Source organism: Shewanella sp. 5_MG-2023 (assembly GCF_030547465.1).
In the GTDB taxonomy this organism is placed as follows: domain Bacteria; phylum Pseudomonadota; class Gammaproteobacteria; order Enterobacterales; family Shewanellaceae; genus Shewanella.
Genome location: NZ_JAUORC010000010.1, coordinates 57672 through 115342, shown reverse-complemented (window position 1 = coordinate 115342; position 57671 = coordinate 57672). Strand labels below are relative to the sequence as shown.

The window sequence follows — 57671 nt, the reverse complement described above, 5'->3', positions numbered from 1 at the left end:
AAACACTATTGTTATTAACGCATGTGGTGCTCAACTTCGGGTTGGGAGAGCGACGTGGCCTCTATTAAAAGGTAATCCAAATGAAAACAGGTATCCACCCAGACTACGCTGAAATTACTGCAACTTGTACTTGTGGTAACATCATTAAAGTAAATTCAACTGCTGGTAAAAACTTGCACTTGGACGTATGTGGCGCATGTCACCCATTCTACACTGGTACTCAGAAAGTTGTAGACACTGGTGGTCGTATCGACAAATTCAACAAGCGCTTTGGTGCACTTGGTAAAAAATAATTGCTCTTGCAATTATTTTAAGAAAAAGACGCTTCGGCGTCTTTTTTTGTAGCTGTCACTTTTTACACAAATTTATTTTCAGCTGAATAAAGTTTTTGGTTATAAATTATATAAACTCAACTGAGTTAATAATATTGTTATTTAGACAAACTTTTGACAAGTTTAAGTAGCATTTTACGGTTTTTATTAGCAAATCTTGTTATTTGTCTACATTTTTAAGTCCTTGATTCTTAATGTGATGGTTAATTTTTTGATTAAAAAATATAACTTGACCAAATTCTAATTATTAAAGGTAACTTTTGTTATTTTTTGATTTATAATCCCAGCAGAAAGCGATCGCTGACGGATTAGTTTGATCTCAAGTTATTTTTAACTGGCCTCGTTTTCGCAGAATTACTTTTACTTCGCCGTATCACTTGCCTCACTCAGGAAAATACAATGCCAGATTTTCGCCAACAAGCTCTCGATTACCATGAATTCCCAGTTGCAGGTAAAACTGCTGTAACCCTCACTAAACCAGCGCAAACCAGTCATGATCTGTCGCTGGCATACAGTCCTGGTGTGGCAGAGCCGGTAAGAGAAATTGCGGCAAACCCTGATGACGCATATCGTTATACTAATAAAGGTAATACCGTTGCGGTGATTTCTAACGGTACGGCAATTTTAGGCTTAGGTAACTTAGGCCCATTAGCATCAAAACCTGTAATGGAAGGTAAGGCATTACTGTTTAAGCGTTTCGCCAATATTGATTCAGTTGATATTGAAGTGAAGCACAGAACTACGGCAGATTTTATTAATACGGTTGAGTCGATTGCAGATACCTTTGGCGGCATTAATTTAGAAGATATCAAAGCGCCTGAGTGTTTTGAAATTGAAAGAGAGCTTATTGCCCGTTGTAATGTGCCTGTGTTTCATGATGATCAACATGGTACGGCTATCGTAACTGCAGCAGGCATGTTGAACGCACTTGAAATTCAAGGCAAAAAAATTGAAGACGCAGTATTTGTTTGTTTAGGTGCAGGTGCTGCGGCCATTGCTTGTATGACCATGATTGTTAAGTGTGGCGCTCAGCGTGAAAATGTTTACATGCTCGACAGACAAGGCGTAATCCATACTCGCCGTGAAGACATTAACGAATACAAAGCCTTGTTTGCTAACAACACAGACAAGCGTACCTTACAAGATGTGATTAAGGATGCCGACGTATTCTTGGGGCTTTCTGGCGCTGATTTATTAACTGCTGATGACATTGCGCTAATGGCACCAAAACCAGTTATTTTTGCTTGTTCAAACCCAGATCCTGAAATTAAACCTGAGTTGGCTCACTCAATCCGTCAAGATTTGATTATGGGTACCGGCCGTAGTGATTACCCAAACCAAGTGAATAACGTATTGTGTTTTCCTTTCATTTTCAGGGGCGCATTAGACGTTCGAGCCAGTGTCATTAATGATGAAATGAAAATTGCTGCAGTTAAAGCGTTAGCGGCAATTGCTAAAGAACCGGTTCCCGCAGAAGTATTAGCAGCCTACCCACATGTTAATTCATTAAGCTTTGGCCCAGAGTACGTGCTGCCTAAGCCAATGGACCCTCGTTTATTGAAAAATATCGCCAGTGCGGTATCTCAGGCGGCCATTGATTCAGGTGTCGCGGTATTAGATAAGGTACCCACTGACTATTAATCTATTAATGGTTAGATATTCACCTTAGTTAGAAGGGGCATTAGCCCCTTTTTTATTGGCTGAAAATGGCGTTAATAATAAACGAGTTTGACTGCTATAATTAAATGATGCTGAGTAAATGTCACTATTATTTTTGCAAGATTGCAGCAGATAATATAGCTAAATAAGATTATTAAGCCTAAGCTCACTTTTTTAAAACTGCGACAGCATTTTTTTATTAAACAAGTGATAGTATGACGCGTTCAATATAAGGCGAGACTATTAGTATAAAGTAAACGCGTTTAGCATAAACTGAACATGTGATTTTAATATTATTTTTCTAAACTATTTCTCTAATAATAAAAATGTACTCGCAATAAAATAACAATAACTAATTCCCCTTGAGTGCTGTGTTTAAGCAGGATGCTGATAAATGAAATTAACGAAAATGCTAACCAAAAAGCTGATCAGTTTTTGGCTGTTATCGCTCACGGCTGTGGGCTTTATTTTTTTGGTGGGTGCTATGGTCAGTTTCACGCAACTGACCTATAAATTTCAGCAGCAAAAAGTCGATAAGTTAGGGCTGATGTTAGTTGAACACTATCAATCTAGGAGCCAATCCGCAAACCAATCCAAGAGCCAACCCAAGTATCAGTGGGATTTACATGCATGGCTACCGCCTATGCTGATGGCTTTTAACGCCAATTCATTTAAGTTGACCCGTGGTGATGATATTTTATTTGAGTATTACTCCCCTACGGCAGATCAATATCCCACTCTATATAAGCATACGCTTGATAAGTCGTCTAATTTAGCGATGGAGCTAAATTTGCCTCAGCCTTATCTAGTACAACAATTGGGGTGGTATGAATATATCAGCTTGTTTATTGCTTTAAGCGCCATTGGACTGTTTGTCCGTTTTGGATTGCGCTGGTTTACTGAAGAGTTAGACGGCATTGAACATATTGCTCAGCGTAGTCATTTGATTTTGGATGGAGAGCATCAACAAGCATTGCAATATGCGGCTAAGGCCAGACCACGACTGATTAACCGTGCCATGACAAAGTTACTTGTGCAACTGCAAGATGCCCAAAAAGAGCGTGGCCGTTTTGATCAGTTTATTCGCTCGAATACCTTTTTGGATCCCAGCACCCGCATTGGTAACCGAATATTTTTTGAAAACCGTTTGGAGGCGTTAACGCACCAAGAAACCATGATTGCTCATGGAGTAGTGGTGCTGATGAACTTTGACGACTTAGATTTATTGCAGCAACAACATGGTGTTGAAGAAGTGAATGAGCAGCTTAATGACTTAGTGCAAGCTGTACAAAGGTTGCTGGTGAGATTTGAAGAGTCCATTTTTGCTCGCTACAGTTTTAATCAATTTGTCGTGGTAGCGCCGCAACTTTCCCTTGCTGAAGCGGACAGTTTAGCCGGCAAACTGCTTAAAATTGGCATTAGCCAATTACAAAATCAGTCTGACTCTCAAGATAATTATATTCATTTGGGGGCGGCCTTTTATAAGGCTGGCGATCAGCAGCAGCAGATCGTTGAAGAAGTCGAAATGGCCTTGAAAGCAGCGCAATTGCAACGAAATAATAACTGGTTTATGTATGACAAAGGCGCTGTGGATAAAGAGATCGCCAAAGGATCGGTGCGTTGGCGCAGTTTCTTAGAAAGCACCTTAGTTAACCGCCGCTTTGTGACTGTTACTAAAAAAGTGATTGATAGCGATGGCGCAACTTGTCATCAGGAAGTCTTTAGCCGGGCTATTGATAATCAAGGTAATGAGGTTAGGGCGACGTTATTTATACCTATGGCCAACAAATGTGGCTTGATGCCGCAAATTGAGCGGCAATTAATTGAAACTGTATTGTTTGAGCTAATGGCTAATAACCAACAGCATTTTAGTGTTAATTTAAGCCTCGATTCGCTAACCAGTCGCGCTTTTACGCGCTGGCTACAAACCACATTACTTGAGCATCGCCCTTTAGCATCAAGGCTTACTTTTGAAGTGGCTGAAAATATTGTGGTCAAACATCAACAAGACTTGGTAGCCACGCTCGAAATGCTTCGCAAAATAGGAGCCAGGTTGTGTGTTGACCATGTGGGCTTGCAAGTTGTGGGCACTCACTATATTCAAGAGTGTCATTTTGACTTAGTAAAATTGCATCGCTCTATTATTCACCAAATCCATTTAAAGTCAGAAAACCAATTGTTTATTCGTAGCTTAATTGGTGGCTTATATCGCGCTGAAGTGCAGGTATTTGCTGAAGGTGTCAGCAGTTTTGAAGAGTGGCAAACTTTAAAAATTCTCGGTGTTAGTGCCGCCCAAGGTGACTTTTTTAACCATTAGTATTGACCTTGTTTGGGCTAGCTTAAAAGCGTTTTGCTATAAATTGGTACAATAATTGTATCTTACTGTATCAGTAACGACTCATAGTGGGTCGTTATCGGTAGCCGTTCTGGGAGCAATGATAGATTTTGGCCATTTACTCAGCAGATTTTAGCACATTTAACAGTGATAGCATGTTTGATGAACAAGTGTGAAACTTGTATATCTTCGTTTAACAACCTATCTTATGTATAATGGAAAATTAGCCAAATATTACCCTATAAAATTAAGGGACTAAAGGTTAAAATGACACTCGTTATTTTTTTGACACTTTTTTAGTCTTAGTTGGCTATAGTCGTTATGACATCTCGGTAAGTGCGCTATTTTGATGTTGTATAATTGGTTTGATTTTGGCTGCGTAGAGTTGCTTTTCTATGTCATTACATTTGCGAGTCATTGAAGCACAGGGTTTTGAATGAAAAATGGTTTTTTGAACACATTAGCTTTTTGGCGCAAGCCTCAGCCTACTACAGAGTTAGGCTTATACCTTGGCGCGGATATGATTTCAGTTTTTCAGACTAATATTGTCAGCAATGCTGAACAACAAACTGATTCAAAAACAAAATCCTTTGTAAACTCGGCTAAAAACAGTGTTATTCATCAAATCGCTTTTAATGGCGATAATTACTCAAAAGCCTTTGAAATGCTACAGCAAGAATTTGGTGCAGCTAAGCTTCAAATTGTTTTGAGCGAAGCCTTTTATCAGTTAGTCACTGCCGACAAACCCAATGTACAAGCACAAGAGTTAACTCAGGCGCTATTGTGGTCGGTTAAAGATTTAGTTTCAGAGCCTGTTGGCAACATTCAATTAGATTACTTTGAGTCTTCGTTAAATACATCCGGAAAAATTAATGTGGTGGTAGCCAATAAAGCGCAGCTGTCACAATTGGCACAAGCTTGTGAGCATCATGGTTTTGTCATTAGCGGCATCAGCATTGAAGAACTTGCCATGACCCACTTATTTGACGATGAGTCAGCCCACATGATTGTTAGTCATGTATCAGGGCAAGAGTTGCTATTAACCGTGGTTAAGCAAGGCGAGCTATTAATGCAGCGCCGAGTGCGCGGTTTCAGTCAAATAGATAGCGCCAGTGCCCAAGACTTACAATATGGATTAGCCGATAATTTGAGTTTAGAAATCCAACGCTCAATGGATTACTTCGAGAGCCAATTACGCCAAGCGCCAGTTCATTCGATTAATTTACTTATCAGTGGTGAATCCCAAGCCTTGGTGCCTTTGGTTGCACAAAACTTTAATCAAACGGTCAGTGTGATCTCACACGACTCAGTAAATGGTCATTTTGCCGCCATGGCATATGCGCAACTCGCTGGAGGTGTTAAATGATCAAAACCACGGTTAACCTGTTTAGCGTAGACTTATTGCCCGCCAAGTTAAGGCTATCTTTTGAGCGCATGATGCTGGCGGTTGCCGCCGTAGTTGTGCTCAGCCTTATCGCCTGGGGTGTTGGTTTTTGGTTGGAGTCGACTCTTGCCAGTCAGCACGGCGCATTATCAAAGCAAAAGTTGCAATTAGACAACCAAAAAGCGGCGTTAGAGCTGCAATTATCCACCCGTCAACCGGATGCGGATTTAGTTGCTAAAGTCGAGCTTGAGCAGCAACGTCTAGAGTTAAAGCAATTATTATCAGATGAAATAAAACAACGAGATAACATGATAAGTCATGGCTACGCAGGCCTGCTCACCGATCTTGCCTCTGTATCTGATAGTTCTGTGTGGCTAAACCGTATCGTGATTAATCAGCAATATTTTGAATTTGAAGGTTTTGGCTCTCACCCCCAGAGCATTCCGCTATGGGTTGAGCGATTAAAAACCACTGAAACCCTTAAAGGTTATGCCTTTGCCACCATGACAATGGATAGAGGCGAAAACCAGCCTTTGGCGTTTAAGTTGGCGAGCACTGCTGAACAGGGGGCGAAGCAATGAAGCAAACATGGCAAAAACTCGCCACTCAGTTTAATGAGCTTAGTCAGCGCGAAAGAGTATTGATTGCCCTTGCCAGCATAATTGTTGTCGCAATGCTGCTTTATTTTCCGGTTGAAACTATCTGGAAAGAAAGATTAAAGCTGTCACATCAAGTCACGCAAATTGAATCTGAAAATGATATTTCAGAGCAACAAATTGCGCTTTATCAGCAGCGATTAGCCATGGATCCTAATAGCGATTATCGCAATAGATTGACCATGATTGAGCAGCAAAATCAGCAGATGGATGCCAATTTAGAAAGCCAGATGATCTCCATGGTGCCAGCCAATTATATGCCGACAGTATTAACCACTTTGCTGGGTAATATTAACGATGTGAAGTTAGTGTCATTTTCCTCTATCGCCCCGCAGCCACTTATTGAGGTGGGCGAAGAAGACAAAATGAACTTATATAGCCATGGTATTCGCTTGACCCTAGAAGGGCGCTATTTTGCTATTTTAAAATTTATTCAGTCCATTGAAGCGATGCCAGACAAATTATATTGGAAGCGTCTCGATTACCATGTTGAGCAACACCCCAATGCCACAGTAGAAATAGAGCTTTATACCTTAAGTATTAATAAGGAGTTTATTAGTGTTGCACAATAAGCAGATACTCATAATCACCTGTGCTATCAGCCTAAGCTTTCTGCTATTCAGTAGCTTAAGTTTTGCAAAAGCATTGAGAGATCCGACACTACCAGGCAAAGGCTACGCAGTGTCATCGACACAAGTTAATCGTCCGGGCTCATTAGTACTTAATAGCATAATGCATAGTAATAAACCCCATGCGGTGATTAACAACAAAATATTTTTTGTTGGTGATCGCGTCGAAGGGGTACGAATTGAATATATTGGAAAGCAATACGTTAATTTAGCTGATGGCAGAAAATTAACGCTATTTCAATCGATAACAGAGCGATAGGAAATCAATAATAATGAATGTAATTAAGTATATAACCCCTCTGCTATCCCTGTGCTTGTTGGGCTGTCAAACGACAGACAGACCCGATCCAACCACGTCTAAAAGTGAGCTGAGTCAATCTCTTGAGCAAGCACAAGCGGCGCAAAATATTGTCCCGCCGCCAGCGCAAATGCCTGAAGATGTGCAGCGTGAATTAAATGGTTCAAGTTCCCTTGGCAGAACCAGTGCATCTTTACCGACTGAGCGCCGCTTTGATGTGTCTGCTAACGATGTTGATGCAAAAGTGTTTTTCCCAAGTTTAGTCCAAGGCACCCCTTTAAGTGTGGCGGTGCATCCTGATGTGACGGGCTCTATTTCTGTATCGCTCAATGGCGTGACGCTTTCTGAAGTGATTAAAGTGATTGAGGACATTTATGGTTATGAAGTTAGCCAAGATGGCCGTATTTTACGGATCTTCCCAGCGGGCATGCGCACTGAAACCTATCCGTTAAATTATATTTATATGGAACGTGAAGGCTTATCACTAACCTCTGTCAGTTCTGGCCGTATCTCAGATAGTAATGACAACTCAAACTCTAATTCAAACAGCAATAGTTCAAATAACAGTAATAGCAATAGCTCAAATAACAGCAGTAATAATAGCAATAACGATGGTAACGATAATACCAACGGCACCTTTATTCGCTCGACCACCAAGTCAAATTTTTGGGGTGAGCTAGAAAAAACCTTAGTATCAATTATTGGCGATACCGGTGGTGGACGCCAAGTGGTGATTACCCCTCAAGCTGGCTTAGTAACTGTGAGGGCTTTTCCAAACGAGCTACGCCAAGTCAGCACCTTTTTAAATATTGCAGAAACCCACTTACAGCGTCAGGTTATTCTGGAAGCCAAGATTTTAGAAGTGACCTTATCTGATGGTTATCAGCAAGGTATTCAATGGGATAACGTATTAGGCCATGCAGGTAGCACAGACATTAGTTTTGGCACTTCACCGGGTAATGGCTTAAGCGATCAAATTACTAATGTGATAGGTGGGGTGACCTCTGTCAGCTTAACCGGTACCGACTTTAGCACCATGATAAGCCTGCTGGATACCCAAGGGGATGTAGATGTACTTTCAAGCCCTCGGGTGACCGCATCTAACAACCAAAAAGCAGTGATCAAAGTGGGTAATGATGAGTACTTTGTTACTGACGTATCATCAACCACGGTTGCAGGAACAACGCCAGTGACCACGCCGCAAGTTGAACTCACGCCATTCTTTTCGGGGATAGCCTTAGATGTGACCCCGCAAATTGATGGTGAAGGCAATGTCTTGTTGCATGTTCATCCATCAGTGATTGATGTGTCTGAGCAAATCAAAGAAATTAAAGTGAGTGGCTCATCATTAGAGCTGCCATTAGCGCAAAGTGAAATCCGTGAATCTGACACTGTGATAAAAGCGTCATCAGGTGATGTGGTGGTGATCGGTGGCCTAATGAAGAGCGAGAATATTGAAATCGTCTCTAGAGTGCCGCTACTGGGTGATATTCCTTTCTTAGGGGAAGCATTTACCAACCGCAGTAAATCAACCAAAAAAACCGAGCTTATCATTATGCTTAAGCCTACGGTTGTTGGCGCAGACACCTGGACCAATGAGCTAAAACGTTCAAAAGACCTGTTAGATCGTTGGTACCCAGAGCAAGAATAGCGATGTAAGCACGAGCAAACATTATGTATCAGCAGCACTTTGGCCTGAGTCAGTTACCGTTTACGCTTACGCCAAATACACAGTTTTTCTTTGGTTTGACGCCCCATGTGGAGGCGTTACAAGTGCTGCAAACTGCCATCGCTAATGGTGAAGGCTTTATTAAAGTAACTGGTGAGGTAGGGACAGGTAAAACGCTGATTTGTCGTAAGCTGATGAACGATTTACCGACTAATTATCACTGCGCATATATACCGAACCCTTATTTAACCCCTGACGAGCTTCGTTGGGCGTTAGCGGCGGAGCTCGGGGTTTTATTAACTGAAAACCTCAATCAGCAGCAACTTACCAGCTTAATTCAAAGCCGTTTACTTGAGCTCAACAGCCAAGGCTTTAAAGTGATTCTGGTGCTCGATGAAGCTCAAGCCTTACCTAATAACAGTTTAGAAACGCTGCGGCTATTTACCAATTTAGAAACTGAAAGCGCCAAGTTAATTCAAGTGGTGTTGTTTGGTCAGCCAGAACTAGATAAGCGCTTACAAGACCCAGCAATACGGCAGCTAAAACAGCGGATCACCTTTAGTTATAGCCTTAGGCCATTAGTATGGGATGAAATTAAAGCGTACCTTAATTATCGCTTAAGTGTTGCAGGCTACCAAGGCAAAGGTTTGTTTAGTGATAAAGACATTAAATTAATCGCCCAAGCGGCAAGAGGCATACCACGGTTAGTTAATGTAATTGCTAATAAAGCCATGTTGCTGTGTTATGCAGAAGGGCGAGCGCAAATAAGCACATCACATTGCCGCGCAGCCATTGCCGATACTGAAGATGCCACACATCTATCACCCAGCAATACCATAAATGCTTGGGTATTTTTTATATTAATTATTAGCGCATCACTGACATGTTTATATATTGTCGATGTTGACTGGTTAGCTGTTTTAAGTGAGTCAATATGAGCGTAATAAATAAAGTTTTAAAAGATTTAGATAAGCGCCAGCAAACCGCAGTAGATGAAAATGGCGCTGCCAATACGACTGAGGCTTTTGTTACTCCCAAAGTGCAATTCCACAGTCAGTTGCAACCAGAATCAACATCTGGCTCAGCAATGGGGGCGAACCGAGGCTTATTCATCGCGCTGGTGATGATAATTACCATGTTGATATTAGGCTTCATGCTTTATCAACAAGGTAAGCAATTACAAAACCTGCAGCCTTTGGCTGAGCATAATCTTCAGTCTAAGGCTGATACTAGCAATGCCAGTGCGAAGGTAACCATAGCGCAGCAAGAGACTGAGAATAATATTACTGAGGCTGAGATTAAAGCCTCGGATCAGCTTGCAGGCGCAGAGCTAAAAGAAAGTGATCTAAATAAAAGTAAGCTAAATGAAACTGATGCTAACCAGCAATCAAAGCTAGCAAATGTAGAGCTAGTAAATGTAGCGTTAGCTGAGCAACAAGACATAGTCGTTAGTGAGCCAGCAAGCCTCAGCGCAGAAGCTAAGGCAGTAACACAACACCAAACGCTGGTTGAGCCTGAAGCCGTCAAAGTGGCTGATAAAACGGCGGATGTAAAAGTGCATTTTGCCCAACATCGCCGTTCAAGCAGCAGTGCAACCGTGGCCAATGTAAATCAAAAAGGTCACATGGCGGTTAAAGAAGTGACCTTAACTAATGAACAATTAGCGAAGAAAAAATTCGACGCAGCAGAAGTGGCTGAGCAGCAGCAAAAAATTGATCAAGCGATTAAAAATTATTATGAAGCTTTAGTACTGCAGCCTTCTATGCATCAAGCAAGAAAGCAACTCGCCGCGCTGTATTACTCAGTCAATAACTTAGGCAGAGCCGAGCAAATTTTAGCCCAAGGGGTGAGCCTTTTTCCTGAAGAGGTTGAATTAGCCATCTTAAAGGCAAAAGTGCAAATCGCCGCGTTTAGTCCCAATAAAGCGCTCAATACCTTGAGTGAGATAGACGATAACAGCGAATGGGCCAGAGACAAGTGGATGTTACAAAGTGATATTGCACAACAAGAAGGTCAATTTGCACTGGCAGAAGCGGCTTATCGCTCATTACTTTCCATTGAACCCTCGCAAGCGCGCTGGTGGATGGGCTTAGCTTATGCGTTAGATTCACAACAACAATACCCTCAGGCGGCAGATGCTTATCGAAAGGCAATGTCATATAGAGGTTTATCAACGGGTGCTATGACTTATATAGAGCAGCGTTTAATTCAACTAGGAGGTAGCCAATGAAACCTAAATTGAAAATGCGTTTGGGCGATCTACTAGTTCAAGAACACATTATTTCAAACGATCAGTTAATGCAGGCTTTAGCGGAGCAGCGTAATTCCGGTAAAAAACTCGGTCGTACCTTAATTGATCTTAACTGTATTACTGAAGATCAATTACTGAAGTTTTTATCCCAGCAGCTTAATCTGCCTTATTTAGATATCAGTCGTCTTTCTATTCCTGCTGAAGTGGTCAGTTTGATCCCTGAAGTACAGGCGCGCCGGTATCGCTCCTTAGTCGTTGAAGCCACCGCTGACAGCGTGACCTTGGCGATGAGCGATCCTGCTGATTTACAAGCAATCGATCACCTTGAAGTGTTTGTAGCACCGAAAAAATTGACCATTGCGGTGACGCCAGAGCGACAGTTACTGGATGCCTTCGATAACCTCTATCGACGCACCGATGAAATTGCAAAAATCGCGGGTGAATTAGAAGAAGAATATGCCGCAGATGACATGTTCGACTTGGCCAGTATCACCAACAGTGACAGTGATAATGAAACCACAGTGGTTAAATTATTACAGTCGATTTTTGAAGATGCTGTGCAAATGCGTGCCTCGGATATTCATATTGAACCCGGTGAAAAAGTACTGCGTATTCGTCAGCGTATCGATGGTCAGTTACATGAAAACACCTTAGATGAAGTCAATATTGCCTCAGCATTAGTACTGCGTTTAAAGCTAATGGCTGGACTTGATATCTCTGAAAAGCGTATGCCACAAGATGGCCGTTTTAATATAGAGGTAAAAGGCCACAAAATTGATATACGTATGTCTACCATGCCGATTTATCATGGTGAGTCGGTGGTAATGCGTTTATTGGATCAATCAGCAGGCTTACTGACGTTGAATGAAACCGGTATGCCGGACCATATTTTGCAGCGCATTCGTAAACAGATTAAGCGACCTCACGGCATGCTGTTAGTGACAGGGCCAACTGGTAGCGGTAAAACCACCACCTTGTATGGCATTTTAAGTGAGTTGAACAAAGCTGATACTAAGATCATTACCGTTGAAGATCCGGTGGAATACCAATTGCCGCGGATTAACCAAGTACAGGTAAATCATAAGATAGGCTTAGATTTTTCCAATGTACTACGTACCACCTTACGTCAAGATCCCGATATCATCATGGTGGGTGAGATGCGTGATCAAGAAACCGTCGAAATTGGCCTTCGAGGCGCATTAACCGGTCACTTTGTGTTATCGACCTTGCATACCAATGATGCCATTACCAGTGCGCTACGTTTACTCGATATGGGCGCAGCCAGTTACCTAGTTGCCAGTGCGCTAAGGGTGATTATTGCCCAGCGGTTAGTGCGCCGCGTATGTGCGAACTGTGCGACTGATTACCAAGCTACAGCAGGCGAATTAGCTTGGATTAACGCCGTAAGCAAAAAAGATCCTAGCCAAGCCAACTTTAAAGTAGGTACAGGTTGTCAAAGCTGTAATGGCTCCGGCTACCGTGGTCGTATAGGTATTTTTGAAATTCTTGAGCTTGATGATGCCATGGTGGATGCGATGCGCACCGGTAACCCGCAAGACTTTGCCCATGCCGCTAAGCAAAGCCCAAGTTTTGTGCCGCTGGCAGACTCAGCATTTGAATATCTATTTAATGGCATGACAACCATAGAAGAGGTAGCCAAACTGGTTGAAGATGTCAGTGAGCTGCGAATGGAGCCCCCCGCTCTGCATAATATTGCTTCAGGGGTCTAATTATGCCGACATTCCAGTATCGAGGACGAAACTCCCAAGGCGCTGCCGTTACTGCCTTAATTGAGTCAGCTAACGAGAATAGCGCCGCAGATGCGTTAATGTCTCGTGGCATTATTCCCCTTGAGCTGCGTGAAGTAAAACCGACCAAGCCTTTTAATCTTGGCGGTATTTTTACTCAAAAGGTGTCATTAGAAGAGCTACAAATTTTTACTCGGCAAATGTATTCGTTAACTCGCTCTGGCATTCCAATTTTGCGTGCTATTGCAGGTTTGGCTGAAACCACGCATTCCCAACGAATGAAAGATGCCCTTAATGATATTTCAGAGCAATTAACCTCAGGTCGCCCTTTATCTGCCGCCATGAATCAGCATCAAGATATTTTTGATTCGCTTTTTATCTCTATGGTTCATGTGGGTGAAAACACCGGTAAATTGGAAGATGCTTTTATTCAGTTATCTGGCTATATCGAACGAGAGCAAGAGACTCGCCGCCGAATAAAGTCAGCTATGCGTTATCCGATATTCGTATTGATCGCTATTACTATCGCTATGGTGGTGTTGAACATCATGGTTATTCCAAAGTTTGCAGCTATGTTTTCCCGTTTTGGCGCTGAACTGCCGTGGGCAACTAAAATTTTAATTAACACCTCTAATTTATTTGTTAATTATTGGCATGTAATGACAGTGGTTTTAGTGGCCATTATTGTCAGCATTCGATATTGGCATCACACCGAAAAAGGTGAGCGACAATGGGACAAATGGAAATTACATATTCCTGCGGTGGGCTCAATCATTGAACGCTCAACCTTATCGCGCTACTGCCGCAGTTTCTCGATGATGTTGGGAGCGGGTGTGCCTATGACTCAAGCGCTCAGTTTAGTGGCAGATGCCGTAGATAATAGTTATATGCATGACCGTATTGTTGCCATGCGCCGCGGAATTGAATCTGGTGAATCAATGCTAAGGGTGTCAAACCACAGTGGTTTATTTACACCATTAGTGCTGCAGATGGTGGCAGTAGGCGAAGAAACCGGTCAAATTGATAAATTACTTAATGATGCTGCTGATTTTTATGAAGGTGAAGTGGATTACGATTTAAAGAATTTAACCGCCAAATTAGAGCCGATTTTAATTGGCTTTGTAGCAGGCATTGTATTAATTTTGGCCTTGGGTATTTATCTGCCAATGTGGGATATGCTCAATGTGGTCAAAGGTGGCTAACAATGCATAACGCCACAATGTTTGAGTTAATTGCATAATGCAAAAACAACAGCAATCAGAAAATAATTTGGTTAAGAGCTATATCCGTATTATCAGCATCACCTTAGTGCTCGTGATTATGGTTGTTATCGGTGCGAAACATTTTACAAGCGTCGAGAGTATCGGCGCTCAAAGTATCCACCGAGAACATAATCGGCTGCTGTATGTGCTGGCGATGGTAAAAAGCCAGTGGCTTAGTCAGGGCAAGCCTCAGCGCTTGAAGTTAAGTTGGGAAAACCTAGCGTCAGGTTCAGCTAAACAACTTAAAAATGATAAGCTGGCTGGGGAGGATAATATTATTTTGATGTCGACTTTTGGCTGGCCAATGCTAAAATCCGCCTCCGCACAGGGTTGTGTTGAGTTATGGCAACAATTGATGGCAAGCAACTTGCTAGATATGGGAGTTAAGGTAAATTACCAAACCGAATTAGAGATTTGTCATTTCGCTACAGCGCAAAGTGGTAGCATTAGTTATCAGGTTTCATCGGGGCGGGTTATTTTTACCGGGTCAGATTAAATTTTAATCGATATAGGTGTTTAATCTACATTAAGTGCTAAAATTTGTTTACATATAAGCTTTAGCTCGTTAACAATAGGTAATAAGACTGCAATTAAAACAGGTGTCAGTCTCAATAGAGGTATTTTATATGAAAATGAAGCAACAAGGCTTTTCTTTAATCGAACTGGTTATTGTTATTGTCATTCTAGGCTTGTTAGCGGCAACCGCAATTCCACGTTTTTTAAATGTCACTGAAGATGCGCAAAACGCCAGTGTCGAAGGTGTTGCCGGTGGTTTAGCGACTGCGGTGGGTTTTGTCAGAGCGCAATGGGAAGTTGATGGTCGCCGAAATACTTCTGTTATTTTAGATGGCACGGTTGTTTCTTTAGATACTCGCTTTGGTTTTCCGACAGGTCGTACAAATACTGACGTTACAGCAATGACTGACCTAACGTGTCAGGAAGTGTTTAATAGTGTGCTGCAAAGTGCCCCTCGTAACGACATCTATACTGAAGACGCGCGTGATTTACGCTACACAGTAAAAGTTGAAAAGGGTATTGGCGGAACGGCTACCGGTATCGATGGCTCAGTGGTTCAAAGTATTGATGTTTGTGTCTATCATCAAATTGCTTCATTAACCTTGAATACCAATACAGGTGTTCCGGCGCCAACACCGAGCTTAAATACCGCTGGAGCAAAAGGTGTGACTTATAATCCAGGCACAGGACAAGTATTAAGCTTTAGTAACGATTAATTTATTGATTAAGGTAACTAAAGCCTTAATCACGCTGAAAGTAATAGTTAATTACTGAATAAGGATTATTCAGTAATGTTGTAAATGCCATAAATTTTATTTTTTAAAGAGGGCCGACATTATGCAAATCAAACGTAAGCAACAAGGTTTTACATTAATTGAGCTAGTAGTAGTTATTATCATTCTTGGTATTTTAGCGGTAACCGCAGCGCCTAAATTTATTAATTTACAGTCAGATGCACGTCAAGCATCACTGCAAGGTGTTAAAGGTGCTATTCAAGGCGCTAACGGGTTAGTGTTTGCTAGAGCGGCGATTGATGGTCATGAGAAGAAAGCAACTGGTGATTGGGCTGCTGCTCCAGAAAATGGTGTTGATATTGGTGCTGGCACAGGTAATGAAGTTATTACTAACTATGGTTATATTCAAGCTGACATAACCGAGTTTAATAAAGCTATAGATGCAGAGTTTGGTGCTGATGGAAGTGATTCTGAATGGATTGTCGTTGCTGATACATCTACTACTCTAACCATCACTCAAAATGGTTCACCAGCAGAAGTGGGTGCTACAGCTTGTAAGTTGGTTTATACCGAAGCTGCTGATGCTAATACAATCCCTACTTATGTGATTACTGATAACGGTTGTTAATAGGAGTCTTTATGAAACAGCAAAATGGTTTTACATTAATTGAACTAGTTGTCGTGATTATTATTTTAGGTATTTTAGCGGTAACCGCAGCACCTAAATTTATTAATCTGCAGGGTGATGCTAGAGTTTCTGCTTTAGCTGGCATGAAAGCTGCTATCCAAGGTGGTAATACATTAGTCTATTCTAAAGCAGCTTTGGCTGGTAAAGAATCTGAGGATGAAGATACTCTAGATATTGGTTCCGGCACAGAAGATTTAAATATTGTATATGGTTACATAAAAGCAAAACAAGACGATTTGGAAGAAGCTTTAGATGTGACCTTCGATGCTTTAGCTGATATTGATACAGGTTCAAATGATTGGATTATCGATGATACTACTGATGGGGAAGCTACTATTTATCAAAGAGGCGCTCCTGATACTTGTGATTTAGTTTATGAGGAAGCTGGAGACGGTGTATTGCCCGTTTATACAGCAGTAACAGATCCCGATCTTTGTTAAATTAGATTTTTGGATATTAAAAGCCTGCTTATGCAGGCTTTTTTTGTTTTTAAAGGGAATATTTTTTCTGCTGTGTAACCTTGGTGGCACATGGTGGCCATGATGGGGTGATAAAATTGTGGCTATAAATTGCTAAGGTGTTGATTCTCTGGTTTAACTGTTCGGTTTTATTCAGTGTCATTATCTATGCAAAAGCAGCAAGGTTATCTGCTTTAAATATAAATGATACAAACTGATACCGAGTTATGCGGGACAGAAATTTGACGAAGTGAGATAATTGACGCCCTTGTTAGGTAAAGGTTGTTTATCTAACAAGTCTCGCCATTAAGGATTAAACAGAGAACATTGCTTAGCCACTTACCTTGCTTGACTCAAGCGCAGTAAGTTTGGAAAAAACGTAGGCATCCATATTTTATATTGTCGTATCTATAGGTCGTATTTATGCAAAAACAACAAGGTTTTACACTAATTGAATTAGTGGTAGTCATCATTATTTTAGGTATTTTAGCGGTGACCGCAGCGCCTAAATTTATCAATTTGCAAGGTGATGCTCGTGTATCAACTTTACAAGGTGTTAAAGCGGCGATTCAAGGTGCTAATAGCCTTGTATATTCAAAAGCAATCCTTGCTGGTGAAGAAAAGAACAACCCAGGTTCAGTAAGTATTGGTGCTGCAGCGGATGCTAAAACAGTATTTGGTTATATTGCAGCAACAGAAGCTGAATTATTAAATGCGGTAGATATTTCAGACGATGAATGGGATTTTACCGTGGTATCTGCTGCTGCAGATGTGCCTAAATCTATTGAGATCGTTCAAGTAGGCGCTCCTGAAGCTTGCAAGCTGACTTATAAAGAAAGTACAGGAGAGAATACACTCCCAACATTTTTAACTTTACCTACAGCTTCTGATTGTTAGTATGAAATCGCTTCAAAACTAAAGCCTGCTGTTGCAGGCTTTTTTATTGGCACGATTCCAGTATGTAAGCTAATTACTGACTAACATTGTCAATCAGCTAAATGGCAATTTTAATAAAGGATATCAAGACGTTTATGCTATATTTTGCCATACTATATAACTGATTTACTTTTTGATAGGTGGTAACGATCTTTTCACTCGGGCTTAAACATAAACGCGTTCATTGTGGCTTTACCTTAGTTGAGCTGGTGACTACGATTCTAATCGTAGGGATTATTGCTGTGTTTGTGATCCCAAGGCTCATCCCCCAGTCCAGCTATAGCGCGTATTCTTTGCGAAACGAATTTATTAGTGAGCTGCGCCAAGTGCAGTTAAGAGCAATGAATAATAGCGATCGTTGTTATCGTATTAGTGTGTCGCCAACGGGTTATCAGCTTAGCCACTATTCGCAAACGATTAACACCGCCTCCGCAAGCTGTAATACCGCAAACCTGTTGAGAACAGAAGTGGAACAAGCTTTTCAGGGTGGCGCTTATATCGAGCTGGCCAGTACAAGCGCGACGACCTTCTTTTTAGATTTTGATAATTATGGCCGCTCAAACATCAATTGCTCAGGCTTGTGTTTTAATGCGGTAACCGATGAAACCTTAGGTATTGCAATGGAATCTGAGGGCTATATTCATGGCTTATAAATTATCCCCATTTAATGCTTTTACGACTAAAAAATCAGGTTTTACTTTGATTGAACTAGTGGTGGGTATGCTTGTGTTGAGCATATCCATTGTACTGATGACCTCAATGCTGTTACCCCAAGCTGATCGCGCCGTTGAAACACTTTCACGGGTTCGCTCTGCTGAGCTTGCCCATTCGGTGATGAATGAGATTTGGGGTAAGCGCTTTGATGAAAATACCGATCCAAATGGTGGTATACCAGCGTGTAATTCTGCTGCTGGGGTAGCTTGTTCAACCACGCTGGGGCCAAACGGTGAAAGCCGTAATAATTTCAATGATGTGGATGATTACAAAGGCTTGAATATTAGCAGTCTCATGCTTGACTCAAACCAGACCTACGCCGAGGTGTATTTGGGCTATGAGTTAGAAGTTGATGTGTCATACCTTAACGGCCAAGCCGAAAAATTAATTACTGTAGATGTCACTACACCTGCTGGTGAAGTGATCACTTACCAAGCGGTAAGGAGTAATTACTAATGGGCATACTGCAACGGGCAAAACCTTTATCAAAAATAGGCGCGAAACAGGTCGGTTTTACCTTAATTGAAATGGTCACGGTTATTTTGATTTTGGGCATACTGGTGGTTGGAGTCAGCGGTTTTATTATTTTTGGCACCCGTATTTTTGTTGAATCAAGCTCAATTGATCAAGTGCTTAGCCAAAGCCGTTTTGCGGTTGAACGCATGACCCGTGATATTCGTAATGCAGTGCCAAATAGCGTCAGATTACGCACTGCAACAGGTGGCAGTTATCAATGTATTGAATTATTGCCCATTGATTCCAGCACCAGTTACCTTGAGCTGCCCATTTACCCTGATGATGCCCTTGTCAGCGGCACAGTGATTGATAATGGCATTAGCATTAACGCAGGGCAATATGCGCTGGTTTACCCACTCGCTAGCAATAGCAGCGGCGTTAACGATGTATATCAAGCCAGCAGAAACAAACGCTTTGAACTGCAATCAAGTTCAAGTTCAGCCAATGTGCTTACGCTAACATTTACTGGCCTAGCTCAATTTGCCGAGCAGTCGCCAATTAAACGTATCTACTTTGCCAGTCAGCCTATTAGTTATTGTTTTGAAAGCCCTATAGGTAATAGTGAGGTAAAACTTTATCGTTACGCTGACTATGGCTATATAGCGAGTCAGCCCGCACCATCGCAAATGGGCACTGCGGTATTGATGGCAGAAAATGTTAGTAACAATCTGCTACTAGAGCCTGCTATTAAACTGACTGAACAAAACCTAATGCGAAATGCCATAGTCCATATTGAACCCAGATTTAGTGTTAATGGCGAAACGTTCAAATATCAGCATCAAGTTAAGGTGACGAATGTTCCATAACCCCTTAAACAAGGCACTAAGCGCTAGTGGCTTAATAGCAAGACGTCAACGAGGCAGCGCCTTGGTGATTGCTATTTTTGTATTAATCGTCATGTTTTTACTGGCGGGCACATTAATTCGGATGCTGGAAGATAGCGATGATGCTGTGAACCTCGAAGTGTGGGGCGCCAGAGCCTTATTTGCCGCCAATAGCGGCGCAGATGCTGAATTAGCAAGCTTATTTCCGGTTGCTGGTGGGGTTGGTGTTTGCAATTCAGTACGTCATGAATGGAGCGCTCCATCAACAATTGGTTTCCACGGCTGTAGAGTCTTTTTGGCCTGTAACCCAACGGTGGCTAACGGCGTGACCCAATACAGCATTCTTAGCTATGCAGTTTGTGAAACCGGTAATTGTAGCGGCGATGCGGCTACAACAGATTGCCTGCGGGTTAATCGACAAGTTGAGGTAGAAGCCCGTGGTGATTAATTTTTTTAACAAGTGCCTATCAGCCATAGTCGTTTATTGTTTATTAATTATACCTGTGTTGGCATTTGAGGTTATTGATCAGAATGTTATTTGGGCTGATGTTGCCCAAGGTCATCGCGGGAATAATAACGGTAACTGTGCTTCAGGCACACAGTTATCGTTAAGTAATCAAAGTCGAATTAATGGTACTAATGGAGATGATTTACAGTTTTGTTCTATTAGCATTGTAAATGGTAATGGGAGAAGCTGCGATACTGCTGCTGGCGGTGATCGCACTTGTACTATTACCGGTAGAGATATCCGTGGCTTAGCGATGAACGGCACTAACAAATTTGAGACTAGTAATGGCAGGGCTGGTAGTGATTCTTGTAATAACAATGCTCAAATAACATTGGGTGATGGCGGTGAAAATGAATTTACAGAGATTAAGCTAGATAATTGTACGGCTACTATTACAAATGACTTTAATGAATATCGTTTTGATAAACTTGAACTGACTAATCGGGGTAAATTGATCTTGTCGGGTGGTGATTACTGGGTCGATGAATTACTTTTAGGTAGCGACTCATCCATTGAGTTACTTGGCGATGTGAGAATTTTTGTTAATCAGTCTGCGAATTGGAGTGATCGAGTAAAGCTGAATGATGGTAATAACTTTGAATTGCAATTAATTACCTATAGTTCACTAACACTAGCCAGTGGCACTACGGTTAATGGGTTGATTTTTGTTGATGGGACCTTGTCAATGACCAATCAGTCAATTATTAATGGTCGTGTGACAGCTAGAGTGTTAAATATGACCTCATCGACTATCAATGATGCATCATCCAACCCTGTCATTCCATTCCATATTCAATACGGTAAGTCTATATCTATAACTGATCCGAATACTGGAGCTACAACAGGGAGTGTTAGTTTTGAGACGCCTTTCCCCGCAGGTTCAACACCGCTAATCTTTTTAATGCCGACCATTTCTGAAACTGATGCAAATGGTGATGGCCCCGCTTCAGTCTTTTTAGAACAAGGCAGTGTAACCACATCAGGCTTTAGCTGGCAGCAACAAGAGCCGCCTTCACCAGCAAGGCGAAAGGTTGATTCTAACAATATGGTAGAGGTGCACTGGATTGCAGTTACAGAAGGCACCCATGACTTATCCAATGGCACCGAATTGATCGCCGGAACTGTGGCTGTAGATGATGCGCTAATTGGATCAAACTCACCTTATACCGATGTGATATTACCCGACACCCAAGATATCTTTTTGCACCAAATACAAACTCAGGTTAATAATTGTTGGCTTACCACTACCTCGCAATTTACAACGACTGGGGCTGAAGTTGCTTTAGAAGCATCTGAGGTCAGGCTTACCAGCCCGAATCGGTGCATGGAAGATAGATTGGAAAATGATGAGATTGCAGCCGAAACCGTAGCGTATATGTCGTTAAAGGCAGGTAACGGTACTATTGAGTTAAATGGTGAAAGTACAAATTTTCACTTTGGGAATGCGCAGACTTTCACTTCAGCAAATATTCAGGACTTAGATTATCAGTGTAACTTCACCACTAGTTTAACGGGCTTTAGCGATGCGCCAGTCTTAGTGTCAGGAAAAACCAGTCGACGTGGCGGTGATGGAGGCTGGCTGCGCCGTTGTCAGTTGACCAATGATACAGTCAGTATGGTGGTTGATGAAGATACTTATCGCAATACCGAGCGCCGTCATGTTTGGGAACATTACAGCTTTGTCGCTCTTGAAACGACTGCGATAACCGCAGCCATAGATCATTTTGAATATACCCACTCAGGCTCAGCGTTAACCTGTACAGCAGAAACATTAACCCTGAAAGCTTGCGCTGATGCCAGTTGTAGCACCACGGTTTCAGATACTGTATCAGCGAACTTAAGCCCAGCAACTATTACTGGTGGCGGAGGCTGGGTTGGCGGCAATAGTGTTAGCTTTAGTGACTCGACTCAAGTTGATTTAAGGCGCAACACTACGGGTAGTGTGACCGTTGGGATTATTAATTCAGTGCCTACCCCCATTAACCCCACTTTATGTAGCATTGCCGGTAATACCCCCACAGCGGCGCAATGTACTTTTAATTTTGCTGACAGCGGCTTTATTTTTACTGTGCCGGACAAGCTGGCTAATAAACCTGCCTCTGGTATTAGCGTTTCTGCGGTGAAAAAAGATGATGCCTCACAAGCGTGCGTACCGCAATTTGCTGATGTGACTAAAGATGTGGGCTTTTGGAGCGATTACGTTTCGCCGAGTTCAGTTATATCTGGGGCGCAAGTTGCAGTAACCGGTAATGGCGCAGCAACTGATATAGGGACATCCGTTGGCGCACGCACACTGATATCGCTGGATTTTGATGCTAATGGCGAAGCCGATATTAGCGTGAATTACCCTGATGCGGGTCAGATGCAATTAAATGCGCAATACGATGGCACTGGCGAGGAAGATGGATTAGTGATGGTGGGCGCAGACTCATTTGTCAGCTTTCCTGTGGGTTTATGCGTTAAACCTGTTGATGCCAATGCTAGCTGTGCAGCGGGCGATAGCAGTTGCAATGTATATAAAAAAGCCGGTGAGGAGTTTGATTTAACGATACAAGGTATGGCTTGGCAGTCTGATAATGATGGCGATTTTTGTGACAACTTAACTACGCCTAACTATATCCATAGTGGGATGACTTTGGGCAGTGAACTGGTGTCGCCAATACCTGGTGAGCAAGGCAGTCTTAGTATTGGTAATTACAACCATATTGCTGCGACTAATAATACCAATACTATTACGCAATCTATCAGTGAAGTAGGGGTATTTGAGTTTACAGTTAAGTCGCCATCCACTTATGAAGGTTCAACGTTTTACCCTATTCCACTGGCAAGCTCAGGCAATATCGGCCGCTTTGTACCTGATAGATTTGCCATTAGTGGCGTGAGTGTTTTACCTAGCTGCACAGGCTTTAGTTATATGGACCAGCCATTCCCACTGGCAATGAATATCAGTGCCTTTAATATCGGCAGTGAGGTAACTAAAAATTATCAAGGCAACTTCTCTAAAGCTACCGCGTTATTAGTGGGTGAAGACAGTGATAATGGCGATGATAAACGCAATCGCTTGAGTTCATTGCCTGTCACGACGAGCTCTTGGGTTGCAGGTGTGGCAACAGTGGATAGTAGCTATATGGCGACACTGAGCAGGCTTGCTGCTCCAGGTAAAGATGGCCCGTTTGATAACTTTGATATCGGGGTTATTGTCGATGACAACGATGGCGATCTTGCCTTTGTGGCCAATCCTGATATGAATGCGGCAACCTCTGGCTCTTGCGGTAGCAATTGTGATGCTAAATTGCTTTCTACTCAGCGTTTTCGCCATGGACGCATCGTGATGGATAATACCTATGGTGCTGAAAACGATACCCTAAAAATGCCAATTCGTGCTGAATATTGGAATGGCAGTGACTGGGCTACAAATGTTGAAGATAGTTGTAGTGTGGTTACGCCAGCATTAACTCGTCAAACTGATGATGCTGCATTGGGTTATCAATTTGAACCGGCATTAACGTCTGGCCAAGCGATTGAGCGAACTGGTCAATCAAGCAGTTTTGCTAACGGTGAGTTTACCTTGTTATGGAATGCACTTATCACTGGCCCTAATGATTATAGAGGCCAAGTTAGCGCGCCTTTAACTGTGCCAGTGTGGCTGCAATGGTATTGGGATTGGGACGATTTATCTTCCACCACCCTTTATGACCCAAGAGCTAGCGCTTTTTTTGGTCGCTATCGTGGTCATGATCGGATTATCTATTGGCGCGAAGTCCGTTAGCTGCTGATTTTAGCGCTTAGGTCATTTGCCTTAATGTCATTAATACTACTTTTGAGCTAACGCTGACCAAAACTTACTGCTGTTAAGCCGTGAGTCTTGGATATCGCGATTCCATGGAGGTTGGTTTTTGATGTTTTTTTCAGCGTTTATAGGCTGTTTTAAGTCAAAATTTAATTAATTTGCCTAATATAGAAAAAAAAAACCTAGATTAGCGATTGTTAACCTGTTCGGTCTTGTGGAAAGCCAGCGGCATTGATAAAGTTACCTGATTTTTCTTTCTTCTGACGATACAGAATACAGGCTAGATACATGTTCAAAAAGCTGCGTGGCGTTTTTTCAAATGACCTATCGATCGATTTAGGTACGGCAAATACATTAATTTACGTTCGTGACGAGGGGATCGTGCTAAACGAGCCATCGGTGGTCGCGATTCGTGGCGAGCGTGGCAGCAGCGGACAAAAATCAGTAGCTGCTGTGGGTACAGATGCAAAGCAAATGCTAGGCCGTACTCCTGGAAATATTCAAGCAATTCGACCAATGAAAGATGGCGTAATTGCTGACTTTTACGTGACTGAAAAAATGCTACAGCACTTCATTAAGCAAGTGCATAACAATAGCTTTTTCCGTCCAAGCCCGCGTGTCCTTGTTTGTGTGCCAGTTGGCGCAACACAAGTTGAGCGTCGTGCCATTCGTGAATCAGCCATGGGCGCTGGTGCGCGTGAAGTTTACTTAATTGAAGAGCCAATGGCTGCTGCAATCGGTGCTGGTTTACCAGTATCAGAAGCTACAGGTTCAATGGTTGTTGATATTGGTGGTGGTACTACTGAAGTGGCGATTATCTCGTTAAACGGTGTGGTTTACTCGTCATCAGTACGCATTGGTGGTGACAAATTTGACGATGCCATCATTAACTACGTACGCCGTAACTACGGTAGCTTAATCGGTGAAGCAACGGCTGAGCGTATTAAGCACACTATTGGTACTGCATATCCTGGCGACGAAGTACTTGAAATTGAAGTACGTGGTCGTAACCTTGCCGAAGGTGTACCAAGAAGCTTTACCCTAAATAGCAATGAAATCTTAGAAGCGCTACAAGAGCCGTTATCAGGTATTGTGAGTGCGGTAATGGTTGCATTAGAGCAGTCTCCACCAGAGCTGGCTTCAGATATTTCTGAGCGTGGCATGGTATTAACCGGTGGTGGCGCATTATTGCGTGATCTTGACCGTTTGCTCATGCAAGAAACCGGTATCCCGGTGATGGTTGCTGAAGATCCGCTAACCTGTGTTGCTCGTGGTGGCGGTAAAGCGCTAGAGATGATCGACATGCACGGTGGCGACTTATTCTCTGAAGAGAACTAAAGAGCGAACCAATGGCGGTGTATATTTTGACTTCTATAGCTAAAATGTCACCGCCTGATAATTATGAAACCAATTTTTGTTCGTGGTATATCGCAACAATTTAGATTAACACTGGCAATTATCTTGTCGGTGGTATTGCTTATCGCTAATGATCGCCTAGAACCTCTTCGTCAGTCCATTTCTTCTGTTTTAAGCCCGCTTCAATATTTAGCTAATGTCCCTGGTGTGATGCTGGATTGGTCTGCCGATTCTATTGCTACCCGTAATATGTTGGCAATACAAAACAAAGAGTTGATGCGCCAGCAATTACTGATGTCTGAGCGTTTACAACGTTTTGAACACTTGAGACAAGAAAATGAGCGCCTTAGAGCCTTACTCGGCTCACCGGTGCACATGGACTCGCGTAAAGTTGTCGCAGAAGTGATGGAAGTGGCAAGCGATCCTTTCAGGCATTATGTGGTACTTAACCACGGCGCTCGCACAGGGGTATTCGTCGGCCAGTCGGTTGTCGATGCCAAAGGCGTTGTTGGCCAAGTGGTTGAAGTGAGTGAACTTACCAGTCGAGTATTATTATTGACTGATACCAGCCACGGTATTCCGGTGCGAATTACCCGTAATGATGTTCGCGCCATTGCTCAGGGCACCGGTGATATCGATGAAATCGAATTACGCCATGTGGCTAAAAGTACCGACGTTAAAGTGGGTGACTTACTGGTGACATCGGGTCTTGGTAAGCGTTTTCCTGAAGGTTATCCAGTGGCGCGAGTGATGAACATTTCTCGTGATGCTGGCCAAAGTTACTCAGTTATTTCTGCGCAGCCATTAGCGGCCTTAGACCGTATCCGTTATGTATTATTGATTTGGCCTGATGAAGACCTTGAGTCTCTCAAGCCAACATTAGTCTCCGATATTCCTCCCCTTGAGGCAGATGCTGAATTAGTGACCGATACTGAGGTGAGCCAATGAGTGCGCATATTGCCAATGGCCGCATGGTGGTGTTGATCACCATTTTTGTCAGTATGATGTTTCAAATCATGCCGCTGCCGCCCATTGTTGAAGCTTGGCGACCAGATTGGTTGTTAATGGTTATGATTTATTGGGCGATGGCACTGCCACATCGTTATAGCGTACTTACCGCATGGGTCGTTGGCGTGCTGCTTGATGTGCTGCTTGGCGCGACCTTAGGGGTGCGCTCGTTAGCACTTTCGATTGTCATTTATCTTATTGTGATTCAATCCCAAAGGTTACGTAACTTTACCCGCTGGCAGCAGTCTATATTGGTGGCGCTGTTTGTGTGTTTATACCATTTGATTATTTATTGGGTCGAATTTGTGGTTAACGGGGTTGGCTTCGATTGGTCGATGTTCCTACCTGCGATATCCAGTATTTTCATGTGGTGGTGGTTTTTTTGGGTGTTACGCAACATTCGTCGACGTTATAAGGTTCGCTAAGTATGAGTTGGGTTCTTGCTTCAACATCACCTCGCCGTAAAGAATTACTGGCCCAAGCTGGTTTTTCAGATGCTGGATTTTCTTTTAAACAAGTGGCTCCAGATATTGATGAATCACTTATCCCTGGTGAGTCAGCAGTCGATTTTGTGCTGCGATTAGCCAAAGAAAAAGCCGCAGCAGGCTTAGCTTTATGTACTGACATCGACGATGCCAAAGTATTAGGCTCAGATACGATAGTGGTGCTAGGTGAGCAGATTTTAGGTAAGCCAGTAGACAGACAAGATGCCCAAGCTATTTTAGCGTCATTGTCGGGGAAAACCCATCAAGTAATGACAGCTGTAGCAGTGACTAATGGTACTACAACCTTAACAAGGCTTTGCCAAACGGCGGTGACCTTTTGTGAGTTATCCGCCCAGACTATTGATGCCTATATCGATACCCAAGAGCCAATGGATAAAGCCGGTGCTTATGGTATTCAAGGGTTAGGTGGTTGTTTTGTAAAGACCATTATTGGCAGTTATTCTGCCGTCGTCGGGTTACCGTTAGTAGAGACTCGCGAACTACTCACTGAAATGAACCTGATTAAATAAATAACACTCCTTTAGGTTATCTGTCTTTGACACTGAGCTGCAGAAGTTGGCTCGATAACCCATATCGTATAACAAGACGTTAAACAGGTGGCTTATGCAAACTAAAGCTCAGCGTAAAAAAGGCTCTGAATTACTGATTAACGTGACGCCAACAGAAGCGAGAGTCGCACTGGTTGAGCATGGCGTTCTGCAAGAAGTCCATATTGAACGACGTATGAAGCGTGGTTTAGTCGGTAATATCTACAAAGGTAAAATCAGTCGGGTGCTACCTGGCATGCAAGCCGCTTTTGTGGATATTGGTCTTGAAAAAGCTGCATTTTTACATGCCTCAGATATTGTTCCCCATACCGAATGTGTTGCCGATGTTGAAAAAGGCAACTTTGTGGTGCGTGATATTGCCGAATTAGTCAGGCAAGGTCAGGACATCATAGTGCAAGTGGTGAAAGATCCTCTTGGTACTAAAGGTGCTCGTCTCACCACAGATATTACTTTGCCTTCACGCTACTTAGTCTTTATGCCAGGTTCAAGCCATGTGGGTGTATCTCAGCGGATTGAAGAAGAGACTGAGCGGGCTCGCTTAAAAGCGATTACCGAACCTTATGTTGATGAAGATGGTGGTTTTATTATTCGCACCGCTGCTGAAGGCGTAGGCGATGATGAACTGGCTCAAGACGCGGCGTTTTTGCGACGGGTATGGAAAAAAGTTTGTGAACGTAGAAAGCGCAAAGGCGCGACTTTGTTGTATCAAGACTTAGCCCTACAGGTGCGGATTATTCGTGACTTTGTTGGCGCCGAACTTGACCATATTCAAGTGGATTCTCGACGCACTTTTGCAGAACTGCAGGGTTTTGCGCAAGAGTTTATGCCTGAAATTGCCGAAAAACTTGAGCATTACTCAGGGCCAGCCCCCATTTTTGAACTCTATGACGTTGAAAATGAAATTCAGCGCGCATTGGGGCGTAAAGTCGAATTAAAGTCAGGCGGCTATTTAATTATTGATCAAACTGAAGCCATGACCACAGTCGATATTAATACCGGCGCTTTTGTGGGGCATCGTAACTTAGCCGAGACCATTTTTAATACTAACCTTGAAGCCACTCAAGCGATTGCTAGGCAGCTGCGGTTACGTAATTTAGGTGGCATTATCATTATCGACTTTATTGATATGCTTAATGATGAGCATAAAAAGCGGGTGCTAGACAGCTTAAATAGCGCTTTAGCGAACGACAGAGTTAAAACCAGTGTCAGCGGTTTTTCGGGTTTAGGTTTAGTGGAAATGACCCGTAAGCGCACCCGTGAAAGTTTAGAGCACGTCGTCTGCGGCGAGTGCCCAGCTTGCCAAGGTACTGGCTCAATGAAAACCGTTGAAACTGTTTCTTATGAAGTGTTTAGAGAAATCATTCGCTTGAATCGTGCTTACCAAGCAGATGAGTTTTTATTGTATTGCTCGCCTGCGGTTTATAAGAGCTTAAGCAATGAAGAAGGGCATTTATTAGCCGAGCTTGAAGTGTATATCGGTAAACGTATTAGACTGCAAAATGAAACCTTATATACCCAAAATAAGTATGACGTGGTGATGGTGTAGTGCCCAAGAGTAAAACCTTAATTGCGTGCAGAATATGCTTTCAATCAGTAGCCGTAGTCTTGGTACTATTCGCGCTAGCGGTCAGTCTTATCCGCGGTTTGCTGCCACATTTACCTGAAGTGCGTTCAGAAATTGTTGATTATTTATATCAGCAATATCAGCTTGAGGTTCAAGTGGGTGAGGTTTCTGCTGAATGGCAGGCCTATGGCCCCGCTTTAACCGTCAGTAATATCGTGATCCCGCCGCAGCAAGCTATACCAGTGACTGCAATTGCCAGCAAGGTACATCTAAAACTGGATTTTTGGCAAACGCTACTTAGCCTTAGCCCGCAAATCGAAACGGTCAAGTTTGATGGCATTCATGTGGCATTGAACATGGATGCGCTTGCAAGCTCTGAGGCCACCTCAGCTGCTGCCACAGATCTCGATTGGCTCTATGCGCTATTGTTAGAGCAACTAGAGACTTTTTCAATCAGTGATGGCACCTTACAATTACTCAGTAACAGCCATGATTATCGGCCGATATTTATTAGTAATTTAACTTGGCATAATATGGCGGGCATGCACAGAGCTAAAGGCTTTATACATCTTGATGAGCAAGCTTCAGAAAAAGAGCTACTGGCTTTAAGAGTTGATTTAAAAGGCAGTGGTTATCAACCCGATAATCTTAAGGGCCAAGTGTATATCTCGGCTGAGTCGTTGGACTTGGGGGAATGGGCATCAAGACAACATGAGAAAGAGTTAAAGCTTGATAGTATTGAATTTGAAGGCATTGTAAATTTAAAAGCTTGGCTCGGGTTTGAGCACCGCACCATTAATACTGGTTTATTAGTCTTTGAGCCAAGTTGGCTACAATGGCATGGGACTACTGAGTCGCAGAAATTTGAAATTGGTGGCGGCGCGTTAACTTGGCAGCCCAGTGATAACGGCTGGCAGATTAATAGCTATGACCTTGATTTTAAATCGAATGAGCAAGCTTGGCCTGAGTTACAACTATCTTTAAAAACCAACTACCGTGACTTATCCGTTAGCGTTAATCAAATCGCCCCAGAAATGCTGACACCATTATTGCCGTTAATCCCGTCAATGGGCCTTAAAGGGGTTGAGCAATGGGGTAAATTGCAACCACAGGGCAGTATTGGGCCACTGCAATTACTCAAAGTTGCCGATAAACCGCTATTGTTTAAAACTGATATTAAACAACTGCAATGGCAAGCTGCGGGGAATATTCCCGGCAGTAAACCCATTGATGGCAGCCTTTCTTGGGCTAATAATCTATTAAGTGCCGAGTTTCCTGCGCAGCAATATCAGCTAGATTTTCAAGATGGTTTTGAAGCGCCGCTAACATTATCGGCTGATGCATTTAAAGCGCAGTATAGTTTAGCTAAATCACGGCTTACCTTACCCAAAGTCCATTTTTACAATGATGATATTGATCTCGCCGCATCAATGCAGCTGGATATGGCTGCGCAAGCGCACTTGGCGTTAAATGCTAATGTGGCTATCAGCAATGCTGCCAATGTAGGGCGTTATTTCCCTCTTAAAACCATGAGTGATGATTTAGTCAGTTATCTAAACCAGGCTATTCTCAAAGGTCATATTCCTGATGCGCAAGTTGTGTGGCATGGTGATCTAAGCGGTTTTCCTTATCAAGACAGTTCAGGTATTTTTCAAGCTGGGTTTAACCTTAATGACGGCGCATTTGAGTTTCAGCCTGATTGGCCCAAAGTTGATGATTTGAGCTTATATGCCTTATTTGAAAATGCCGCCATGGATATCATGATTAATAAGGGCAAATTATTAGACGTAAATGCTGCTGGCGCCCATGTTTATATTCCGTTTATGGGTAAAGATACCACCTTAAAAATTGAAGCTGAAATCGCGGCAACAGCAGCGGCTGCAAAAACGCTTATTGATAACTCGCCTTTGCAATCATCTGTGGGGACGACCTTGGATGTGGTACAAATTTCAGGGGATATTATCAGTGATTTAGATTTAACCATTCCGCTGTATGAGGGCGGTGTTGCTGACAATAAAGGCTTAATTCATTTTAACGATAACCAGGTGTTTATCGCCACACCAGGGCTTAACTTGGAAAAAGTAAATGGCACTGTGGCATTTATTAATGCTGAAGTTAACGGCAATCAAATCAACGCAGATTTATTTGAGCAGCCACTGACATTTGATTTTGGCACCAACAAAACCTCAGCTGATGATTTAGCCTTAAGCGTTGGTTTAAAAGGATTGTGGGATTTAGACAATCTACCTGATTATATTGATAACCCGTTATCTGACTATTATTCCGGTCAACTGGATTGGGATGGCGGGGTCACTATGATATTTGATCCCACAGGTTACAGCCTGCAAGTACAGCTTAACTCAGACTTAGTTGGCGCTGAATTATCCTTACCTGCGCCGTTTACAAAAGCAGCCGCTACGCCTACCCGATTAAGTGCAGAGCTTATTGGCGATAATAAACAGGCCTCATTGGGGCTTAAACTAGCGAAACAAGCTGAGTTTTGGGGCGGCTTCAATCAACAAAGTGGTGATAATTTAGCCCATTATGATCTGATCTTGGGGCGTCAGTTTAAGTTAGGCGACAAGCTTGCCAAAGACCAAGGTCATATCATTATTGATTTACCTGATGCGGTGCTGACTCAGTGGCTGCCGATCATCAGTCAATTTACCGATAAGGCAAGCTCAAGTATCGATCTTCCAGATACCACGGCTGCGGCACTGGTAAATACTGAAGAGGAAATGGCCAGTATTTTTGCCAATAAGCCTGCAGCTGAGTCAGCCGTGGTTGATACTGTGACAGCCCATGCAGCGAAAACCTCAGCGCCCACTGAAAACCAGCCTAGCACCACAGAAGCTACCCTAACGCGGCCAAAAGCTAGCTTCTTCCCGCCGCTAGCGTTAATTGATGCCAAGGTGGGTAAATTAGATATTTTAGCCCAAGACTTTAATCAACTGAGTTTTAGCGCCAAGCCGTTAGAGCATGTATGGCGTTTTGATGTTTTGTCACAAGAATTTGATGGGCGGATTGATTTTTATTCCAGTTGGCGTGAACAAGGCTTAAAAGTTGTTGCCAGTAAATTGCATTTAACGCCCAGGGTTAAACCTGCTGAAGAAGCGGAGTTCAGCCCAGATAATATGCTCGATAATTTACCGCCATTAGCTGTGGATGTGGATGATTTTGGCATCTACGATAGGCGTCTGGGCCATTTAGTGCTGCAGGGTATTCCTTATGAAGACGGTTATCGCTTTCAAACATTAACCCTCACCCGGCCCATTGTTAGCTTGCAAGCTACTGGCGATTGGACCTTTAAAGATGGCAAAAACCTGACTAAGTTTGATGTTAAATTGAAAGCCAGTAAATTTGATGCATTGTCAGAAGTCCTTGGGATTAACCCCGGCTTAAAAGACGCCCCCCTTGATTTAGTTGGTGAGTTTTCATGGCAGGGCCCGCCTTATGGTTTCTCATTAGACACCCTAAACGGTAAATTACGTTTTGATATGGGCAAAGGTTACTTATCTGAAATTAGTGATAAAGGTGCGCGGATATTCTCGCTATTTAGCCTAGATTCTATAGTGCGTAAGTTATCTTTAGATTTTTCTGATGTGTTTGGTAAAGGGTTACACTTTGACTCGTTCGGGGGCTCACTTAATATCGATAACGGTGTGGTTAAAACCACTGACACTGAAATGGATGCGATTGCCGGTAATATGAAAGTGCGTGGTTATACTGATTTAACCACCCAAAGTTTAAATTATGATATTCGCTTTATTCCGCAATTGGCATCAAGTGTGCCTACAGTGGTATTACTTAGTACCAGCGCATGGACTTTAGGCTTAGGTGCCTTTGCCTTGACCAAGGTATTAGAGCCTGTGATTGAGGTTATTTCTGAAATTCGTTTTCGCCTTGGTGGTACTATGACCGAGCCACAATTAGAAGAGCTTGAGCGAAAAAGTAAAGAAATCGAAATCCCAGAATCAATTTTGCCAAGAACGCCAGCAACACAAGTCAGCCCTGATAAGGTCGAGGCAGGTACGGTAAGCTCGGAAGCTATTAGCTCTAAAGCTGAGAGTGTAGAACTAAACCGCTCTGAAAATCAGCCGAATGCAACTGATGTTAATAAAGCTAATGTTAATAAAGCTAATGTTAATGACGCTGGTGTTAATGAAGTAGATGCTACTGACATAAACCTTAAAGCAGATGAAGCAGTCACAGAGGCCGCAGCCAATATCGTGTCCTTTAGCCTGTATCATCGACAATGCCAAGGAGGCGCCAATGCAAGTCAGTTTATTGCAATGTCAAAGCAGCACAGATGTCAAAGCCAATCTGGCCTTTATCGACTCGCAGCTTAGTGTATTACCTCGAAAGGCTAATGAACCGCAACTGGTAGTACTGCCTGAGTGCAGTTTGCTATTTGGTGGTCACGAGCAGCAGCAATTAGCTGTTGCTGCTGTGGAAGAATCCAGCAAACTTAAACAGCAACTGGCCGCATTAGCTCAGCGTCATCATGTTTATATGGTGGCCGGAACTATCCCGATTTCTGCAGATGCAGCTAGGGTCTATAGTCGCAGTTACTTATTTGATGATGAAGGCAATACCTTAGGCAGCTATGATAAGTTACACTTATTTGATGTTGAGGTTGCCGATAAAACGCAATCCTATCGAGAAAGTGATACTTTTTGCCCAGGGGATCGTATCACTGTCATTGACACCCCATTTGGCAAGGTAGGCTTAGCCATTTGCTACGATATACGTTTTGCTGACTTATTCAGGGCATTAAGGTTAGCGGGGGCAGAAATTATTGCCTTGCCATCTGCATTTACTAAGGTAACAGGCGCAGCCCATTGGCAAACCTTGATCCAAGCAAGGGCGATTGAAACCCAGTGTTATTTTCTGGCTGCCGATCAATGGGGTCAGCATAACCAAGGTAGCCGAGAAACCTGGGGCCAAAGTATGATAGTAGACCCTTGGGGCAAGATTATCGCTGAGAAAAAGACCGGTCTAGGTTGGGTGCAAGCCCAGCTTGATTTAGCCGCCTTAGCGACCATAAGACAACAAATTCCAGTGGCGGCGCACAATCGCTTTATTGCGCCCCAATTAAAATAAATACTGAATTAGCTAACATATCGAGCGATGAATTAAGTTCGGTGAGACAAGAATCCACATACAGGCCATGGGGCTTAAAGAGAGAATTAATGCCATTTTTAGCTCAAGTAGAACAAAGTTTATTACAAGGCGCACTCACCCTTGACGGGCTGCAAGATTATCTGAACATTATTCATCAGCATAATATTGATTTTTCAGATTTATATTTTCAAGGCAGCCGCCATGAAACCTGGGCGCTTGAAGATGGCATTATCAAAGAAGGTAGCTTTCATATTGAGCGCGGAGTCGGTGTTCGTGCCATTACTGGCGAGAAAACCGGTTTCGCTTATGCTGATGAAATTAATCCAGCAGCATTACGCGCAGCAGCAGAAGCGGCAAGAGGCATTGCCTTGGCGGGCCAAGAGCACAAAGTACATGCCTTTAAACGTCATGACACCCATAAGCTTTACAGTAGTGATGACCCCATAGCGGCCATGGAAGAAGCGCCAAAAATTAATTTGCTCAAGCAAACTGATGCCTATATTCGTAGCCTAGATAGCCGCATTATTCAAGTGGTAGTGAGCTTGTCTGGCGTACATGAAGAAATTTTAGTGGCTGCCAGTGATGGCACCTTAGCAGCGGATATTCGTCCGTTAGTGCGCTTTAATTGTAGTGTTATTTTAGAAGATAACGGTAAGCGTGAGCGCGGTAGTGCAGGTGGCGGCGGTCGTCATGATTACAGCGTATTTATGGCAACTGATGACGCCGGTTTACCTGTGTGTTTTGACTTTGCCCGTGAAGCGGTGCGTCAAGCCCAAGTGAATATCAATGCTATTGATGCCCCAGCAGGTGAAATGGCCGTAGTACTGGGTAACGGCTGGCCTGGCGTATTGCTGCATGAAGCAGTAGGTCACGGTTTAGAAGGTGACTTTAACCGTAAAGGCAGCAGTGCCTTTAGCGGTAAAGTCGGTCAGCAAGTGGCCTCAGAATTAGTTACCGTAGTGGATGATGGCACCATTGTTAATCGCCGTGGTTCATTAAGTATTGATGATGAAGGGGTGCCAACCCAAAAGACCACCTTAATCGAAAATGGTATTTTAAAGGGCTATATGCAAGATAAGCTTAATGCGCGTCTAATGGGCGAGCCGACAACCGGTAACGGCCGCCGTGAATCTTATGCGCACCTGCCAATGCCACGTATGACTAATACCTATATGGAAGCTGGCACTTCAACGCCTGAAGAAATGATCAAGTCAGTAGAGAAAGGCATTTATGCGCCTAATTTTGGTGGCGGCCAAGTGGATATTACCTCAGGCAAATTTGTGTTCTCAGCCTCAGAAGCCTACCTGATTGAAAATGGCGAAGTCACCCAAGCAATTAAAGGGGCTACGCTTATTGGCAACGGCCCAGAAGCCATGAGCCAAATATCTATGGTGGGTAATGATCTGGCCTTAGATCAAGGTGTCGGCGTGTGCGGTAAAGATGGTCAAAGTGTACCAGTTGGGGTGGGGCAACCTACCTTGAAGTTAGACAGTTTAACCGTTGGCGGCACTGCTTAACAATGAAACCAAGGTGCCTTAATAGCACCTTAGTTATTTAGGCCATTCTAATCGACATTGCTTTATATTTAGCTACACTTAACTAACTGTTGTTGATGTAAAAAGTAAAGTTAGTCACGACTTGCTAATAACATAGAGTAAAAAATCTAATCAGGGTGGTGTAATGGGCTATTTGGTCATTTGTAATCGTATTATGTGCAGTCGTTTTGCCGCATTTTTAGTTGTGGGGATCAGCGTTATTAGCGCAGCTCAGGCTGAGCCCTTGGCTTTTAATCAGGCTTGGCAACAACTGCTAACGGTCAGTGATAAGTTAAAGGCGCAATCTCAAGAAGTCAGCCGCGCTGAAGCGGAGCAAGATGCGGGCAAAGACTTAAGTTTGCCCTCGCTTGATCTATCAGGAAGTTATACCCGCTTAGAAAAACCCGTAGAACTTGATTTACGGGATCTTAATCCCATTGCATCATTAGATCCCGCCGCTCTGCCGCCAGCCCTTGGCAATATCATTGGTGCGATCCCCGGCTCACTGTTTGTGACCCCGTTTACCGAGCAAGACGTTTTTCGAGCCAGTTTAAAAGCCATGTGGCCAATTTATACTGGTGGACAAATTACTGCGGCTCAAGGTATTCAAGCCGCCCAAGTGGAAGAAAAAAAGCATCAGTACGCCTTAGTCAGCCGCGAGCTGTTTACCCAGCTTGTCGATCGCTACTTTGCAGTAGCAGTGACCAAAACCTTAGTGCAAACGAATCAACAGTTGGTTGATTCGTTAACCGAGCACGCGTCACACGCGCAGAAATTAGAGCGCGAAGGGCAGATTGCCAAAGTTGAGCGCTTAAATGCCCAAGTGGCGCTAGAAAATGCCAAAGTTAATTTAGGCAGCTCCCAACGCCAATATGAAATGTCGACCATTGCTTTATCGAGAATGTTGCAGCTGAGCAATGCTACTCCTACATCGGGGTTATTCTCACTGGCGCAGCCGCCATCATTGCCGCGCTTAAGCCAGTTAACCATCAGCCAGCACCCTGCGCTAAAACTGCTGGAGGCTAAAGAAACCCAAGCGAATGGGCTAATTAAACTCGAAAAGGGTAAGTATCATCCCACCGTATTTTTATACGGTAATTACACCCTTTACGAGGACGATAGTTTATTTTCGCAAATTGAACCCGACTGGATGGTTGGATTAGGCGTAAATGTGCCAATATTTAGCCGTGATGGCCGCAGCGGTAAAGTCAAAGCCGCCCAAAGCGCCTTGTTGCAAGCTAAGCATACTAAGGCGCAAACTCAGCAAGACTTAAGCCTGCTGGTGGATCAAAGCTATCGCCAACTCCAGCAAGCAGATGAAGAAGTTAACGCCCTTAATGCCTCTTTAGCTCTCGCTACCGAAAATCTTAGATTACGTGAACTTGCCTTTAACCAAGGCTTATCAACCTCAATTGATCGGGTTGATGCAGAGCTTAAACTTAGCGCCGTTAAAACCCAACAACTGGGGGCGCAATATCGCTATGTGCAAGCTTATGCCAGATTAATGGCCATTAGTGGTCAAGTGGATGAATTTATCGGTCGAACCCAATTACAGGAGAGCCAACATGCGGGCTAATAAGATTATTGCAGTTATCGCCATTATTTTTTTGGTGGGCATATTAGCTAACGGCTTGAGATTGGCTTTTGAGCCTAAACCCAGTGTATTGCAGGGCCAAATCGAGGCCAGAGAATACAATATTTCATCAAAAGTGCCCGGCCGCGTTGAGCAAGTCATGGTTAGGCGCGGTGATAAAGTGGCTATTGGTGACTTATTATTTGCCATTAATAGCCCTGAATTAGACGCTAAATTAATGCAAGCTGAGGGCGGTCGAGATGCCGCTAACGCCATGCAACAGGAAGCCGATAATGGTGCAAGACAGCAGCAAGTCACCGCAGCAAAAGAGCAATGGTTAAAAGCCAAAGCCGCAACAGAGTTAATGCAAACCACCTATCAACGAGTTGAAAACTTGTTTGATGAAGGTGTGGTAGCCAGACAAAAACGTGATGAAGCCTTTACCCAATGGCAAGCTGCCAAATACACCCAGCAAGCGGCATTAGCTATGTATGAAATGGCTGATGAAGGCGCCCGAGTCGAGACCAAAGCGGCTGCTGCGGGTAATGCCCGTATGGCAGAAGGCGCAGTTAAAGAAGTAAATGCCATTTTAGCCGACAGTCAAATGCGCTCACCTAAAGTGGCTGAGGTCAGTGACGTGTTATTACAAGCTGGCGAGTTAGCCCCAAGTGGTTTTCCTGTGGTCAGTTTAATTGATATGTCGGATGCCTGGGCCGTATTGCAACTACGTGAAGACCAATTGGCTGAGTTTAAAGTGGGCAATGTTGTGTCGCTAACCATTCCGGCATTAAAACTGACCACGGACTTTACAGTGGCGCACATCAGTGTGATGGGCAGTTTTGCGACTTGGCGCTCCACTGAAAGTGGTCACGACTTTGATATGCGTACTTTTCAAGTCGAGCTGCGCCCCAATGAAGCCATTGATGATCTTAGAGTGGGCATGTCAGTATTACTGACATTAGATTAATCTCAGCATTTACAAGCCAGTAGAGGCTAGAGGCGCTCATGGGAGCTTTATTACAGAAAGAACTCAAGACACTGTGGAACTCACCTTGGCAATTAGCCTTGGTGACTTACATTCCCATCATCAGCATGTTGTGTTTATGGTGGCTATTTAGTGCAGGTTTACCACGACAATTACCCGTAGCAGTGGTTGATTTAGATAACAGCCAGCTAACGCGAACATTGACTCGCAACCTCAGTGCTAACTCCGTTATCAGCCCTAAAACTTATCCTAATCTGGCACTGGCTCAAGAAGCTATGAGTACTGCAGAGGTCTATGCGCTGGTAGTGTACCCCCATCAGTTTAAGCATGGCTTATTAACAGGCGCTAGCCCGACCATAGATATTCGTTATAACAGCCAGTTCTTATTAGTCGGTAAGTTGTTATCCAGTCAATTACAATTAAGCCTTGGCTCAGGGTTAATGCAAGTGGCGGGGCTAAAACAACTTTTAGGCGGTGCCAATAAAGCATCTGTTGCAGTAAATTTATCCCCAGTGACCAGTCAAACCACGGCTTTATTTAATCGTAATAATAACTACGTCGGATTTTTAGTGCCGCCAGTATTAATTGCATTGCTGCAGTTATTATCAATGATGGTGTTCGTGAATAGCTTAAATGCTAGTTTGATCAAAGGTGAAGATAAATGCTTATTGCCTGATAATTTTTGGCAATTAGTGGCCACTAAAGTCATGCTCTACACGCCAATCATGTTGCTCCATGGCGGCTTTATTTTAGTTTGGTTATATGGCTATTTAGGCTTACCCATTGCTGGCAGCTTAGGCTTGTTAGTACTGACTCAGGCCATGATGCTAGGGGCCTTGTGGCTATTGGTCATATTAGTGGTGGTGGTTATGCGCGAGCCTGCTGGCAGTATCAGTATGGGCTCGGCGATGTTTGCGCCAGCATTTGCCTTTATGGGGATTACATTTCCAGTTAATGATATGCCGCAATTGGCGCAGTGGTGGCGATTGTTAATGCCTTCAAGTCATTATATGGACACCCATGTTATTGTGGTTAGCTATGGCGCCGAGGCTGGGCAGGTATTATTGCAATCTAGCTCCTTGTTATATTTTCTCGTGTTATTGCCTATTGCTTGGTTATTAGCAAAAATCATTCGTCAAAAACAAGCGCCGGTAAATAGTGCTGAGTCGTTAGCTGTTGTGAGCCAACAGCAGGAGGCACGATGAATTGGTTGCAACTTGTTATCGCTGATTTTAAAGCGCTGTTAAGTGATAAAGATATTGTACTGACGGTTTTTGGCGGCTTACTGTTTTACTCGGTGTTATACCCTCTGCCTTATTTACATCAAGTCCCTACCGAGCAAAAAATTGTCGTGGTAGATCATGATAACTCTTCATTGAGCAGACAGTTAGTGCGTCATGCCGATGCCAGCCCCAAAATCAAAATAGTCAGCCAAGTGGCCAGCATCAATGAGGCGCAGCAGTGGATTGCTAACGGCGATGCCTTTGGTTTATTGGTTATTCCAGAAGGCTTTAGGCGTAACCTACTGCTGGGTAAAGGGGCAACCTTAAGTTACGGTGGTGATGCCAGTTACTTCTTAATTTATTCTGCGGTAGCAGAAGGGTTAGTGGCAGCAGGCATGGATGCCAGTAAACAAGTGCAAATGATAGGCTTACTGGCGCGGGGCGAGAATCCGCAGCAAATTCAACAAGATCTTAATTCAGTCAATTTAAATAGTGTGCCGGCATTTAATCCAAGTTTAGGCTATACCCCTTATGTGGTGCCGGGATTATTTTTACTGATCTTGCATCAAACCCTCTTGATAGGTGCCAGTATTTTAGGCGCAGGCCAATGGCGTAAACAGGGCTATTGGCAGCAGGTATCGCCACTGGCGTTGATCACCGCACGAATAGCCGTTTTCAGTTTAATTTATAGCTTTTTTTCATGTTTTTATTTGGGCTATTGCTACTACTTTTACGGCGTTAGTGTGCAAGCGAGTTTAGGCCAAGTGTTGCTGTTTATGGTGCCATTTATATTATCGACTGCGGCTTGCGGGGTAGCATTAAGCTGTTTATTTGTCAGACGAGATTTACCCACTCAGGTATTATTATTGGTCTCAATGCCGATTTTATTTGTCTCAGGCTTTGTGTGGCCGCTGGCATTAATTCCTGAGCCGTTAGTGCAAGCTTCGCAAATTATCCCTGCTGTACCTGCCATTATGGGTATGTTGCAGTTAAATCAAATGGGCGCCTCATGGGATGCCATCATGCCAATGTGGCTGCAAATGTGGGGCTTATTTTTACTGTTTAGCTTGCTGGCTTATATTGGCGTAAGACGTCGATTATTTAGTAAGGAAGGGGCCAGTGCTTAGTTTTGAGTGGCGGCCTTTAGGGCTGTGAATTAGCTGGTTAATTATGGCGTATTGAGCTTAATTATCCAGTGATCGTGATATTGATATTTTTTTGATAAATAAAAATAGGTATATTCAGATGAAATATACCTATTTTGTTTTTCATGTCTTTGAGCTTAATCATTAAGCTTTGCTGTCGCTGTTGATCGTCTTCCAAATTATAACGTTCCTGTTTCAGAGCGACTTAATTCCGCTTCTAAGCGACTTAAGTTATGTTGGTAAATTGGCTCATGGTTGGCTTTTGCTGCTTTCTTAAAATCAGCCAGTGCGCCTAGATTATCATTAGCCATTAACTTCATAACACCACGGTTATTGTAGGCATAAGCTCGCATTTGCATTGAGGGTAACTTAGCAGCCTTATTGGCCATTTCTACCGCTTCAGTACAAGCTGTTTCAGCAATATCAAACTTTGAAAGCTTAGTGTAGCCAACACAAAGACTCAAACTGCGAGTGTATTTGTCAATGACAGTGGCGGTGGCAGCTTCTGTTAGGGCGATGCCTTCACTGATGTCACCAGATTGAATGGCATCAACTCCAGGTGTGTCTTCAATAAGTACCATTTTATATTTGCTCGTTTCGATGGCATTGGCCATCACAGCAGAGCTTGATAATAATAAACCAGCTGCGGTGATGATAGAGAGTGTTGATTTTTTCATGGTTATATTCCTTTATAGGTAGTAGCTAGTTGCTACAGGGCTAATTTAGGAAAAAAGTCTGAGGCTGACAAACGAGATAAATCAATTTGATAAGTGAGATTTATTCACTCATGCAGTGGTTAACCTATTAGTCAGCCCTGGTGAGGTGGTTTAAAAATGGAAGCGGGCGACAACCCAATCAATAAGTAACTGCACTTCAGGCTTGGTGACATTGTTATGGTTGATCAGATAATAGCGGTCGTGACTGGTTAAAGATTGCTCAAACAATGAAATTAACTGATTGTTTTCAAACCATGATTTACTGATAGGCAGCGGGATTAATGCGATGCCTAAACCTTGCTCAGCAGCTCTTGCGACGCTAAACATACTGTCTAATTGAATGATTTGTTTGGGTTTGAAATGATCAAGGCCAACACTTTCAGCCCATTGATGCCAGGCATAGGGTCTTGCCTGATGCATGATTAACGGGACTTCTAACAGGGCGCTAAAGCCTTTATGTTCAAGCCTGTTAAACAGTGCTGGGTTACAGGCTGGAACATAATTAAGCGGAAATAAATCATACGATTTATCAGGGTCTTGGCGACTACCAGATAACACGATCGACAGATCTGTATTGGCCGTTTGTTTGGCGCGGGTTTTAACGGTTTCGAGCTTTAAATTAATATTAGGATATTCGTTTGACCAACCCACCAGTTGCGGTACAAACAGCTCACTGGCAAAAAATTCTGGCATTGAAATACTGACTTCATGCATGGTGTGGGCATTATTGAAGTTATTGACTGTTTCGGTCAGCTGCAGCATTAACGGGGTAATTTGTTGATAAAAGCGCATTCCTGTTTCTGTCAAAGTGATTGAGCGAGTTTGGCGAATAAATAATTGCTGTTGTAGGTTTTCTTCTAGCTGTTTAATTTGATGGCTCACCGCTGAAGGGGTGAGAAATAATTTTTGAGCAGTCTCTTTAAAACTGAGACATTCGGCTGCAACACAAAAACAACGCAAACCTCGTAATGAGGTATGTAAAGGTAGCATTTAAAATCCTTTTTACTAAAGTCGATGCAGGCTAAGCAAAGACTAGACCAACTAAATATTGTAGATAAAACAGGTATTTAAAGGTTTAATTATTAGTCGTAGTTACCAATAGTGCTTCTTTAAGCACTTATTTGGTGCATTAGCTTGATGTGCCAACTTTCCTGAATAAGGCTAAGGCCACATAAAATTAAGGCCTGCAATTGCAGGCCTTTCTATTTATGCGGGTCTAATAAGTCTATTCAATAGTCACTTTCATAAACCGCTCAGTTTTAAGTCCACCGGGTGTTGTCACTGTTAAAGTGATGGTATCTTCACCTGTTTCATCGGGTGCGGTATAGCTAAATTGAGTGGCTTCTTGACTACATGCATGTGTTGGGTCGCCTTCTGCAAAACTAAAGCAAGTGGCATTGGGTACGGTATAGCCATTAAATGCAATTGAGCCATCTATCGCTGCCACGGTTAAGGTGGAACCTGCTGGCATCATTTGATTGGCACTGTCATACAGTTCAACTTTCACCGTAGTCATGCTCTCTGGTGAGACGGCGAGTTCTGTGAATGGTGTGCTATCAGTATCAGTGGTGATAATGGTCGCTTCAGAACCTGACATGGTTAATACCGTTGCCGCGCGAATGTAAGTTTTGTTTGCTTGGTCTTCGCCACATAAACTACCTTCACATTGTGGGCCGTTGAATTTGCCGTCAGGACCAGAATAGCTGTTATTACCTGATGCGCTGAAAAAAGGTTTACCGGAAACATAGGCACCAGATTCATCATCATCCCTGAAGGCATCACCTAAGTCACTAAAACCACCTTGATGGTAGGTTTCAATGTCCATACCGTTACCGGTACATGCTGTTGGATCACCATTTGGTTTTAAACATGCCTCAGCGATTGCGCCGCCATCGGCATCATCATAAATATTATTACCATTGGTATCAAAGAAGGTCTCATGACCTAATGCATAAGCCAATACGGTCACGCGATGATCTGTAGGACGTGGATCAGTTGAGGTCCAAACCACTGAACAGCTGCCATTTACTGTTAAACATGACGGCTGAATTTGGCCGCCCTCGGTGGTGAAATTAACCGTAGTGTCATCAGGCGCTGGATTACCAAAGCTGTCAGAGGCATAGGCGGTCATGGTGACTTCAACACCGTTGACGTTAGCCGCTTCAGGGTTAAATAAAGAAGGAGAAATGTTAAAGCCCAGTTGTTGAGGTAGACCTGTATTAACCGTTAACTGTTCTGATTGGGTGGTAATGATGATGCCCGAATCTGTATCTTCTGCAGAGGCTGACACTCTCACTGGGGTCGGCACTGTGCCAGATTGCACTGTAACGCTAACTAATCCGTTGGCATTACTGGTCGCTTTTGCTGTGGTTTCATCATTGGCAAAAACTAAGCCGCCGATAACGGTGTCTAAACCAAAGGTCACGGTTTGCTGCGCTGCAGGTTGACCATTAGCGCTACTGATTAAGAAAGTCACTAATGAGCTTTCAGTAGAACCTGTACCGCCAGCGCCTTTAATGCGAATTTGGTTTGGCTCTGCAGAGATAAAGCTCAAGCTACCTAAAGTTTGGCGATCTAAAGAGAAATCGAAGCTGGCGTTGTAGGTGTCATTACCAATAACGGCTGCAGCGATAATTTGTTGACTGCGAATACTGTTGCCACTGCAACTGCTATCTTGAAAGGTTGAGTTGGCTCTGCCTGAGGATGTCGTAACCGGGGTATCAAGACTCGCATCACCATTGGTGACGCAATCAGAACTAAACGATACGCTTACGGGTGTTTGTAATGGCTCGAATGTACCGTCAGCCGCTTCAACAATCACATCAGCATAAACGCCAAAACTTGCCCCAGCACCAATGGTGTAGGTTAGAGGATCTGCTTCGGGGTCATCAGCGGGTAAGGTTGAACCAAGCTTACTTTCAATGAATGTGTCAGGGTCAACAATATAACCAAACTTAATTGTACCTTCAGGGATTACTTCATCGCCACTTAGCACTTCATAAGCACTGCTGCCTGAAATCGTGGTGCCATCAAAGTCGGTGCTGGCAATTAAGTTATAAGCGCCAAGTTCACTGCTGGTTGGGGTATAACTGACACTGGCAATACCATCAGCAGAGGTTAAGGCGGTATTTGGCGATAAACTGGCGCTGCCAGCCTGAAAGCTCACTAATTGATCCGCTATTGGTTGATTGCTGCCATCTAAAACTGCTGCCGTAAGCAATACGGCTTGATCAATCTTAAAACGGGTTACCGTTTGCCCTGCCTGAGTAATACTGGCATTGATTGTGATGGTTTCAGGTGTTGGCGTGGTGGTTGAATTAATAAATTCAAAATTACGCGAGGCAGAAACACTGTCATCAGTTTCGGATTCAGTATCTGTAGGGGTATGAGACACCACTAAGGTACCTGCGCCGACAGTATTATCTGTGGTGCTGATGAATACGCTGGCGATACCACTGCTGTTTGTTAGTGTGCTATCAACGCTGGCTTGACCAAAACTTGGGGCAAAGCTGACAATGGCGCCACTGACGTTGCTATTGGATTGCTTTAACTGGGCTACTGCGCAAAAGCGCTCAGTGACATCAAAGCGTAATTCATCAGTGGTTTCAGCGCATTGACCATTAACAACGCTTTGGTAGCTTAGGCTAATGCTGTAACTGCCTTCGCCTCCACTGCCAGTATCGTTATCATCAGAAGGCCCATTACAAGCGGTCATTAAAAATAGTGAAGCAATAGAAAAAGGCAGTGCACGTATTATTGTATTTAGTGGCATCAGCAACATCCTTGTAAGTGGTGTTTATTCGGTTATTCCAGCACGTAAATATTTAAACAACTCGATAAATGATTTTGACTCAGGGCCTTTAGCGAGTTCTTTATTGGTTTGTCTGATTAATTGACGCAATTTTTGACGTTCAAAAAGCGGATATTCAGCCAGTAAAGCTTCAACTTCTTCGTTTGGGTTTTCTAATAAGCGGGCACGTAACTTCTCAATTTTATGAACCTGTGCAGATTCATTATTGTTTTTATTCAATACATTATCGATTGATTTAATGATTGGCTCATGATCATAGCCACGCATTAGTTTGCCAATGTATTGTAAATGACGACGATAGGCTTCTGTTTTTTGCTTAATATTTTTGGCTTTTAATACTGCATCGTATAAAAACTCTTCTAGCTCGACTTTATCAAGCTGCGTTTTACTTAATGCAATTAAGCGCATGCCAAGCTCTTGAGCTTCTTCGCTTTCTTTTTTAAATTCTGTTCTACTGACGTATTCATCGTCATTGTCGTATGGCTGTTTAAAGTGATCTGAATCGCCGACAATTTTCATAGTAATAAACCTCTCATAAATATCGGCGAATAATAGCACTTTCAGGGTGGTGTAGGCCACTGTATAACGGGTTTTCAAGCTTAAGCCGATGAATATTTTTTAAATATGTTAAGGCTGGTCAATCTTTGATGCTTACCATCGTCTTCAGCTTGCCAAAAGAGCAAGCCTGTAGAGACCGATTTATCAACCAGCTTCATAGAATCAATCTGCGAGAATTCAATATGATACTCACTGATTAACTTAAGGTTAGTTTATTTAGCGCCATTGTGGTGGGTAAATCCTTGTTTTGATGGTTATCAATACAGTTTTGAATTTGATATGCTAAGCCTAACAATGGAAACTAAAGAGTAAATTTGTGTCTACCAATAATATTGATACTGAATTAACGGCGTTACAAGATGCCGTTGCTGTCGCATTAGAGCATGCAAAAAAGTTAGGCACGAGTGCGGCTGAAGTTGCCATTAGCAAACAACAAGGTTTGTCGGTTTCAACCCGTGAAAAAGAAGTTGAAACCGTTGAATTTAATAAAGATGGTGCTTTAGGTATTACGGTTTATCGTGATGGTTGTAAGGGCAGCTCTTCAACTTCTGACCTTAGTCCTGAAGCCATTGCCGTTGCCGTTAAAGCCGCTGATGATATTGCCCGTTATACCTCATCAGACCCTTTTAGTGGCCTTGCTGATAAAGCGTTAATGGCGCAAACCATCCGCGATTTAGATTTATACCATCCTCAAGATATTACTCCTGATGAACTAGCTCAATTAGCCATTCGCGCCGAAGAAGCCAGTTTGTCAGTAGACAGTCGGGTGCAGCATTCTGATGGCGCGACCGCTAATGCTCATACTGCAGCCAAGGTCTATGGCAATAGTCACGGATTTTTAAAAGGCTATTGCAGCTCACGCTATAGCTTAAGTTGTGTGGTGATCGGTGAAGAAGACGATGGCAACATGCAGCGTGACTATGATTACACCATTGCACGTAAATATAATGAGTTAATGACGCCTGAGTCAGTGGGGATTTTAGCCGCTAACAAAACGGCTAGTCGTCTCAATGCCCGTAAAATTCCCACGGCTAAACTGCCTGTACTATTTTCGCCTGAAATCGCCACTGGTTTAATGGGTCATTTGATCGGTGCGATAAGTGGTAGCAGTCTGTACCGTAAATCGAGTTTTTTACAAGATTCGATTAATACGCAGCTGTTTCCTGAATGGTTTAACATCGAGGAAAACCCACATCTTATTGGCGCTTTAGCCAGTGCAAATTATGATAGTGAAGGTGTGGCTACCCAGCAGCGTAATATTATCGATGCTGGCCATTTATCCACTTACCTGCTAACCAGTTATTCAGCGCGCAAGTTAGATTTAGTCAATACAGGTCATGCTGGTGGCATTTATAACTGGACCTTAAGTCATAGCGGCCAAACCTTTGATGAATTAGTAAAAGCCATGGGCACAGGTCTTATCGTCACAGAAGTGATGGGCCAAGGTGTCAATATGGTCACAGGCGATTACTCTCGCGGCGCTGCTGGATTTTATGTTGAGAACGGTGAAATTCAGTTCCCAGTAGAAGAAATCACCATTGCAGGCAATTTAAGAGACATGTTCATGGGCATTCAAGGTGTGGCTAAGGATAGAGACTTACGTTCATCTATTCGCACTGGCGGTATCTTACTGAGTGAAATGAAAATAGCCGGTAGCTAAGCGCTGCACTGCAGTAATAAGTTTACTGTCTTAACCTTTAAAACACCGACTTGTCGGTGTTTTTTTGTTTTTGTCAGAGTAATGGAACCCTCTAATTTACATAGTCTTTATGAGCTTTACACTTCTTGACAATCGATTACGCTCAAGCTTAGTCCTATCCATTAATATGTAGTTAAATCGTTAATGGAGTTGTTATGTTTGATAAAAAAATGTGTGGATTAATGATGTTGGGACTGAGCTCCTTAACTCTGATGGGCTGTGATTCTTCTGATAGTGATGATAACAGTGAAACTGATAGTGCTTATATCCAGTTTTATAATGCGTCGGCTAACAGCACAGCCACATCATTGGTGATGGACGAGTATGAATACACTTCGGTGGCGTTTAGCGACAGTATGCCCCGCTATAGTTACGCTACTGGTAGTGTCACCATGGAGATCTATGGTTCAGATGAAAATGGTGATTCAAGCAGTATTTATTCTGAGGACATGGATCTAGATAAAGAAGAGAATCATTTATTTGTCCTTTATGGTGATTATCACTCGCCGGAGCTACTCAAGGTTATTTATGACCGCGCGGATATGGATGACCTCAATAGCGATGAAGATAATGAATACAGTAAAATGCAGGTGCTGGTTGCCAATGTTACTGCAGAGGAAATGGCATTTGATGCTTACATTTCCCTCGACACTGACTCATACGCCGATGCCACTATGATTGGTAGTGTCGATTACCGTGGAGTCACCTCAGAATTGATGCTCGACACTGATGACTATATTGTTTATCTCACCGACAAGGGTACAGATAATGTGGTCTACACCACAAGCAGTATGAGCTTAACCACAGAAACTGTTTATAAATTTATGATTAGAAACAGTTTTGGTTCAGGTGATTTAAAAGTGGTGATCGACAGTGTCGATTCAACCACAACGCCAACGTCTTACACTAACATCGATGCTACTGCAGATTTTCGGGTCTTTAACGGGCTAGAGCAACGTAGTTTAGATGTCGATGTGATCAGTAAAGCTGAGTCGCATTACTTACTTGATATCGCTCCTTTTACTGTAAGCGATTACCAACAAACCGGTTTTAATGATTATGGCGTCAGTGTCACAGATTCAGCCACTGCAGAAATACTGTTAGACAATGTACTAGTGACCTTTAATCAAGATGATGTCCGTACCTTATTGCTATACCAAGATGACACAATTAAAGGCATGGTCATTGAACATGATTTGCGCCCAAGAGCCTTTGAAAACAACGTTGATATCGTGAATTTATCGCAGGATTATGATGATTTAAGCGTGTATTTTGTTCGCAGCTCGGAGACGATTGAGTCGGCAGAATATAGCATCACGGATTTGGATTTTACCGATCAAGATAGCTTAGTATTACTCCATGATAATTATGAAGTTAATGTGGTTTATGAGTCAGATAACGGTACTAAAACCTTATTATATCAATCTGATTTTATTAGCTTTGACGGTGAAAGTAATTACAGCTTTGTATTAATGCCAGATAGCAGCAGCTCTTTTGGGTATAACTTGGTACAGCTTTAGTTATTGAGAGTCATAAAAACAGTAAATCAATCAAAATGCCGATAAATATTATCGGCATTTTTTTAAATTTGAGTCTCGCTGCGAGCTTTAACAGCAATTAATTATGTCGTTCAAGTTGCCGTTAACGCCATATCAAACAATCGCTTAAAAGCATTTTTAAAGGCCGTTTGTAAGTCTTGAATATGCTGCTTCAAATGATTAATCATCTGGGCGTATGAGACTGCTTGATGGGCATAGCAAACGAATTTAGCGATATTCCATGCGTCATGTCATTGCTCTATTGAGAGTAAATGGCGCCATTGTGATAAGTACTGATGAACTACAGCCTGTTGTTCATTAGTGGTTTTCATTCGATATAAGTAAGTGCCATCAATAAATGGGTGACTAATGCAGCCATCACTCCAGTCAAAGAAAATATGCCGACCGTTTACCTTAGCGATGTTCTCAATGTGTAAATCACTATGCACTAGCGTATTGGGTAAATTGAATTGCGCCAAGGCTGTAATTGAGTGTTGAAGTGAGATTAATATCGCCTGATATTGTTGATGGGTAAGCGCCATCGACGTTGGCAGCCTTGTTAAAATACTGTCATCATCAAATATGCTTTTGAGTTGTAGCGGTAAGTTGTGTATATCGCGAGTTAAACAACCTGATTGAGCTATTGCGTCAATATGATCAGCACTGTGTATTTGCATTTGTGCAAACGAAGCAAAAGCCTCAGCCCATGCGGTGAGCTGCACAGTATCTTCATAGGCTACGCCAAAATCCTCTGTCAGCATCCATTGCTTTGCTTCATCAATCGCTATCACTTTGGCCGACTGTTGCGGAAATAATTGACCCAGCTTTTGACAAAGTTTCGCTTCATTTGAAAATAATGGTAAATAAGCCGTCGCTTTAAAATACACATCACCTTGAGTGGTTGCTTGCTGTAAAACCTGCCCTAGAGACCAGCACTTTATTTCTACAAGGTCACCTATTGGCTCAATATTATGAGCTGCCAATACAGATGTTACCCAAAGGTTTGCTGCTTTAGGCCAACTTGAAGCTTGCCATGTTTGCAAGGGGAGTTGATGAGGTGTTTGTTGATTCTGTTGCAGACGCTTTTGCGCTATGGGGGAAGTCATTATTTGGATTCTATTGTTGTTATTGTTGCTTTTAGCATAGCCTTACCGATATCTAAAATGTGAATATACGTTTGCTTACGATTAATGTTAACGATTAAGTAATTGATAAGTATGAGTACTTTAAGGGTTTTCTTTATCGCTCCACACACTGGTATTGCACTTTTAATCATATAGACATTAAATATATTTACATAAATGTATCATTGAATCTTTAATTGCCACAAGCAACTATCAATCGACAATATCAATAATAAGAGAGAAGGTATGAAAACACAGATGATTACAGCCATCATAGCAAGTTTATTGTTATGTTCTGTATCTACAATGACGCTTGCTGAAGAGCAAGCTACAGCTAAAAAGCAGGATTATAGTCGTCACATTCCTGTCGACAGTAGTGTTGTCACCAGCCATAAAACCAAGGTGAACGGCAATAGCTTCTCCTATACCGCAACGGTTGGCACTCAGCCTGTATGGAATAAAAAAGGCGAGGCGGTTGCCACTTTAAGTTATACCTATTATCAGAGAGATAATGTAAAAGATACCGCCAAACGACCGCTGTTAATCTCTTTCAACGGTGGCCCAGGCTCAGCTTCTGTGTGGATGGATATTGGTTATACCGGCCCGCGTGCAATTAATGTTGATGATGAAGGTTACCCGCTACAACCTTATGGGGTGAAAACCAATCCATACTCGATTTTAGATATTGCCGACATTGTTTATGTAAACCCGGTCAATACCGGCTATTCAAGGGTATTAGCTAATAAAGACGGTGAAATGCCAAGCAAAGATGAGCAACAAGAGATGTTCTTTGGGGTTAACGCTGACATCAAATATTTAGCTGAATGGGTCAATACCTTTGTCAGTCGTACTGAACGCTGGCGCTCACCTAAATATCTGATTGGTGAAAGCTATGGCACCACCCGAGTTGCTGGGTTGGCACTTGAGTTACAAAATCGCCAATGGATGTATGTGAATGGGGTTATTTTAGTCTCACCGACTGACATGGGTATTGAGCGCAAAGGCCCGGTTAAATCAGCTAACCGCTTACCGTATTTCGCAGCAGCGGCTTGGTATCACAAAGCCTTAACTGCTGAACTTCAACAAGCCGACCTTGCTGATTTTTTGCCTGAAGTTGAAGCCTTTACCATTAATGAATATATCCCTGCACTAGCTATGGGCGGCTTTATCGCTCCAGATCATAAACAAAAAATTGCAGAGAAAGTGGCGCTGTATTCAGGCCTCAGTGTTGATGTTATTTTGAAATCAAACCTTGATGTGTCAACTCGATACTTTTGGAAAGAGTTACTGCGTGAGCGTGGGCAAACCATTGGCCGTTTAGACTCACGTTATATTGGCATAGATAAACAAGATGTCGGTGATAGCCCAGACTTTAACGCTGAACTTATGTCTTGGTTACACTCCTTTACCCCTGCAATTAATGCTTACATGCGTGAAGAGCTAAATTACAAAACCGATGTAAAATATTACATGCTGGGTGATGTACACCCGTGGGATCGCACCGAAAATAAAACCGGTGAAAACCTACGTCAGGCGATGGCGCAAAACCCATATTTAAATGTGTTATTTCAAGCGGGTTACTATGACGGCGCGACGAACTACTTCGATGCCAAATATAGCATGTGGCAATTAGATCCGAGCAGCAAAATGAAACAACGCCTTAGCTTTAAAGGCTACCGCAGCGGTCATATGATGTATTTACGTGCCGAAGATTTAAAGCAATCAAATCAAGACTTACGTGAGTTTATTGAGAACAGTTTGCCAAAAGAAGATGCGGCAGCAAAATATTAACTGCTAATGTTTAAAAATAGTAAAGTCGCACTCATTTTAGGTGGCTGAGCTATTGATTAAAGAGGAGCTTCGGCTCCTTTTTCGATATTAAACTCAGCGAAATGAATGCGAATAAATAGCTGTGTGCACAATGCCATTTTAAGATTGTAATTTAACCAATTAGCGATTAAATAGTCCGTTGTAATATGGCTTCAATAAGCATAAGAATAATAAGTTGGAGTGTTAAATGAGAGTAAGCAAGTTATCTGCAATATCGTTAGCCATCACATTGGTTATGAGTATGCAGGCACAGGCCAAAGCCGTAACGACACAAGACGTGACAGCGAATGAGTTTTCATGTGAAGGCAAAACCACTGTTCCTATCTATGAGATCCAAGGCGCTGGTGAGATGAGTCCATTTATCGCTGCAGGCGCGGATGAATCCATTCATGAAGTGACCACTAAAGGTGTGGTTACTGCGCGGGCAGAAAGATTATATAAAGGTTTTTTTATTCAAGATCCCCAAGGTGACGGCTCGCCTTTGACATCTGATGGTATTTTTGTCCATTGGGGAGACACTGCGCCAGCAGAAATTGTCCCGGGGATGCAGATTTGCGTCACTGGTAAAGTACAAGAATATGCAGGCTTTACCCAAATCAATATTGCACAGCAGCAACAATTTCACTTAGGTAACTATGTTGGTGAGTTGCCAGCGACCCCGTTACATATTGCTGATGGTCAATCACTTGCCGAAGCGCTGGAGCGTGTTGAAGGCATGAAAGTGCTATTAGACACTGCAAGTGACATGAAAGTTACCCGTTCATTTAGCCTAGATTATGACTCATATCGCAACAACATGGTGTTATCACATAAAGCGCCACTGATGAAAGCCACGCAGGTTTATGCACCATTATCAGCAGAGGCGATAGCATTGAATCGCGCCAATATCGCCAACCAGCTGGTGGTTGAGTCAGACTATAAAGCTGAACATGGCGAGGTGCCGTATTTCCCAAGCTTTAATGCCGATAACGGCTATATTCGGGTTGGCGATCAGTTGACCAATATTGAAGGTGTGATTGGCTATAGTTATGAGCAATATCGCTTTATGCCAACCAATGACATTAGTGCCAGTGATTTTATTCGCCATCATGATCGCACCGTAGCGCCAGCCATTGCGGCCCAAGGTGACTTACGGGTAGCAAGTTTTAATGTACTGAACTTCTTTAATAGTGAGTTTGGCGGTGATAAAAACCCATTAGGCCACAATCGCGGGGCAAAGCTTGAGTCTGAAATGCTGCTGCAGCGCACAAAAATCGTGAATGCGATGGCGGCGATGAATGCCGATATTATTGGCTTAATGGAAGTTGAAAATAATGGCTTTGGTAAGTTAAGTGCCATTCAAAATCTAGTTGATGCCCTTAATGCCAAGCTGGCACCTGAGCAGGCTTATCAATTTGTTAAAGTCACTGACAATGACGGTTTCATCGGCACTGATGCTATCGCAGTTGGCATATTATATCGACCCGCCGTTGTTGCTTTAGCTGACGCAGCTCAAATAATCGCGACCCCTGAGCAACACGTGGCAGAAGGAGCGCTAACCCGTATCAATGAGGGCGTAACAGAAACAAATCCCGCCTACCATAAATATCAGCGCCACAGCCTAATGCAAAGCTTTAGCATTAATGGTAACAAGCTGACGATTGTGGTTAATCATTTTAAATCTAAAGGCTCAGGCTGTTTAGAAGATTGGTTAAGCTTTAATGAAGATTCAGAGCCTGTAGATTTACAGGGCAAGTGTAATGCCTTTCGCGTTTCTGCTGCTAAAGTGATCGGTGAGTCGGTAACCGGCTTAGACGGTGATGTGCTGGTGATTGGCGATTTAAATGCCTATGGCAAAGAAGATCCGTTAGCAGTACTCACTGACTATGATGCCAGCCTAACTGAACATGTGATAAAAACCGCCTCACACACCAGCTTAAATGGCGCAGAGCATGATGCACAAGGACGTGTGATTGATAAGGGCTATGGGCTAATCAACTTAAACACCCAAGCACATGGGCCTGCTACATACTCGTACAGTTATGGTGGTGAGTTAGGTAATTTAGACCATGCTTTAGGTAATACAAGCTTAGCGGCTCGGCTAGTGGCGATTGAAGACTGGCATATCAATGCGGTTGAATCGAGCTTGTTTGAATACAGTAGCAAATACACCGGCGATTTAGTTAAGTCTGACAATGGCTATTCATCATCAGATCACGATCCGGTGATCATCGCCCTGGCATATCCCGAAGTACAGGATACTAAAGATGCAGATGCTATAATGACAGCCAAAGATGATGGCGGTAGCTTAGGTTACTTAGGCTTATTGCTCTTGTCTGCTTTAGGTTTTCGCCCTAAAGCCTAATCGATGTATTATTTAATAGAAATTATTATCATTTAAAATCGGTGGTGGTTTGTAAATTTTTTGAGCGTATTTTATTGCGCTTTGTGCTTGCTTTACAGGCAATTTACTTTAAATTACCGTGATAAAAAAAACGCCTGTTATAGTGTTGTGCTAGTAATTGCACCATTTAATGGCTGTGTTTTTTGAGTGTTAAAGAGAGTCGAAAAGTTGAATACCGTAACCGCTCCAATGTTAAAAAAGCGAATTGATAGTATCGATATTATGCGCGGCATTGTAATGCTTATCATGCTGCTGGATCATGTTAGAGAGCGGTTTTTCTTTCATGAGCAAGTCACCGATCCGATGACACTGGATAGCACCAGTACGGGATTATTTATAAGCCGATTTGCTGCGCATTTTTGTGCGCCTACTTTTGTGTTTTTAACCGGAGTATCAGCGTGGTTATATAGCCATCCGCAATTTGGCCCACAGCGCTCCGCAAGGTCATTTTTAATCAAGCGTGGCCTGTTTATTATCGCATTAGAGTGCACAGTGATTACGTTTCAGTGGATGGGCAATTACGAGATGATTTGGCTGCAAGTCATGTGGGCAATTGGCATCAGTATGTTGGCGCTAGCGTTATTAATCGGCTTACCAAGATTTTGGCTTGGGCTTATTGGCTTAGTGATCGTATTTGGTCATAACATGCTTACGCCCATTAGCTTCTCGCCAGGGGAGTGGGGTTATACGTTATGGGCCATATTGCATGACCGCGGCAATATCTTAACCAATGACTTTATCGGCATTAGAGCCAGTTATCCGGTACTACCTTGGATTGGGGTGATTTTGTTAGGCTATGTGATAGCACCGATTTACAGTGCAAGCTTTGATGATAACAAACGTCATAACCTGCTCATTGGGCTTGGCTTAAGCTGCTTTGCGATTTTTGCAGTCTTACGCGGTTTTAATATTTACGGCGAAACACTTGATTGGCAGCAAGGTGAAACCCTAGTAATGACATTAAAGTCGGTATTTAACTTAACCAAATATCCACCTTCATTGGACTTTTTACTGGTGACTCTTGGCGGCACATTATTGTGTTTACGGACGCTTGAAAAGCTGAACCCGCGCTATGGTAAAGTGTTATCAACCTTTGGATCAGCGCCAATGTTTTTCTATATTGTGCACTTATATTTATTAATGTTTATGTACCGCTTTGCCGTTAATGTCATTGGGCCTAACTATGGCGATTTATATGGCTTTACCGATATAAGCTGGGTGTGGGCGGTGACGGTGATATTGGCGCTGCTGTTGTACTTTCCAACTAAGTGGTTTAGTCAGTACAAGCATCAAAGTAAACAGGGCTGGATTAAGTATTTCTAGACAATGGCGTTAACCAAAATGTTGTGGTTAATCAGTAGATAGTAAAAAGGCGCATTAAGCGCCTTTTTCGTTTTATGTGTGGATTTAGGATTAGTCGATTAAGTCATATTGCTCGGCTAAAACGTTAATAATATCCGCTTTTGGGTTGTCAGGTAGCGAGATGCTAGTGCCGGTTACCTTTTCTGCCACGCCAGTGTATGTGCGAGAGACATTCATCATCGCATCTAATGGTAAGTCGTTATCACGGGCGAGGGCTTCACGCTCAGGCATTCTATCTTTGTTAAGCAGAATATCGGCATCGTCAAAATGATTGAGCAGAAATTGACGAAAGCCTTCTTTGGAGTTTTCAACAATCTTGCTATCACGATACGCTGCGCCATCCCAAATACGTGACGAGTCTGGTGTGCCCACTTCATCCATGTAAATCAGTTTGGAGTTACCGTCTTTGTCATTGACGTAGCCAAATTCAAATTTAGTATCGACAAACATTTGGTCGTGGGTGGCTAGCGCATCTGAGATGACCTTAAAGCCTTGCTTTAATAATACTTCATATAAGTCGATATCGGCTGGTTTTTCAAAGCCAAAGGCTTGGTAGTTGGCTTCAATATCGGCGCGGCTAATGTTGACATCATCTTGCTCAGGCACACCTGGAATACCGGTTAAAATGCCTTTGGTTGAAGGGGTTATCAATAACTCTGGTAGTTTTTGATCTTTGGTTAACCCTTCAGGCAGTGTGATACCGCAAAATTCGCGTTCGCCTTTGGCATAAGCGCGCCACATTGAACCGGTAATGTATTGACGACAAATCGCTTCAACTTTAATTGGACGCGCTTTTTGCACAATCCATACAAATGGGTGTGGGATATCAAGAATATGGCTATCGGCTAAACCATTTTCAGCAAACAACTTAAACCAATGATTAGAGATAGCGTTAAGTGCCGCCCCTTTACCTGGAATGCCCTGTAAATTACCTTCACCATGAAAAATACAATCAAATGCTGAAATGCGATCGCTGATCACCATTATCGCTAATGGGGTATCAGCTGGCACGTTATAGCCTTTATCGGCAATTAAGCGGCGGCTATCAGCCTCAGTTAACCAATATACACTGCGAACTTTACCGCTGTGTACTGGCTTATCGGTTCGGATCGGCAAATCGTTATTGATAGCGAGAACTGAATCAGCAAGACTCATGGCCAGTATTCCTTAAGAAATTGAGTGTAGGGAGATATCCTTTATTGATAAGGATAGTTAGGTATTTTTATGGCGGCTATTTTACCTGTATTAAGGCAGATTTCCATGCTTATCAGGCGGCTAAACTCTTAATCCTGTATAGCGAATACTGAGGCAAATTAAACTCGCTATTCGCCATTGGCTTTATTGGCATAGCTCTTTAGAATGAATTTTCTGCAGCTTTACCATTAAAGAGCGAATATCTTGTGAGCCATACCCGTTTAGGTCTTATGTTTGTCAGCGTTGCCGTTGTGTTTTGGGGGATATTACCCATAGCGCTTAAGTTATCCGGAGGGTTTATTGATCCGGTTACGTTAACTTGGTTTAGGTTTTTAGTGGCCTTTGTGGTGACCTTTATTCTGCTATGGCGCTTTGGTAATTTGAAGCAATTTAGTCAACTGCAGGGGGGTGATTGGCTAAAGCTTGCTGCTGCAGGTATTTTACTGATGCTCAATTACACCTCTTTTGTGTATTCACTGGATTACTTATCACCAGGTACTGCGCAACTTAACTTTCAAACTGCACCGTTCTTTTTAGCCTTTGGTGGCGCACTGTTTTTTAAAGAGCGGCTCACGGCGGTGCAGCTAAGCTGTTTTGCAGCTCTGGCATTAGGGGTGTTGCTGTTCTTTCACCCAAGCCTTGATGTGTCGGCAGAAAATAGCAGTCAAATTCTATTTGGGGTGCTGATTGTGCAGTTTTCAGTGTTGTCGTGGACGAGTTATGCCTTACTGCAAAAGTCATTGTTTACTAAGCTAACACCCAATAATGTGTTGCTATGTATCTATGGCTTAGGGATCCTTGTGATGGCGCCTTTTAGCGAGTTTAGTCACTTTGGGCTTATGGATAGCAGCCATTGGTTGATCGTCGGTTTTTGTGCCATCAATACCTTAATTGCTTATGGCTGTTTTGGTCAGGCGATGAAGTACTGGCCCACGGCGCAAGTGAGTGCCATGCTCGCGCTGACGCCAGTGCTCAGTTTTAG

Annotated in this window: 46 protein-coding genes (1 of these 46 only partly in view); 40 read left to right on the top strand and 6 right to left on the bottom strand. The window is 43.0% G+C overall.

From position 1 onward, the window contains the following. The first annotated feature begins 80 nt into the window (after window positions 1-80). The 34 genes from rpmE to Q4557_RS07600 all read left to right on the top strand — a co-directional run bounded on the left by rpmE (window position 81) and on the right by Q4557_RS07600 (window position 40456). Window positions 81-293: a 50S ribosomal protein L31 gene (gene rpmE / locus Q4557_RS07765; protein ID WP_076538513.1), complete on the top strand. Its 213-nt coding sequence runs from the start codon at window positions 81-83 to the stop codon at window positions 291-293. Between the two features lie 438 nt (window positions 294-731). Beyond that, entirely contained in the window at window positions 732-1973 is a 1242-nt protein-coding gene (locus Q4557_RS07760) for a malic enzyme-like NAD(P)-binding protein (protein WP_102440015.1), read from the top strand. 412 nt (window positions 1974-2385) lie between these two features. Then, window positions 2386-4308: an RNase E specificity factor CsrD gene (gene csrD, locus Q4557_RS07755; protein ID WP_303411898.1), complete on the top strand. Its 1923-nt coding sequence runs from the start codon at window positions 2386-2388 to the stop codon at window positions 4306-4308. A 454-nt stretch (window positions 4309-4762) separates the two neighbouring features. Further along, complete coding sequence (locus Q4557_RS07750; RefSeq protein ID WP_303411897.1) at window positions 4763-5692, top strand: MSHA biogenesis protein MshI; 930 nt, start codon at window positions 4763-4765, stop codon at window positions 5690-5692. After that, entirely contained in the window at window positions 5689-6291 is a 603-nt protein-coding gene (locus Q4557_RS07745; RefSeq protein ID WP_102475449.1) for a fimbrial assembly protein, read from the top strand. The genes Q4557_RS07750 and Q4557_RS07745 overlap by 4 nt, the downstream gene beginning before the upstream one ends. After that, a complete protein-coding gene (locus tag Q4557_RS07740; protein WP_303411895.1) occupies window positions 6288-6938 on the top strand; it encodes an MSHA biogenesis protein MshJ in 651 nt (216 codons plus the stop codon). Before Q4557_RS07745 ends, Q4557_RS07740 begins: the two co-directional genes overlap by 4 nt. A gap of 4 nt (window positions 6939-6942) precedes the next feature. Next, window positions 6943-7254: an MSHA biogenesis protein MshK gene (locus Q4557_RS07735; RefSeq protein ID WP_102440049.1), complete on the top strand. Its 312-nt coding sequence runs from the start codon at window positions 6943-6945 to the stop codon at window positions 7252-7254. A gap of 13 nt (window positions 7255-7267) precedes the next feature. Beyond that, window positions 7268-8944, top strand: a complete 1677-nt coding sequence (mshL, locus tag Q4557_RS07730; RefSeq protein WP_102440010.1) for a pilus (MSHA type) biogenesis protein MshL — start codon at window positions 7268-7270, stop codon at window positions 8942-8944. Between the two features lie 23 nt (window positions 8945-8967). After that, window positions 8968-9900, top strand: a complete 933-nt coding sequence (locus tag Q4557_RS07725) for an ExeA family protein (RefSeq protein WP_303411892.1) — start codon at window positions 8968-8970, stop codon at window positions 9898-9900. Continuing rightward, window positions 9897-11192, top strand: coding sequence for a lipopolysaccharide assembly protein LapB (locus Q4557_RS07720; RefSeq protein ID WP_102475450.1), 1296 nt, complete (start codon window positions 9897-9899; stop codon window positions 11190-11192). The genes Q4557_RS07725 and Q4557_RS07720 overlap by 4 nt, the downstream gene beginning before the upstream one ends. Beyond that, complete coding sequence (locus Q4557_RS07715) at window positions 11189-12943, top strand: GspE/PulE family protein (protein WP_303411888.1); 1755 nt, start codon at window positions 11189-11191, stop codon at window positions 12941-12943. Before Q4557_RS07720 ends, Q4557_RS07715 begins: the two co-directional genes overlap by 4 nt. Before the next feature lie 2 nt (window positions 12944-12945). Continuing rightward, entirely contained in the window at window positions 12946-14163 is a 1218-nt protein-coding gene (locus Q4557_RS07710) for a type II secretion system F family protein (protein ID WP_303411886.1), read from the top strand. Window positions 14164-14200: 37 nt separating this feature from the next. Beyond that, the gene (locus tag Q4557_RS07705) at window positions 14201-14719 is read left to right on the top strand and encodes an MSHA biogenesis protein MshF (protein WP_102440005.1); all 519 of its coding nucleotides are present in this window, start codon (window positions 14201-14203) and stop codon (window positions 14717-14719) included. A 130-nt stretch (window positions 14720-14849) separates the two neighbouring features. Next, window positions 14850-15455: a prepilin-type N-terminal cleavage/methylation domain-containing protein gene (locus tag Q4557_RS07700; RefSeq protein ID WP_303411883.1), complete on the top strand. Its 606-nt coding sequence runs from the start codon at window positions 14850-14852 to the stop codon at window positions 15453-15455. Window positions 15456-15576: 121 nt separating this feature from the next. Next, window positions 15577-16101, top strand: a complete 525-nt coding sequence (locus Q4557_RS07695) for a prepilin-type N-terminal cleavage/methylation domain-containing protein (protein ID WP_303411878.1) — start codon at window positions 15577-15579, stop codon at window positions 16099-16101. An 11-nt stretch (window positions 16102-16112) separates the two neighbouring features. Next, a complete protein-coding gene (locus Q4557_RS07690) occupies window positions 16113-16601 on the top strand; it encodes a type II secretion system protein (RefSeq protein WP_303411876.1) in 489 nt (162 codons plus the stop codon). Window positions 16602-17042: 441 nt separating this feature from the next. Continuing rightward, a complete protein-coding gene (locus Q4557_RS07685) occupies window positions 17043-17516 on the top strand; it encodes a type II secretion system protein (RefSeq protein WP_303411874.1) in 474 nt (157 codons plus the stop codon). Between the two features lie 188 nt (window positions 17517-17704). Next, window positions 17705-18208, top strand: coding sequence for a Tfp pilus assembly protein FimT/FimU (locus Q4557_RS07680; protein WP_368506491.1), 504 nt, complete (start codon window positions 17705-17707; stop codon window positions 18206-18208). Further along, a complete protein-coding gene (locus Q4557_RS07675) occupies window positions 18198-18725 on the top strand; it encodes a prepilin-type N-terminal cleavage/methylation domain-containing protein (RefSeq protein WP_102440001.1) in 528 nt (175 codons plus the stop codon). Before Q4557_RS07680 ends, Q4557_RS07675 begins: the two co-directional genes overlap by 11 nt. Then, entirely contained in the window at window positions 18725-19591 is an 867-nt protein-coding gene (locus Q4557_RS07670; protein ID WP_102531489.1) for a PilW family protein, read from the top strand. The genes Q4557_RS07675 and Q4557_RS07670 overlap by 1 nt, the downstream gene beginning before the upstream one ends. Further along, window positions 19581-20057: an MSHA biogenesis protein MshP gene (locus tag Q4557_RS07665; RefSeq protein ID WP_303411867.1), complete on the top strand. Its 477-nt coding sequence runs from the start codon at window positions 19581-19583 to the stop codon at window positions 20055-20057. The genes Q4557_RS07670 and Q4557_RS07665 overlap by 11 nt, the downstream gene beginning before the upstream one ends. After that, window positions 20047-23886: a DUF6701 domain-containing protein gene (locus tag Q4557_RS07660; protein ID WP_303411865.1), complete on the top strand. Its 3840-nt coding sequence runs from the start codon at window positions 20047-20049 to the stop codon at window positions 23884-23886. Before Q4557_RS07665 ends, Q4557_RS07660 begins: the two co-directional genes overlap by 11 nt. Window positions 23887-24195: 309 nt before the next feature. Next, on the top strand, window positions 24196-25245 hold the full coding sequence (locus Q4557_RS07655) for a rod shape-determining protein (RefSeq protein WP_076538556.1): 1050 nt from the start codon (window positions 24196-24198) through the stop codon (window positions 25243-25245). Window positions 25246-25308: 63 nt separating this feature from the next. Continuing rightward, window positions 25309-26211, top strand: a complete 903-nt coding sequence (gene mreC, locus Q4557_RS07650; RefSeq protein ID WP_102439997.1) for a rod shape-determining protein MreC — start codon at window positions 25309-25311, stop codon at window positions 26209-26211. Then, entirely contained in the window at window positions 26208-26696 is a 489-nt protein-coding gene (mreD, locus tag Q4557_RS07645) for a rod shape-determining protein MreD (RefSeq protein ID WP_102531486.1), read from the top strand. The genes mreC and mreD overlap by 4 nt, the downstream gene beginning before the upstream one ends. Before the next feature lie 2 nt (window positions 26697-26698). Further along, the gene (locus tag Q4557_RS07640; RefSeq protein ID WP_102439995.1) at window positions 26699-27286 is read left to right on the top strand and encodes a nucleoside triphosphate pyrophosphatase; all 588 of its coding nucleotides are present in this window, start codon (window positions 26699-26701) and stop codon (window positions 27284-27286) included. Between the two features lie 94 nt (window positions 27287-27380). Then, a complete protein-coding gene (gene rng, locus Q4557_RS07635) occupies window positions 27381-28871 on the top strand; it encodes a ribonuclease G (protein ID WP_102439994.1) in 1491 nt (496 codons plus the stop codon). Beyond that, complete coding sequence (locus Q4557_RS07630) at window positions 28871-33238, top strand: YhdP family protein (protein WP_303411862.1); 4368 nt, start codon at window positions 28871-28873, stop codon at window positions 33236-33238. The genes rng and Q4557_RS07630 overlap by 1 nt, the downstream gene beginning before the upstream one ends. Then, window positions 33162-33992: a carbon-nitrogen hydrolase family protein gene (locus Q4557_RS07625; protein WP_303411861.1), complete on the top strand. Its 831-nt coding sequence runs from the start codon at window positions 33162-33164 to the stop codon at window positions 33990-33992. The genes Q4557_RS07630 and Q4557_RS07625 overlap by 77 nt, the downstream gene beginning before the upstream one ends. Window positions 33993-34081: 89 nt before the next feature. Continuing rightward, on the top strand, window positions 34082-35530 hold the full coding sequence (gene tldD, locus Q4557_RS07620; RefSeq protein ID WP_102439992.1) for a metalloprotease TldD: 1449 nt from the start codon (window positions 34082-34084) through the stop codon (window positions 35528-35530). 193 nt (window positions 35531-35723) lie between these two features. After that, a complete protein-coding gene (locus tag Q4557_RS07615; RefSeq protein WP_102475501.1) occupies window positions 35724-37124 on the top strand; it encodes a TolC family protein in 1401 nt (466 codons plus the stop codon). Beyond that, the gene (locus Q4557_RS07610; protein ID WP_303411860.1) at window positions 37114-38088 is read left to right on the top strand and encodes an HlyD family secretion protein; all 975 of its coding nucleotides are present in this window, start codon (window positions 37114-37116) and stop codon (window positions 38086-38088) included. The genes Q4557_RS07615 and Q4557_RS07610 overlap by 11 nt, the downstream gene beginning before the upstream one ends. A gap of 38 nt (window positions 38089-38126) precedes the next feature. After that, window positions 38127-39311 carry an ABC transporter permease gene (locus Q4557_RS07605; RefSeq protein WP_102439990.1) on the top strand — a complete coding sequence of 395 codons (1185 nt, stop codon included), beginning with the start codon at window positions 38127-38129 and terminating at the stop codon, window positions 39309-39311. Then, window positions 39308-40456: an ABC transporter permease gene (locus tag Q4557_RS07600; protein WP_303411858.1), complete on the top strand. Its 1149-nt coding sequence runs from the start codon at window positions 39308-39310 to the stop codon at window positions 40454-40456. Before Q4557_RS07605 ends, Q4557_RS07600 begins: the two co-directional genes overlap by 4 nt. A gap of 197 nt (window positions 40457-40653) precedes the next feature. On the opposite strand, the gene Q4557_RS07595 is transcribed toward Q4557_RS07600, so the two are convergent. The 4 genes from Q4557_RS07595 to yjgA form a co-directional block, all read right to left on the bottom strand. Then, window positions 40654-41151, bottom strand: coding sequence for a hypothetical protein (locus tag Q4557_RS07595; RefSeq protein WP_102475466.1), 498 nt, complete (start codon window positions 41149-41151; stop codon window positions 40654-40656). Window positions 41152-41301: 150 nt separating this feature from the next. Beyond that, window positions 41302-42180, bottom strand: coding sequence for a LysR substrate-binding domain-containing protein (locus Q4557_RS07590; RefSeq protein ID WP_102439987.1), 879 nt, complete (start codon window positions 42178-42180; stop codon window positions 41302-41304). 235 nt (window positions 42181-42415) lie between these two features. Next, complete coding sequence (locus Q4557_RS07585; protein WP_303411854.1) at window positions 42416-44962, bottom strand: Ig-like domain-containing protein; 2547 nt, start codon at window positions 44960-44962, stop codon at window positions 42416-42418. A gap of 24 nt (window positions 44963-44986) precedes the next feature. Continuing rightward, complete coding sequence (gene yjgA / locus Q4557_RS07580) at window positions 44987-45520, bottom strand: ribosome biogenesis factor YjgA (protein ID WP_303411939.1); 534 nt, start codon at window positions 45518-45520, stop codon at window positions 44987-44989. 355 nt (window positions 45521-45875) lie between these two features. On the opposite strand from yjgA, the gene pmbA reads away from it, so the two are divergent. Both pmbA and Q4557_RS07570 read left to right on the top strand, forming a co-directional pair. Further along, window positions 45876-47219, top strand: a complete 1344-nt coding sequence (gene pmbA, locus Q4557_RS07575; RefSeq protein WP_102439985.1) for a metalloprotease PmbA — start codon at window positions 45876-45878, stop codon at window positions 47217-47219. A gap of 194 nt (window positions 47220-47413) precedes the next feature. Beyond that, a complete protein-coding gene (locus tag Q4557_RS07570) occupies window positions 47414-48778 on the top strand; it encodes a hypothetical protein (RefSeq protein WP_102439984.1) in 1365 nt (454 codons plus the stop codon). Window positions 48779-49047: 269 nt separating this feature from the next. Here Q4557_RS07570 and Q4557_RS07565 read toward each other — a convergent pair whose 3' ends face one another. Further along, complete coding sequence (locus Q4557_RS07565; protein ID WP_303411851.1) at window positions 49048-49902, bottom strand: phosphotransferase; 855 nt, start codon at window positions 49900-49902, stop codon at window positions 49048-49050. 324 nt (window positions 49903-50226) lie between these two features. Here Q4557_RS07565 and Q4557_RS07560 point away from each other — a divergent pair, with 324 nt between their 5' ends. The 3 genes from Q4557_RS07560 (at window position 50227) to Q4557_RS07550 (ending at window position 55456) form a co-directional block, all read left to right on the top strand. After that, entirely contained in the window at window positions 50227-51711 is a 1485-nt protein-coding gene (locus tag Q4557_RS07560; RefSeq protein WP_241903575.1) for a S10 family peptidase, read from the top strand. 226 nt (window positions 51712-51937) lie between these two features. After that, complete coding sequence (locus Q4557_RS07555; RefSeq protein ID WP_102531481.1) at window positions 51938-54094, top strand: ExeM/NucH family extracellular endonuclease; 2157 nt, start codon at window positions 51938-51940, stop codon at window positions 54092-54094. Between the two features lie 228 nt (window positions 54095-54322). Next, complete coding sequence (locus tag Q4557_RS07550) at window positions 54323-55456, top strand: DUF1624 domain-containing protein (RefSeq protein WP_303411936.1); 1134 nt, start codon at window positions 54323-54325, stop codon at window positions 55454-55456. A 90-nt stretch (window positions 55457-55546) separates the two neighbouring features. On the opposite strand, the gene Q4557_RS07545 is transcribed toward Q4557_RS07550, so the two are convergent. Next, on the bottom strand, window positions 55547-56650 hold the full coding sequence (locus Q4557_RS07545; RefSeq protein ID WP_102439979.1) for a phosphoribosylaminoimidazolesuccinocarboxamide synthase: 1104 nt from the start codon (window positions 56648-56650) through the stop codon (window positions 55547-55549). A gap of 269 nt (window positions 56651-56919) precedes the next feature. On the opposite strand from Q4557_RS07545, the gene Q4557_RS07540 reads away from it, so the two are divergent. Next, window positions 56920-57671, top strand: partial view of a DMT family transporter gene (locus Q4557_RS07540; RefSeq protein ID WP_102475503.1) — the 5' portion only. It continues 184 nt past the right edge of the window; the window shows 752 of its 936 coding nt (coding positions 1-752); it begins with the start codon at window positions 56920-56922; its stop codon lies beyond the right edge, outside the window.

Excerpts from the sequence above, each read along its gene's own strand:
- Q4557_RS07685 (WP_303411874.1), top strand. The coding sequence starts at position 17,043 with ATGCAAAAACAACAAGGTTTTACACTAATTGAATTAGTGGTAGTCATC.
- Q4557_RS07665 (WP_303411867.1), top strand. The coding sequence starts at position 19,581 with ATGTTCCATAACCCCTTAAACAAGGCACTAAGCGCTAGTGGCTTAATA.
- csrD (WP_303411898.1), top strand. The coding sequence starts at position 2,386 with ATGAAATTAACGAAAATGCTAACCAAAAAGCTGATCAGTTTTTGGCTG.
- Q4557_RS07615 (WP_102475501.1), top strand. The coding sequence starts at position 35,724 with ATGTGCAGTCGTTTTGCCGCATTTTTAGTTGTGGGGATCAGCGTTATT.
- Q4557_RS07550 (WP_303411936.1), top strand. The coding sequence starts at position 54,323 with ATGTTAAAAAAGCGAATTGATAGTATCGATATTATGCGCGGCATTGTA.
- Q4557_RS07545 (WP_102439979.1), bottom strand. The coding sequence starts at position 56,650 with ATGAGTCTTGCTGATTCAGTTCTCGCTATCAATAACGATTTGCCGATC.
- Q4557_RS07750 (WP_303411897.1), top strand. The coding sequence starts at position 4,763 with ATGAAAAATGGTTTTTTGAACACATTAGCTTTTTGGCGCAAGCCTCAG.
- Q4557_RS07670 (WP_102531489.1), top strand. The coding sequence starts at position 18,725 with ATGGGCATACTGCAACGGGCAAAACCTTTATCAAAAATAGGCGCGAAA.
- Q4557_RS07700 (WP_303411883.1), top strand. The coding sequence starts at position 14,850 with ATGAAAATGAAGCAACAAGGCTTTTCTTTAATCGAACTGGTTATTGTT.
- tldD (WP_102439992.1), top strand. The coding sequence starts at position 34,082 with ATGCCATTTTTAGCTCAAGTAGAACAAAGTTTATTACAAGGCGCACTC.
- Q4557_RS07605 (WP_102439990.1), top strand. The coding sequence starts at position 38,127 with ATGGGAGCTTTATTACAGAAAGAACTCAAGACACTGTGGAACTCACCT.
- Q4557_RS07740 (WP_303411895.1), top strand. The coding sequence starts at position 6,288 with ATGAAGCAAACATGGCAAAAACTCGCCACTCAGTTTAATGAGCTTAGT.
- rng (WP_102439994.1), top strand. The coding sequence starts at position 27,381 with ATGCAAACTAAAGCTCAGCGTAAAAAAGGCTCTGAATTACTGATTAAC.
- Q4557_RS07705 (WP_102440005.1), top strand. The coding sequence starts at position 14,201 with ATGCAAAAACAACAGCAATCAGAAAATAATTTGGTTAAGAGCTATATC.
- Q4557_RS07570 (WP_102439984.1), top strand. The coding sequence starts at position 47,414 with ATGTTTGATAAAAAAATGTGTGGATTAATGATGTTGGGACTGAGCTCC.
- Q4557_RS07625 (WP_303411861.1), top strand. The coding sequence starts at position 33,162 with ATGCAAGTCAGTTTATTGCAATGTCAAAGCAGCACAGATGTCAAAGCC.
- Q4557_RS07695 (WP_303411878.1), top strand. The coding sequence starts at position 15,577 with ATGCAAATCAAACGTAAGCAACAAGGTTTTACATTAATTGAGCTAGTA.
- Q4557_RS07745 (WP_102475449.1), top strand. The coding sequence starts at position 5,689 with ATGATCAAAACCACGGTTAACCTGTTTAGCGTAGACTTATTGCCCGCC.
- rpmE (WP_076538513.1), top strand. The coding sequence starts at position 81 with ATGAAAACAGGTATCCACCCAGACTACGCTGAAATTACTGCAACTTGT.
- Q4557_RS07600 (WP_303411858.1), top strand. The coding sequence starts at position 39,308 with ATGAATTGGTTGCAACTTGTTATCGCTGATTTTAAAGCGCTGTTAAGT.
- Q4557_RS07610 (WP_303411860.1), top strand. The coding sequence starts at position 37,114 with ATGCGGGCTAATAAGATTATTGCAGTTATCGCCATTATTTTTTTGGTG.
- Q4557_RS07640 (WP_102439995.1), top strand. The coding sequence starts at position 26,699 with ATGAGTTGGGTTCTTGCTTCAACATCACCTCGCCGTAAAGAATTACTG.
- Q4557_RS07690 (WP_303411876.1), top strand. The coding sequence starts at position 16,113 with ATGAAACAGCAAAATGGTTTTACATTAATTGAACTAGTTGTCGTGATT.
- Q4557_RS07710 (WP_303411886.1), top strand. The coding sequence starts at position 12,946 with ATGCCGACATTCCAGTATCGAGGACGAAACTCCCAAGGCGCTGCCGTT.
- Q4557_RS07720 (WP_102475450.1), top strand. The coding sequence starts at position 9,897 with ATGAGCGTAATAAATAAAGTTTTAAAAGATTTAGATAAGCGCCAGCAA.
- Q4557_RS07590 (WP_102439987.1), bottom strand. The coding sequence starts at position 42,180 with ATGCTACCTTTACATACCTCATTACGAGGTTTGCGTTGTTTTTGTGTT.
- Q4557_RS07595 (WP_102475466.1), bottom strand. The coding sequence starts at position 41,151 with ATGAAAAAATCAACACTCTCTATCATCACCGCAGCTGGTTTATTATTA.
- yjgA (WP_303411939.1), bottom strand. The coding sequence starts at position 45,520 with ATGAAAATTGTCGGCGATTCAGATCACTTTAAACAGCCATACGACAAT.
- Q4557_RS07715 (WP_303411888.1), top strand. The coding sequence starts at position 11,189 with ATGAAACCTAAATTGAAAATGCGTTTGGGCGATCTACTAGTTCAAGAA.
- mreC (WP_102439997.1), top strand. The coding sequence starts at position 25,309 with ATGAAACCAATTTTTGTTCGTGGTATATCGCAACAATTTAGATTAACA.
- Q4557_RS07675 (WP_102440001.1), top strand. The coding sequence starts at position 18,198 with ATGGCTTATAAATTATCCCCATTTAATGCTTTTACGACTAAAAAATCA.
- Q4557_RS07725 (WP_303411892.1), top strand. The coding sequence starts at position 8,968 with ATGTATCAGCAGCACTTTGGCCTGAGTCAGTTACCGTTTACGCTTACG.
- mshL (WP_102440010.1), top strand. The coding sequence starts at position 7,268 with ATGAATGTAATTAAGTATATAACCCCTCTGCTATCCCTGTGCTTGTTG.
- Q4557_RS07585 (WP_303411854.1), bottom strand. The coding sequence starts at position 44,962 with ATGCCACTAAATACAATAATACGTGCACTGCCTTTTTCTATTGCTTCA.
- Q4557_RS07655 (WP_076538556.1), top strand. The coding sequence starts at position 24,196 with ATGTTCAAAAAGCTGCGTGGCGTTTTTTCAAATGACCTATCGATCGAT.
- Q4557_RS07760 (WP_102440015.1), top strand. The coding sequence starts at position 732 with ATGCCAGATTTTCGCCAACAAGCTCTCGATTACCATGAATTCCCAGTT.
- Q4557_RS07565 (WP_303411851.1), bottom strand. The coding sequence starts at position 49,902 with ATGACTTCCCCCATAGCGCAAAAGCGTCTGCAACAGAATCAACAAACA.
- Q4557_RS07560 (WP_241903575.1), top strand. The coding sequence starts at position 50,227 with ATGACGCTTGCTGAAGAGCAAGCTACAGCTAAAAAGCAGGATTATAGT.
- mreD (WP_102531486.1), top strand. The coding sequence starts at position 26,208 with ATGAGTGCGCATATTGCCAATGGCCGCATGGTGGTGTTGATCACCATT.
- Q4557_RS07555 (WP_102531481.1), top strand. The coding sequence starts at position 51,938 with ATGAGAGTAAGCAAGTTATCTGCAATATCGTTAGCCATCACATTGGTT.